The organism is Streptomyces sp. NPDC029138 (assembly GCF_055564375.1).
The window spans coordinates 1-54319 of the sequence record NZ_JBVHWM010000043.1 but is presented as its reverse complement, the minus strand read 5'-3'; the positions used below and the strand labels follow the sequence as shown (position 1 = coordinate 54319).

Sequence of the window (54319 nt, the reverse complement as noted above, 5' to 3'; positions counted from 1 at the left end):
CCCAGTGGGGTAACTCCCGTGAGGGTTCGAGTCCCTCCGGCCGCACCACTTCTCAGCTGCTCAGCCCAACAGCTCCCGCACCACCGGCACCAGTGCCCGGAACGCCTTGCCCCGGTGGCTGATCGCGTTCTTTTCCTCGGGGCTCAGTTCCGCGCACGTCCGCGTCTCGCCCTTCGGCTGGAGGATCGGGTCGTAGCCGAAGCCGTTCGTGCCGGCGGGCGTGTGCCGCAGGACGCCGCGCAGCTGTCCCTCCACCACCCGTTCCGTGCCGTCCGGCAGGGCGAGGGCCGCCGCGCAGGCGAAGTGGGCGCCGCGGTGTTCGTCGGCGATGTCGGAGAGCTGGGCCAGCAGCAGGTCCAGGTTGGCCTTGTCGTCGCCGTGGCGGCCGGCCCAGCGGGCGGAGAAGATGCCGGGGGCGCCGTTCAGGACGTCGACGCACAGGCCGGAGTCGTCGGCGACGGCGGGCAGGCCGGTGGCCTGCGCGAGGGCGTGCGCCTTGAGCAGGGCGTTCTCGGCGAAGGTGACGCCGGTCTCCTTTACGTCGGGGACGTCCGGGAAGGCGTCCGCGCCGACGAGTTCGTGGGGGAGTCCGGCTTCGGCGAGGATCGCCCTCAGCTCGGTGATCTTTCCGGCGTTGCGGGTGGCGAGGATCAAGCGGGTCATGCCCGCCAGTATTCCTCGCCGCCCGGTCACAGCTCCGCCTGGCCCGCGCCCTTCAGCGTGCGCAGGTCGAAGACCTCGGCCATGGTGCGGTAGCCCAGGTCGCTGGGGTGCAGATGGTCCCCGGAGTCGTACTCGGGGCGCAGCCGGCGCGGGTCGTAGGGGTCCCGGAGGGCCTTGTCGAAGTCGACGACCGCGTCGTAGACCCGGCCGGTCCGGATCTGCGCGTTGACCTGCTGCCGTACGGCTTCCCGGGCGGGGGTGTATCCGCGGTGGCCCTGGAAGGGCATCAGGGTGGCGCCGACGACCTTCAGGCCGCGGGCGTGGGCCTGGCGGACGAGGGTGCGCAGGCCGGTGACGATGCGGTCGGGGTCGGCGAGCCGGGGGTTGCGCAGGATGTCGTTGACGCCGAGGTCGATGACGACGACCTTGACGTTGGTGCGGGAGAGCGCGTCGCGGCCGAACCGGCCGAGGCCGCTCTGGTTCTCGGCGGGCCGCCCGAGGCCGTCGGCGAGGACCTGGTTGCCGCTGATGCCCTCGTTGACCACGCTGTAGCGGGGCAGTTGCCCCCCGCTCCGCAGGGCGCTGCGCAGCCGGCCGGAGAGGATGTCGGGCCAGCGGTGGTTGGCGCCGGTGGTGGAGGTGATGCCGTCGGTGATGGAGTCGCCGAAGACGACGACGGTGCCGGCGGCCTCGTTGCTGAGCACGTCGAGCGCCGTCACATACCGCCAGTACGGCGTCTGTTCGGTGTAGGGGGCGCCGGTGGCGTCCTCGGTGCGGTCGCCGGTGGCGACGTACGACAGCTGCCGGGCGTGCGGGTGGTAGGTGACGGGCCCGGAGGGGGTGGGGGAGTAGGTGGTGACCAGCACGTCGGCGCCGTGCGGGACGGTGACGCGTACGGCGTCGCTGACGGCCTGTCCGCCGGCGGGTATGACCACGCTGGTGGCGCCGTTGAAGGTGAGGCGCCGCATCGTTTCCGCATCGGCGGCCGCGCTGCCGTCGCCCAGGGACACGGCGAGGGAGGCGTGGCTGATGGTGAGGGCGGACTGGCCGTACAGATTGGACAGCGTGACGCGGGCACCCGTCCCGCCGGCGCTGGTGTGCACGACGTTGCGGACCGAGCGGCCCGCGAGGCCCGCCGCCTCGGTGCCGGGTTCGCCGCCGACGGGGGCGGTGGCCCAGGCGCCGACCCAGGTGCCGGTGGAGGCGGGGGCGGCGTTGGAGTCGTGGCGCGGGCGGTTGTCGCTGAGGGTGCCGCGCGGGGTGCCGTCATCGGCGGCGACGGTGACGTATATGGCGGCGGACAGGGCCGCGACCAGCGCGACGAGCGCGCTCAGGACGGCATAACCATGACGCTTGGTCACGCTTGTGTTGTTCTCCTCGGGAGATGGGAGCCCGAGGCTCCGATCTTGCTCACCCATGATGCGTCATGGGCTGGGGAGAACTGACAGGACCCTGCCACCACTCCCCTCCAGACAGACGCCGGGAACTCCTGTTCCGTTCCGGGAGTCGGTCAGGAAGGGACAATTGTGTGCGGGATCACCGAACGGGTGGAGCTGATGGAACCTACCGAGACGGGCACACCGGGGCGGGTCGCGTCGTACAAGACGATGACGGCGTTCACCCCGGCGGACGAGGAGCGCCGGCGCGGGGTGCGCCGGATGAAGCTCACGGCGACGGGCATGCTGGTGTTCGTCGCGGTGGTCTACGTCCTGGCGAAGACGGCCGGGAACGCGGGCGCGGGGGCGTGGACGGCCTATGTGGCGGCGGCGGCCGAGGCGGGCATGGTCGGCGCGCTCGCCGACTGGTTCGCGGTCACGGCCCTGTTCCGGCACCCGCTCGGGCTGCCCATTCCGCACACCGCGATCATCCCGACCAAGAAGGACCAGCTGGGCGTCTCGCTGGGCGAGTTCGTCGGCGAGAACTTCCTCTCCGAGGACGTCGTACGGCAGCGGCTGCGCGCGGTCGGCATCGGCAGCCGGCTCGGGGCCTGGCTGGCCGAGCCGGAGCACGCGGACCGGGTGACGGCCGAGCTGGCGACGGCCCTGCGGGGCGCGCTGACCGTGCTGCGGGACTCCGATGTGCAGGCGGTCGTGGGCGAGGCGATCACCCGGCGGGCCGACGCGCAGGAGATCGCGCCGGGCATCGGCAAGACGCTGGAGAAGATCGTCGCCGACGGCGGGCATCGCCGGGTGGTGGACCTGGTGGTGGTCCGCGCGCACGACTGGCTGGTGCTGCACCGGGACGACGTGATGGTGGCCGTGGAGGGCGGGGCACCCGGCTGGACCCCGCGGTTCGTGGACCGGAAGGTGGGCGAGCGGGTCTACAAGGAGCTGCTGCGGTTCGTCACCGAGATGCGGGACATGCCCTCGCACCCGGCGCGCGGCGCGCTGGACCGTTTCCTCACCGACTTCGCCTCCGACCTCCAGTCCGACACGGACACCCGGGCGCGGGTGGAGCGGCTCAAGGGCGAGGTGCTGGGCCGGGGCGAGGTGCAGGACCTGATCGCGTCCGTGTGGACGGCCGTACGGTCGATGATCGTGGCGGCGGCGGAGGACGAGCGCAGCGAGCTGCGGACGCGCGTGCGGGCCGCGCTGCTGTCGCTGGGCACCCGGATGGCGACCGAGCCGAAGGTGCAGGGCAAGGTCGACAGCTGGGTGGAGGGCGCAGCGGTGCACGTCGTGACGACGTACCGCAAGGAGATCACCTCGCTGATCACGGACACGGTGGCGGGCTGGGACGCCGAGCACACCACCCGCAAGATCGAGGCGCACATCGGCCGCGACCTTCAGTTCATCCGTATCAACGGCACGGTGGTGGGCTCCCTGGCCGGGCTGCTGATCTACACCGTCTCGGGCTGGCTGGGGGCCTGACCGGACTGTTCCGCCGCGGCCAGGGCACCCGGTATCCCGTCCTTCGACGCGGAGGGAGCGCCCATGAGCACAGCCGAGGCCGGAACCGGCCGGACCCTCACCACCGACATCCCCGCCCGACTCGACCGCCTGCCCTGGTCCCGCTGGCACTGGACGATCGTCATCGGCCTGGGCACCGTGTGGATCCTGGACGGCCTGGAGGTCACGGTCGTCGGCAACATCGCCGGCCGGCTGTCGGAGCCCGGCAGCGGCCTGTCGATCAGCTCCGGGCAGATCACCGGTGTCGCCGCCGCGCTGTATGTGGCGGGCGCCTGCTCGGGCGCCCTGTTCTGGGGCCGGCTGACCGACCGCTTCGGCCGCAAGAACCTCTTCATGATCACCCTGGCGGTGTATCTCGCGGCGACGGCGCTCACGGCCGTCTCCTGGGAAGCCTGGTGGTTCTTCCTCTTCCGCTTTCTGACCGGCTTCGGCATCGGCGGTGAGTACGCGGCCATCAACTCCGCGATCGACGAGCTGATCCCGGCGGAATACCGGGGCCGGGTCGACCTGATCATCAACGGCAGCTTCTGGCTGGGCGCGGTCGGCGGTTCCCTGCTGTCGATCGTCGCGCTCGACACCGGCCTGCTGGCGAAGAACGTCGGCTGGCGCCTGACCTTCGCGCTCGGCGCCGTCCTCGCCCTGGTCATCCTGCTCGTACGACGGCACGTCCCGGAGAGCCCGCGCTGGCTGCTGATCCACGGCCGGGACCGGGAGGCGGAGGAGATCGTCTCCGGCATCGAACGCCGGGTCGAGGCGGAGCGCGGTGAACCGCTTCCCGCGCCGCAGGGCGAGCTGGAGATCCACCAGCGCAAGAGTGTCACCTTCCTGGAGATCGCCCGCACGGTCTTCGGCCGCTACCGCAGGCGGGCGGTGCTCGGCTTCTCCCTCTTCATCGGCCAGGCGTTCCTGTACAACGCGATCACCTTCGGCTTCGGCGCGATCCTGACCAAGTTCTTCGACGTGCCCTCCGGCCACACCGGCTATTACTTCGCGGTGATCGCGGTCGGCAACTTCTGCGGCCCGCTGCTGCTGGGCAAGCTCTTCGACACGGTCGGCCGCCGCGTGATGATCTCCTCGACGTACCTGCTGTCGGGCCTGCTGCTCTTCGGAACGGCCTGGCTGTTCGACCGGGGCTCGCTGAGCGCGGGCACGCTGACCGCCTGCTGGTGCGCGGTGCTGTTCTTCGCCTCGGCGGGCGCCTCCAGCGCCTACCTCACGGTCTCGGAGATCTTCCCGATGGAGACGCGGGCGATGTCCATCGCGTTCTTCTACGCCCTCGGCACCGCGGCCGGCGGCATCAGCGGCCCGCTGCTGTTCGCCGACCTCACGGGCACGGGCCGGGTCGGCGACACGGTCCTCGCCTTCTCCATCGGCGCGGCGCTGATGTGCGCGGCCGGGCTGGTCGCGGCGTTCCTGGCGGTACGGGCCGAACGCCGCTCCCTGGAGGACATCGCCCGCCCGCTGACGGCGGTGGCCGACCGGGCCAGGGCGGCGGCCCAGGGTACCCGGCCGTCCCGGGGCACACCGGGTTCGCAGGGCCGTGGACCTACGGCACCGCCGGCGGCGAGCAGGCCGTGACCGTCAGGTGCCACGGGGTGAGCAGGCCGTGATCGTCAGGCGCCAGGGGGGTGAGCAGGCTGTGACCGTCAGGCGCCACGGCGGTGAGCAGGCTGTGACCGTCAGGAGCCACGGCGGCGAGCAGGCCGTGACCGTCAGGCGCCGGTCGTGGAGCCCGGCCGGACGATCATCAGGACGGTCACGGCGGCCCACAGCAGGTTGAACAGCCCGGTGACCATGGCGAGCCGCGCGGTCCGCTCGCCCCCCGCGCTCCCTTCGAGGAGCGCGGTCTGGGCGGGCAGCACCAGCGCGACGAGGACGAGGGCGGCGAGTGTGGTGAGGACGATCGACACGATCAGCCAGGCGCTGCCGAGCACGCCCATCTCGCTCGCGGTGGCGAACCCGAAGACGGGGACGACGACGCCTACGACGGCGTAGACGCGGCAGATGCGGTGCAGCAGGTGGAGGGTGCCGGTGGCATCGGGGTTGCCGTTGCCGTGGCTGCTGTCGTCGCCGGGCCCGGTGGCCAGGGCGCGGCGGGCGGCGGGCGGGAACATGCTGGCCGCGACGGCGACGGGACCGATGGCGAGGATCGCGGCGATGACGTGGACGGAGAGCAGGAACTTGGTCACGGGGGGACGGTAAAGGCCGCGGGGATCTCGCAGAAGTGGCGAGATTGCCACTGCTCGACGGATTCCCGCCAGCGTGCTGTTCGGGACCTGTGCCCTGCTCGGGAACTTGTGCCCTGCTCCGCTGCTGATCCCCGGTTGGCGAGAAGCCGTCGTACCGCTACCTTCCTGCCATGCACACGGTGGCCGTACTGGCGCTGGACGGCGTCATCCCGTTCGATCTCTCCGCACCCATCGACACCTTCGGCTGGGCACGGCTGCCCGACGGCCGGGAGCCGTACCGGGTACGGGTGTGCTCGGTGCGGGAGGAGGTGAGCGCGGGTGCCTTCACGGTCCGGGCGCCGTACGGCCTGGAGGCGCTCGCGGAGGCCGACACGATCATCCTGCCCGGGGTGGCGCGCCCCCCGGAGACGCTGCCGCCCGGGGTCGCCGAGGCCCTGCGCGCGGCGGCGGCGAACGGCACCCGGATCGCGTCGATCTGCGTGGGCGCGTTCCTCTTCGCGGCGACGGGCCTGCTGGACGGCCTGCGTGCGACGACCCACTGGTTCGCGGCCCCGGACCTGGCCCGGCGCCACCCGGAGGTGACGGTCGACCCGAACGTCCTCTACGTCGACAACGGCCAGTTCCTGACGTCGGCGGGCGCCGCGGCCGCCCTGGACATGTGCTTGCACATGATCCGCAAGGACTTCGGCTCGGCGGTCGCCGCGCACGCGGCCCGGATGTCGGTGATGCCGCTGGAACGGGAGGGCGGGCAGGCCCAGTTCATCGTCCACGACCTGCCTCCGGCCCCGGCCGGCACCACCCTGGAGCCCCTGCTGGCCTGGCTGGAGGACCACTGCGACCGGGATCTGACGCTGGCCGAGATCGCGGCGAAGGCGGGCATGAGCACCCGTACCCTCAACCGCCGCTTCCGGGAGCAGACCGGTACGACACCTCTCCAGTGGCTGCACCGGGCACGGGTACGGCGGGCCCAGCACCTGCTGGAGACCACTCCGTACGCGGTGGAACGCATCGCCGTCCATACGGGCTTCGGCTCACCGACGGCTTTCCGGGAACGGTTCCGCAGGGTGGTGGGGACGAGCCCGCAGGCGTACCGGAGGGCGTTCCGGGCGGGGGTCTCGTAGCCGGGGTGGGCTCATGCGCCCTTGCGGTCGGCGACGGCCCAGGAGGCGAGGGCGACCGCGCCGGCGACGCCGAGGACGGACGGCCAGGCGCCGACCTTCTTGGCCAGCGGGTGGGATCCGGCGAACGCGGCGACGTAGGCGGCGGTCAGCGCGCCCGCGGCCTTCCCGCCGGCCCGGTTGCGCCACTGCTGGGCCGCCGCGGCACCGGCGACGGCCAGGACGACCCCGCCGAGCTGCCGCTTCTTGGTCCAGCGGGCGACGCCGTAACCGCCGACGAGCCCGGTGGCGGCGACGACCGCGCTGGGAACTCCGGCCATGGTGGCCTCCTCGTGTCCGTTTCACTGCCGTTGGGTCTGGCCCGAGGCTAACGCGCAGGTGGGCGGGCGAATCGAACCTGAGTCGAGGCTTGTCAAGTTTCCGGCGGAGAGTTATATAAGAAGCCGTAGGGCATCGCATCCCGGCACCTGATGGAAGGAGTGACCTGTGATGCTCATGCGCACGGACCCGTTCCGGGATTTCGACCGGCTCACGCAGCAGCTCCTCGGCGCGAACGCCCGCCCGTCCATGATGCCGATGGACGCCTACCGTTCCGGGGACGAGTTCCTGGTCCACTTCGACCTTCCCGGCATCGACCCGGAGACGATCGAACTCGACGTCGAGCGCAATGTCCTCAGCGTCCGCGCGGAGCGGCGCAGCCCCGCTCCCGAGGACGCGGAGATGCTGGTCGACGAACGGCCCACGGGTACGTTCACCCGCCAGCTGTTCCTGGGCGAGACGCTCGACACGGACCGCATCGACGCCTCGTACGACGCCGGCGTCCTGACCCTGCGCATCCCGGTGGCCGAGCAGGCCAAGCCGCGCCGCATCCAGATCACCGGCGGGGGCGGCGACCGTAAGCAGATCAGCGGCTGAGACCGCCGCACAGGCCGTGTGACGCGCAGGGCACGGTTGCCGCTCGCGACCGCAGGGCCGCAGGGCTGCGTTTCCACGTGCCCCGCATGCCGATCGTGCGCATGACCGCATGCCACGCCCGGCATGCGGGGCACGAGAACGCACGCACATGCAGCCGATGCAGCGAAGCGACGCATGCAACCCAGGCAACCCATGGGAGCCCATGCAGCCGAAGCAACGCACGCAGCCCATCCGACCCATGCCGCACATTGGCCGAACTCCCGCCCATGTCCGCTGCATTACGGGGTACCGGGCTTCCGGTGCCCCGAAGCGTCCCGGAGGAGGAGCCAACACGATGACCGTGACCACCCCGCAGCCCAGAACCACCATCCCCACTCCGTCCCTGCGCCCGCGCGCCAAGGACGAGGCGGAGGACGCAGACTGGCTGGAGCTGACCGAGGCGGTGCGTGACGCGGGCCAGTACCCGACGAGGGCGGAGGCGGAACGCGTCACCCGCATCGTCCTGTCGGCCCTCGGCGGCCACGTCACCGGCGACGAACGCGTGGCCCTGGCCAAGGCCCTCCCCCGGGAGGCGGGCCGCGTCATCGCTTCCCAGATCCCCGCGACCCACCCGTTGACGGCCCGCGAGTTCGTGGAGTCGGTGGCCACCCGCATAGAGGGCTCGACCCCCGCGACGGCCCGCTGGGACGTCAGCTCGGTCCTCAGCGTCCTCTCCGACCGAATCGGCGAACCCCTGACCACCCGAGTCCTGACCCAACTCCCCCCGGGCTACGCCCTCCTCTTCGGCCGAGCGGACCTGGCGCCGACGCTCTAGGCACTACAAGAACCCCGGGCGCCGCCACCACACGCGGCGCCCGCCGCCTCTCCGACCGACATATGAGTGAGTTTCCATCTCGGCAGGAGAGAGGCTGAAGGAGTAATGAAAGAATCCAGCCGGCTCACTCCCCACAGAGCCGAGACATGTTCCGCGCTAGTCTTCTTGTAGACTTCGACCTGTCACCCTCTCGATCATTTGCATGACTACCTTAAGTCGTTCATCGAGAAAAGCGCCGTAGTCATCATTGGCGAGCCCGCTGGCGGCATCGCTCTTGATCGCATGGGAGGAGAGAACCGACTCCAACTTCTCATGGCCATAGGTCGCCGCCATCTCGGCAAGGTAGCGGCTAGGCGCCTTGTCCTTTATGATACGGTTGGTTTCTGCGTCAATGAGGGTTCTATTTAGCAGCAATTCAGGACTTTCACTTGTTCCTGAAAGCGCCAAAAAGCCCTTAGGGAATATGTGGTGTGAGTCTATTTGGGCCTCGCCAATCCGATAGGAAGTCATGGCCTGACCTGTGTGAAAATCTTCGGCGCGGGCCGTGACGAGCAGGCACATCAAACCGCAGTAGAGGGCCTTCCTTCGGACTGATGCGGAACGCAGCGTTGAGGCACTTAGGGGAAGTTCGGCAACAGATTCGGGCGCCTGGCCGTCGCCGCTGATTACCCACTCCTTCAAACGGGCGTAGTCGGCTCCTGCTTGGCTGTTCGCTCCTTGGTCATAGTTTGTGGTGAAAACGCTGCACCAGAAGAACTGCTGTAGGCGCGCGTAGGCGTTGGCTCGATCTAGCGGCTCCAGCTTCTGAATGTCTCCCCACACCGCACCCATCGGGATGAGCACCATCCCGTAGGGCAGCCATTTAGGCGCTATCACGCCGCAATCGGACTGTAGCATGTCGAGAACGCCGGCGATGCCCTTTACAGAAGATGACCAGTGCTGCGATATGTCGCTAGCGGTTAGCTTCTTCAGAACGTCTGACCGTTGGGCAGATCCATGGGACCTCAGGCAAACGGCTTGCAGGACACTGTATGGGTCAACTTTGAAGTCAACTAGTGCCTTGTAGTTTCCCAGGGCTTCTACCCAAAGATCCCGGAGATTGACACCTTGAGGGTAGTAACGGGCAGTGAGGAGCTCGAAGGGGCCAAGCGGTTTCCCGGTTCGGTTGAGAGTTTCGAAAATTGTACAGACGGCCTCAATTGGCGTAGTTTCAGGCAGAGTCAGGACCGGTAGGCCGTAAGACCGAAGTGGAACTATGTATTTGTCACGCATGCGCCTGTAAAGGGACTTGAGGTATTTGGTTGTATATTCCTGCTCGATGCTTAGCGTCTCGTCAACAAACTCGTCAAGCCAGTCGTCGAAACTGCTGACGTCGCAGACCGGGAAGTGAGACTTGCCGAGGAGTTCAGCGTTCTTCTTGGCTTGTGCCTTATTTGATGCGACTGGGACGGATATTATGGCCTTATCAAAGTTTACCTCGTGGAATTCCTTCACGTATTCATTTTTGACTTCTACGAACTCGTCTACCTTGAGATAGTAGCGCTCATCCCCCACTCCTGTGAGCGCCTGATAGAGGGCGATAAGGCGCTGCTGGCCGTCTAGTACAAGTTCTGACGGTTTTTTGTCGCCAAGAACGGGGGCGCCTTCAAAACTTCTACTCGCGAATGTTTCGTTATCGCCTTGCTTCCATAGGAGCAATGTACCTACTGGGAATTCTGATATAATTGATTGGATTAGCTCCTCTGTTCGTGTCGCATCCCAGACAAAGTCCCGCTGGAAGTCTGGTAGCGCAATCTCCCGGCCGTGAATCCTTGTCACCAGGTTCGAGAGCTGTCGTGGCACTGTCTCGAAGATGGGTTCCGACTCGTAGGCACTTGTCAAGGGAACCACCCAGGTCGTTGATGCTGCCGCTAACGTGAGACTGATGATCTTACGGGTGAGTTCTGCCTCTGAGAAGCTCCACCTGGTGGACGCGCCCCTCGGTAGGGGGCACTTCGAACCTCCGGGCTCGCGTCGACTCTGACTGCGCGGTGTAGCTCAGGGTCAGATGGCGTAGCCGGTGCCAAGTGCTTGCGATCCCTCCCTTTGCGGAAAGCGTTGTGGAAGAGTGAGCGCATGGCTTTGATTAAGATGTTTCAGGCGGTCTCCTCGGACGTTCAGAGGCTGCACGGTCCTGTGGTTTGCGGGTATAGGTCCTTCGCGGTGGGTGACCGGCGCGTGCTTCAGCTGGATACCTACGGATCGTCCGATCGGCAGATTCCGGACAAAATTAGTCAAAGTATCCAGCTGGATGCTGAGGGAGCCCGTGAACTTCTAAAGATCATCGAGGGTGCATTTCCAGGCCTCACTAGCTGAGCGACACTTGGGAGTGTCATCACGCGGTGTTGGTGGGGTGCGGTAGCTGACTCGCGCGCCCCACCAAACTTCATTTAGAGAACTCAAAGAAGCCGTTCGGTATTGAGCTGGCGGATCCCGTGACACTCCTGGTACGGCACACCCGACCCGCACCAACACCCCGCCCCCCTCCCCGGCGGCCAAGCCACAGCCCGCCCCCGTGCGGCCAGCGTCGTCGCGTACTGCGGTAGCAGCGTCGCGTCGCCCGGTGTAGCCCCCTCCGATGCCGCGAACGCCTCGTACGACGGGACCGTGCCGGTCACGATGCCCAGGTTGGCGGTGCCGGAGGCGGAGAGTTCGCGGAGGGAGGACTCTATGGTCCTCAGGTGCTCGGCGTGGGACGGATACTCCGCGCTCAAGGTCGGGTACGCCGCGAGGAGTTCCGTGAGTTCCGGGGCCGGCCAGTGCAGCACCGCCACCGGGAAGGGGCGGGAGAGGGCCTCGCGGTAGGCGCCCAGTTCGGCGCGGAGGCGGGAGATCTCCGCCGCCAGTTCCGCCGGGTTGTCCGAGCCCAGGGACCACACCCGTTTCGGGTCGTGGAGTTCGTCCAGGGAGATCGGGGACGTGTGCAGGGTGTCCGCGAGGGTGTCCCAGTCGTCGTGCGGCAGGCCCAGCATGCGGCGGACGCGGTGGCGGCCGTAGAGGAGGGGGTGGGTCGCGGGAGGGGGTTCCTCCGAGGTCGACGTCGAGGCGGAGGCCGAGGTCGAGGCAGAGGTCGAGGTCGGCAGTAGCAGGTGCGCGGCCTCAGTGAACGTCTTCGCCGCCGCCTCCAGCTCGTCGTGGGCCTCCATGGCCTCCGCCACGATCACCCACGGCGCCGGGTCCCGGGGGGCCGTCGTGCGGATGCCCTCGATGATCGCCCTCGCCTCCGCCTCATGGCCGTACTCCCACAGGTTCGACGCCTTCAGGGCGCGGACCAGGGCGGGGTTGTCCAGCCCGTCGGCGGACGACAGCAGGCGGTCGTAGAGCGTGGTCGCCGCGGGGCGGTCGCCGGACAGCTCCAGGTGGGCCGCCGCCCGCAGGAGGAGGGTCTCGGCGTCCTCGGGATACAGGCCGGCGGTCCGCTCCAGGCGTGCCGCTTCGGCGGTGTGGTCGACGTTCTCGGCAGGCGTGTCGGGGCGCATGGGGGACACCGTACTGCCGGGCGGTGACAAAAGTGAGGTGCCCCCGGAGGGCGTGCACTCCGGTATGGATATCTGGATATCTTCGGTGTCGACGTTTACATGGGGTGGAGTCGGCATGCAGAAGACGGGTCTGCTGGTCGCGGACGATCAGGCGGCGGCCGTGGACGGGGGAGCGGGGCGTGAGCCGCCCCGCCACTGGCCCCTCCTCCTCGTCGGCGCCGCCGTCGTCCCCGGTGCCCTCCTCTTCCTCCTCGGGCGCTGGGGCGACGCCCCGGCCGCGCAGGCCTGGCGGACCGTGTGTCTGGCCGTCACCGTGCAGGCCCTGCCCTTCCTGCTGCTCGGTACGGCCCTGTCCGGCGCGATCAACGCCTTCGTGCCGGAGGGGGTCTTCAACAGGATTCTGCCCCGGCGGCCCGCGCTCGCCGTGCCCGTGGCCGGGGTCGCGGGGGTCGTGCTGCCGGGGTGCGAGTGCGCGTCCGTACCGGTCGCCGGCAGTCTCATCAGCCGCGGGGTCACCCCGGCCGCCGCCTTCGCGTTCCTGCTCTCCGCGCCCGCCATCAACCCCGTCGTGCTCACCGCCACCGCCATCGCGTTCCCCGGGAACCCCGCCATGGTGCTCGCCCGGCTGCTCGCCTCCCTCGCCACCGCCGTCGTCATGGGCTGGCTGTGGCTCCGGTTCGGGCGGGCCGAGTGGTTGCGGCCCGTCGTACGGCACACCGGGCACCAGCACGGGCACAGCCGGTGGGACGAGTTCCGGCGCGGGTTCCAGCACGACTTCCTGCACGCCGGAGGGTTTCTGGTGCTCGGTGCCATGGCCGCGGCCACCTTCAACGTCGCCGTCCCGCGCTCGGTGCTCGACACCTTCGCCGCCGCGCCCTGGCTGTCCGTGCTCTTCCTCGCCGGGCTCGCCGTGCTGCTCGCGGTGTGCTCCGAGGCCGACGCCTTCCTGGCCGCCTCGCTGACCGGGTTCCCGCCCGTCGCGCGGCTGGCGTTCATGGTGGTGGGGCCCATGGTCGATCTCAAGCTCATCGCCCTCCAGGCGGGGACCTTCGGGCGGGCCTTCGCGGTACGGTTCTCCGCCGCGACCGTCGTCGTCGCCGTCACGTGCAGCGCGCTGATCGGAGGGGTGCTGCTGTGAAACGGTCACTTCAGGCGGGGCTGCTCGTCCTCTGCGGGCTCGGGCTGCTGCACGTCTCCCTCTTCACCGACCTCTGCCTGCGGTACGTCAAGGAGGGCATGCGGCTTCCGCTCATCGCCTCCGGGGCCGTCCTGCTCCTGCTGGGCATCGCGGGCGCCGCCCTCGACCGGGGAGACGCCGGCGCCGGTCACGGGCACGATCACTCCGGCCTGCCCCGCGTCTCCTGGCTGCTGCTCCTGCCCGCCCTCAGCCTGCTCTTCTACGCCCCACCCGCCCTCGGCGCCTACACCGCCGCCCGGCAGCCGGCGAAGACCGTCACCCATGACAGCGACTTCGATCCGCTGCCCGCCGGCTCGCCCCTGCCCATGACCCTCTCCGACTTCACCAGCCGGGTGCGGGAGGACCGCGGGCAGGCCATCAAGGGGCGCACCATCCGGATGACCGGGTTCGTCACGCCCCTCTCCGGCACGGGAGGCGGCGGCTGGGAGCTGACCCGGATCATCCTCAACTGCTGCGCCGCGGACGCCCAGTCGGTCAAGGTGCGGATCTACGGCGGCCCCGGGCTGCCCGCCGACACGTGGGTGACGGTCACGGGGACCTGGCACCCCGGCGGGCGGCTCGGCACCAGCTCCGCGCCGGTCGCGCTGGACGCCCTCACGGTCACGAAGGTCCCCCGGCCGACGAACGGCTACCAGGACGCCCTGCCCCTGCGATGACGATTCCGGTCACACGGTGACGCCGTCGATCTGGAGCGTCTGTACCGACTTCGCCGCGAAGGGCACGGACACCGACTTGCCGTTCAGGTAGGTGTCCGAACGGGCCGCATAGCGGTCGCCGCCCGTCGTGACCGTGTTCCAGCGGGGGACCAGGCCGCCCGCGCCGCCGGTCACGGCGGCGAAGCGGGAGAGGTCGAAGGTCAGGGTCTGGGCCGAGGAGGAGGTGTTCGCGGCCACGATCACCAGGCGTTTCGCCGAGCGGTCCAGGGCCGCCGCCGCATAGCTCACGCCGGTGTCCAGGATCGTCATGCCGGGGCGGATGTGGCGGGTGAACTGGGCCAGCACGTAGTACTTCGTCTGCACCGCGCCCGGCTGGAGGGTGCTCGGGTCGTAGGCGATCGTCGCCCAGCCCGCGCTCGGGTCCATCACCTGCCAGTACACCCAGGCGGTGGGGTGCAGCCAGCGGAAGTCGTAGAGGAGGTTGCTCGCGGTCGTCAGGCCGGTGGCGTCGCCGTCCCCGGTCTCCGAGTTCCACAGGGCCTTGCCGGCCGTGGTGACCACATCTGTGTAGAGCAGGTCGCGGCGGCCTCCGGAGCCCTGGTAGCCGTGGACGTTGACCCGGTCGACGTAGCCCTTCGTCGTGGCCGAGAAGGAGTTCCAGGTGGTGCGGGCCAGGTCGTAGCTCGTCTCGTCCGACGCGGAGATCCGTGCGCCGGTCAGGCCACGCTTGTCCAACTCGCCGCGCAGGTACGGCAGTACGGCCGCCTGCACGCCCGCGTCGATGTGGCAGCCCTCCTGCGTGCCGGTCGCCGTCCACCAGGACGAGGAGGGCTCGTTGAAGGCCTCCACCGTCGCGAAGGTCACGCCCCAGTGCTGCTTCGCGTACAGGGCGACCGCGGCCAGGTGGGAGGCGTGCTGGCGGTGGTTCCAGGACTGGAGGTTGTTGCCGCCGTCGGCCGCGCCGGACGGGTTGTGGTTGGAGCACATCCACCACATCGGGGAGTTGGCGAAGAGTTCCGAGACCGCGCCGCGCTGGGTCGCCTTCACGAGCATGGCCCGCTGGGCGGCGTCCGCCGTCCACTTCCAGGCCGTGGACGCCGGGTCCTCGTTCGTCCAGTCCTGCCAGTAGCCCTCGATCTGCTTGAAGGAGGGGATGTTCGGGGAGACGGCCATCGACGCGCCGTTCACGCTGTTCCAGCTGCACGCGCCCAGGTTGTAGCGGGCGATGTTCAGGCCCAGGCCGGGCAGGGACGTGCCGTTGTACGTCGTGTTCCTGGTCGTGAAGAAGATGTCGGCGAAGTCGTCGCGATTGCCGAAGACGTTCGCCCACCAGGCCAGGGAGGTGCCCCAGCCCTCCCATGTGCCGTACGTCGTGGAGGGGTTGACGGCGATCGTCGCGTCCGCCCGGGCCGTGCCCGTGGCCAGCGCGCTGCCGAGGAGGCCGCCGCCCGCGGCGGCCAGCAGAGTTCTGCGTCGGATCATGGGTCGTTCGCTGCCTCTCCGTGCGGCTCCGGCACCGCGTTCCTGGGAGCGGTGCCGACTCGTCCCCCCGGCATGCCACAGGAAGCATCGGGGGTGCCGGACGGCGTTGTCGAGGGTTGTGACGGCCCTTTCTCAAACCGGTTGAGGAAGCGGTCGGGTGAGCCGGGCTCCGGGCTGCCGCCCTTCTGTCTCTGGCCAGTTGGAGGCGCTGCGCCTATCGTGCGGGCGGCTCCGGTGGAGGTGGGCGCGGATGCGGGCTGCGGCGGGCGTGCGGGTCGTACGGCACAGCGATCGGCGCAGGCGCGCCCGGTGCGGGCGGGCGCTGTGGAGCGGGGCAGAGGTGCTCGTGACGGCCGGGCTGGTCCTCCTGCTGCTGGTCGCGCACCAGATGTGGTGGACCAACCGGGAGGCCCGGCGCGGCGCCGAGCGGAAGGTGGCGGCGCTGGAGCGGGAGTGGCGAAGCGGTACGGCGGCCGGCGACGACGGTACGACGAGCGGTGAGGACGGTACGACGGCCGGCGACGGCGACTCTCCCGGCGGTTCCGGTGCGCCCTCCGCCGGGCGATCCGGGGACTCCGGCACCTCCCGCGCGCCCCGGCGCCCGTACACCCCCGCGACCCCGCCCCGGCGCTCCCAGGCGTACGCCGTGCTCACCATCCCCCGGCTGGGCCTGCGCGTCCCCGTCGCCGAGGGCGTGAGCAAGGCGGACGTGCTGAACAAGGGGTACGTCGGCCACTACCGGGGGACCGCGCAGCCGGGCCGGGCCGGGAACTTCGCGCTCGCCGGGCACCGGAACACACACGGCGAGCCCTTCCGGTATCTGCCCCGGCTGCGGCGCGGGGACGCCATCGAGGTGGAGACGCGGACGGCGACGTACACCTACGACGTCGACCGCGTCCTGCCGCGCACGTCGCCCACCGACACGGCGGTCGTCCGGCCCGTCCCGCGCTCGCTCGTCCGGCCCCGGTACGGGTACGACGCGCCGGGCTACTACATCACCCTGACCACCTGCACCCCCGAGTTCACCTCCCGGTACCGGCTGGTGGTGTGGGGGAGACTGGTGTCCATGCGGCCCAGGTGAGCCAGGCCCGCCGAGGCACGCTCCTCCACGCCCGCTCACCCCTGTTCACGCCCGCTCCCGCAGCGCCAGCACGCTCACCGCGCCCGCCACCGCCAGCCCCGCCGACACCAGCAGGGCGATGTTCGTGCCCCGGGCCAGGCTGCCGCCCGACGTGGCGACGGCGATGGTCAGGGCCACGCCGGCGCAGGAGCCGATGTAGCGGAAGGTCTGCTGCGCGCCGGAGCCCATCGCGGCCCGCTGGGGCGGCACCGAGTCGACGGCGAGCAGCGGCAGCGCGCCGTTGAGCAGGCCGCTGCCGATGCCGCCGACGATCAGGCCGGGCAGCAGCCGGGTCCAGGAGCCGGAGCCGAGGGCGCCGAGCATCGTCACCATGGCGATCGTGTGCAGGATGAAGCCGAGGGCGAGCTGGGTGCGCGGGGCGACGCGGCCGGCCAGGTGCTTGACCTGGAGGGCGACGACGAAGCTCAGGCCGGACCAGAGCAGGAACAGCCCGGCCGTGGCCAGCGGGGAGAGGCCGAGCGACTGCTGGAGCAGCGCCGGCAGGAAGCTGAACAGTCCGATCACGGCCAGACCGGTGAACAGGCCGCCCGCCGAGGAGGCCAGGAAGCGGGCGTGGCGCAGCAGCCCCAGGTCGATCATCGGCGTGCCGGTCCGGTGCTCCACCGCGACGAACACGGCGACCAGGACGACGGCCGCCGCGAACAGCAGCCCGACCGGCGCGCGCAGCCAGCCGTCCCGGCCCAGGGTGAGGGCCGCGACCAGGGCCACCAGGGCCAGGCCGAAGGTGAGCGCGCCGAGTGCGTCCGGCCGGCCGCCGCGCGGGGCGCGTGACTCGGCCAGTGCCCGGGTGCCGAGCGCGGCCACGACGAGGGCGGCGGCGCCCAGGATGCCGTAGGCCAGCCGCCAGTCCGGCAGCGCGCCCGCGACCAGCGGGCCCACGGCGATGCCGCCGCTGACGAAGGCGCCCCAGACGCCGGTGGCGTGCAGCCGGCCGCGAGGGCTGGGGAAGGCGTGCACGATCAGGCCGAGGCCGCTGGCCAGCAGGGCCGCGCTGGCCGCGCCCTGGGCGACGCGGGCCAGGGTGAACTGCCAGGTCGACGTGGTGAAGGCACCGAGGGCGGTGGTGAGGCCGAGGGCCAGGGTGCCGGCGAGGAAGATCCGGCGGCGGCCGTAGTCGTCGGCGAGGCTGCCGGCCACCAGGAGGAGGGCGGCGAGGCCGAGGGGGGCGCCGTTGAGCAGCCAGGCCTGGGCGGACAGCGGGGTGTGCAGGGCGGCCGCGGTGTCCGGCAGCGTGACCATCGGAGCCGTGTACGTCATGAGGGCGACGGCGGTGGCCGCGCTGGTCAGGGCGAGGGTGGCGCGGGGGCGTACGGGGGCGTCCCGGGGGCTGGCGTCGCGCACGGAGGCGGGCGTGGTGGCGGAGTCGAGCCGGGGCATGGCCTGTCCTGTCCTGTCTTCCGGGCCCCGGTCCTGTCCGCGGGGTCCGGTCATGAGGTTGGTGGGCTTCGATCCTTGGGTTCGGCTATTGAACCGACCTGTTGACCGTCACCGTAGCACTGTCGGTTCGTTCACTGAACCTATACGTGGTCAATGGTTACAGTGGAGGACATGGCACTGGGCAAGGACTACGCGACGCAGGAGTGCTCGATCGCCCGCGCGCTGGAGGTCGTCGGCGAGCGGTGGACGCTGCTCGTCGTCCGCGACGCGATCTACGGCGTCCGGCGCTACAACGACTTCCTCGTCCACCTCGGCATCCCGCGCGCCGTCCTCTCGGCCCGGCTCCGCACGCTCACCGAGGAGGGGCTCCTCGAAAAGCGCCGGTACCAGGAGAGCCCGCCCCGCGACGAGTACGTCGTCACCGAGCGCGGTGCCGCCCTGTGGCCCGTGCTGCGCGCCCTCGGCCACTGGGGGCGCGAGCACGTCGACGCGCACCGGCTGCGGACCTTCCGGCACGCGGACTGCGGCGGGAACATCGACTCGTACGGAAAGTGCGCCGCGTGCGGAACTCTCGTGCCGGTCGCGGACGTTGTCATGGTGCCGGGGCCGGAACTCGACTCCGCGCCGGCGGACCCGGTCAGCAGGGCGCTGCTGCGGCCCAAGCGGCTGCTGGAGCCCCTGGAGACCGAGCCGCTGCAACCGGCACACTGACCATGCAGCCGGCACGCTGACCAGTGGTGCGGAGCAGACGAGTGGTGCGGAGGGGGGAGTGCTGATGTCCGGCCGTGTCGCCGCCGCGCGCGCCCTCGCACTCCTGTCGCTCCTCGCGCAACTGCTGCTCCTCCAGGCCGCGCTGCTCGGCACCGGCGGTCTCACCACCGCCGTCGCCCTCGCCGCGACCGCCACCGCGGCCGCCACGCTCGCCGCCTGCGCCCTGCTGGCCGCGCGCGGCGTCCCCGCCGTACCGCCCACACGCGTCCGCACGGCGATACGCGACCGGGCCCGCCGTACGGCCTTCCTGCCCCAGCGCGATCCCGACGCGCCCGGCCGACGGCGGCCCAGAGCTCCCGGACACGCCGGTCCGGCGACCGCCGCGTAGGGCACGTCCGCACACACGTCAGCACGTGACCCCGCGCGGGTCGTCCTGCCGATCTCCCTCAGGACCGGCTGCTTCCGGTCCCTCCCGGCACGACGAGACCCCCGGAGGGCTCACCCATGTCCGTTTTCGCGCGCCTGGTCGAGCACCTGGCCGACCTGCTGGCCCCGCTCTTCCACGCCTCCGCGGCAGCCGCCGCGATCGTCCTGTTCACCGCGCTCGTACGGCTCCTCGTCCACCCGCTGTCCCGGGCCGCCGCCCGTGGCCGCCGCGCCCGCGCCGCGCTCCAGCCGAGAATCACCGCACTGCGGGAGAAGCACGTCAAGGACCCGCAGCGACTCCAGCGGGCGGTCCTGGACCTGCACGCCGAGGCGAAGGTCTCACCGTTCTCCGGCTGCCTGCCCAGCCTGCTCCAGGTCCCCGCGTTCTTCCTCCTCTACCACCTCTTCTCCAGCACCACGATCGGCGGCGAGAGCAACGGCCTGCTCGGCCACCGGCTGCTCGCGGCCCCGCTCGGCGGTCACTGGGCCGACGCGCTGGCGGACGGCGGGATGTTCGGCCCGGCCGGACTGGTCTACCTCGTCCTCTTCGCCGTGGTCGCGGCCCTCGCCACCGTCAACTACCGGCGCGCCAGGCGGACGTCGGCCGAGCAGCCGGCAGCTGCCGTCGCCGGGGGTGAGGTGCCCGGGCTCGGCGCGGTCAACCGGGTCGTACCGTTCCTGTCCTTCTTCACGCTCGTCACCGTGGCGGTCGTCCCGCTCGCCGCCGCGCTGTACATCGTCACCAGCACGGCCTGGAGCGCGGCGGAACAGTCCCTGTTGTCCCGCTGACCGGTCAGGGTCGCCCCTGCGGCCCTGGTTACGGTCCAGTACGTGAACAGGGTCTTGTGGACTGGACGGCGTAATTGGAGGATCGGCCAGTCCTCCGATGGCTGCACACATCGGCCGGGCGCCGGCAATCGAGGGAGATGGTGACCATGAAGCTGCTGCGAGTCGGTACGGCAGGGGCGGAGCGCCCCGCACTGCTCGACGCCGACGGGACCCTGCGGGACCTGTCGGACCTCGTGGACGACATCGACGGCGCGCTCCTCGCCGACGACACCGCGCTCGGCCGGGTACGGGCGGCGGCCGAGGCCGGTGAGCTGCCCGCGCTGGACGCCACCGGCCAGCGGATCGGGCCCCCGCTCGGGCGCATCGGCAAGATCGTGTGCATCGGGCTCAACTACCACGACCACGCCCGCGAGACGGGCGCCGAGCCGCCCTCCGAGCCGGTGGTCTTCATGAAGGCGCCGGACACGGTCGTCGGACCGAACGACACCGTGCTGGTGCCGCGGGGTTCCACGAAGACCGACTGGGAGGTCGAACTCGCGGTCGTCATCGGCCGTACGGCCCGCTACCTGGACTCGGCAGAGGAGGCGCTCGCGCACGTCGCCGGGTACGCGGTCGCGCACGACGTCTCCGAGCGGGAGTTCCAGATCGAGCGGGGCGGGACCTGGGACAAGGGCAAGAACTGCGAGACCTTCAACCCGCTCGGGCCGTGGCTGGTGACGGCCGACGAGGTGCCGGACCCGCAGCGGCTGTCGCTGAAGCTGTGGGTGAACGGGGAGTTGAAGCAGGACGGTACGACGGCCGAGCAGATCTTCCCCGTGGGCGAGGTCGTGCGGTACCTCAGCCGGTTCATGACGCTGTACCCCGGCGACGTCATCAACACGGGGACGCCGGCGGGGGTCGCCATGGGGCGGCCCGAGCCCAAGCCGTATCTCCGGGGCGGGGACGTGGTGGAGCTGGAGATCGCGGGGCTCGGGCGGCAGCGGCAGGAGCTGAAGGACGCGTAGACGCCCGGCAGGGAGCGCCGGGGAGCCGCGGGCTCCGCTGCCGGCCGTGGGCGGGTCCGGGCCGGTCGCGCCCGCGCGGCGGGGCCGCAGGTCGAACACGGCCCCGCGCTCCCGACGTCGGTCGGCTCACGCCAGCAGGGAAGCGAGGGCGCGCCATTCCTTCCTCGGGAGGGAGTCGCCCGCGTCCGCCCGGACCACCTGGAGGGCCACATGGTCCGCGCCCGCCTCGTGGAAGGCGCTGACGCGCTCGCGGATGCGAGACTCGTCGCCCCAGGCGAAGACCGCGTCGACGAGACGGTCGCTGCCGCCGTCCGCGATGTCGGCCTCCGTGAAGCCCAGGCGGAGGAAGTTGCCGGTGTAGTTGGGCAGTCGCAGGTAGCGGGCCAGGTAGGCGCGGGCCGTCTCCCGGGCACGGGCCGGGTCGGTCTCCAGCACCACCTTGAACTCCGGTGCGAGCAGAGGCCCGTCGCCCAGGATCTCGCGGGCCTGGGCGGTGTGCTCGGGCGTGCCCAGGTAGGGGACCGCACCGGCGGCGCGGTCCCGGGACAGCCCCAGCATCTTCGGGCCCAGCGCGGCGAGCACCCGGCGGTCGGCGGGTACGCCCGCCGCGTCCAGCTCGTCGAGGTAGCCGACCATGGCCGCGTACGGCCGGCGGTAGTCCTTCACCAGCGGGCCGTGGCTCACGCCGAGGCCCAGCGCGAAACGGCCGGGATGCGCCGCCTCCACCTCGGTGAAGCCGGCCGCCGTCGTGGCGGCGTCCTGCTGCCAGACGCTCTGGATGCTGGTGCCGACGACGACGCGCCGTGTCGCGCCGATGAGCGGGGCCGCGTTGTCGACGGTGCTGCTGCCGCCGAGCCAGATGGCGCCGTACCCGAGTTCCTCCAGCTCGGCCGCGGCCTCATCCAGTTCCCCGCGCCGGGCCGGGTCCTCCGAGCGCAGCTCGACGCTCCAGACGCCGTAGCGTCCGACGGTCTCCTTCAGTGAAGCGGTCATCGGATGTGAGCCCTCCGGTCGTGGTCCGTGCCGTGATGTCCACGGCCTCTCTCCCTGCCAACCGGAGGGCGCCCCGGGCTGATTCCAGCCGTTGGCTCAGTCGGCCGAACGGCCCAGGAACTCCTCCAGCGCCTCCACCACGAGCCGGTGGTCCTGGAGCTGGGGCAGTCCGGAGACGGTCACCGCGCCGATCACGCCCACGCCCTCGACCGTGATCGGGAACGAGCCCCCGTGGGCCGCGTACACGTCCGGGTCGAGGCGGGAGGACTCCTCGAACGTCGTGCCCTTGGCGCGGAAGCGGGCGCCGACCAGGTAGGAGGCGGCGCCGTAGCGCTCCACCACCCGGCGCTTGCGGGCGATCCAGGCGTCGTTGTCCGGGGTGGAGCCCGGCAGGGCGGCGTGGAAGAGCTGCTGGCCGGCGCGGTGGATGTCGATGGCGACCGGCGCCTGGCGCTCCCGGGCCAGCTCGACCAGGAGGGAGCCGAGCGCCCAGGCGTCGTCGTGCGTGAACTGCCGGAAGACCAGGCGGCGCTCCTGGGCCTCCAGCTCCTCCAGGCTCGGCGTGAGTTCGGGCGCCGTCCTCGGGGTGATCTGCGGGTGCTGCATCAGAGGGTCACCGTCACCTTGTCGCGGGCGGACCTGCGGGCCGCTTCCAGTACGTCGAGCGCGGCGGCCGCCTCCAGGGCGGTCACCGGGTTGGGGCCGGCGCCGCGCAGGGCGGCGGCGACGGCCGCGTAGTAGGCGGGGTAGTCGCCGGGGAGGGTCGGTACGGGGGTGCCGCCGCCGGTCAGCGGGGACTCACCGGAACCGATACGGCCCCACAGGGACTCGTCCTCGGTGCCCCAGTCGGCGGTGGTGCCGGGGCGGCTGCCCTCGCGCAGGGCCGCTTCCTGGGGGTCCAGGCCGTGCTTGACGTAGCCCGCGCGGGAGCCCAGGACCCGGAAGCGGGGGCCGAGCTGGGCGGTCGTCGCCGAGACGTAGAGGTGGGAGCGGACGCCGCTCGCGTGGGTGAGGGCGATGAAGGTGTCGTCGTCGGCCTGGGCGCCGGGGCGGCGGATGTCCGACTCGGCGTAGACCTCGGTGACCGGGCCGAAGAGGACCAGGGCCTGGTCGACGACGTGGCTGCCGAGGTCGTAGAGCAGACCTCCGATCTCTGCCGGGTCGCCGGACTCGCGCCAGCCGCCCTTGAGCTGGGGACGCCAGCGTTCGAAGCGGGACTCGAAGCGCCAGGCGTCGCCGAGTTCGCCGTCGGCGAGAAGCCGCCGGAGGGTCAGGAAGTCGTTGTCCCAGCGGCGGTTCTGGAAGACGGAGAGCAGCAGGCCGCGTTCCTCGGCGAGGGCGGCCAGCTCACGGGCCTCGGCCGCGGTGCCGGCGACCGGCTTGTCCACGACCACCGGCAGGCCCGCCTTGAGGGCGGCCGTGGCCAGCGGCACATGGGTCTTGTTCGGGGAGGCGACGACGATCAGGTCCAGGTCGTCCGCGCGGTCGAACAGCTCCTCGGCGGTGGCGGCGAGCGTCACGTCCGGGAACTCGGCGCGGGCCTGCTGCTGCCGCTCCGGGTGGGAGGTGACCACGGTGTCCAGGGCGAGGCCCTCGGTGGCGGCGATCAGCGGGGCGTGGAAGACCGAGCCGGCGAGGCCGTAGCCGATCAGGCCGACGCGGAGGGGGGTAGCAGTCATGCCTCCCACTTTGGCAACGCTGTTGCGGAAGTGCAAGCGGTGAGGAGAATGGGGGTGTGAAGCGGGTGAGGACGGCGACGACGACGGGGCCGACAGGGCCGGGCAACGGCGGGTCGGCGGGCGCCAATCTGGGCGCGCTGCGCAGTCACAACACCGCGTTGGTGCTGGGGCTGCTGCGGGACGCCGGGTCGGCGGGCATCAGCCGGCTGGAACTGGCCGAGCGCACCGGGCTGACCCCGCAGGCCGTCAGCAAGATCACCGCGCGGCTGCGGACAGAGGGGCTCGCGGCGGAGGCCGGGCGCCGGGCGTCGACCGGGGGCAAGCCACGGACCGTGCTGCGGCTGGTACCGGAGGCGGGGCACGCGGTCGGGGTCCATCTGGACCGCGACGAAGTGCGGGTGGTGCTGGTGGACCTGGACGGGTCGGTGGTGGCGGAGCGGCGCGGGGAGCTGGATCTGGGGGCGGGGGCGGAAGCCGTGCTGGGGGCGGTGTGCGGGGCGGTTCGCGGGGTTGTCGGGGGCGTGGGCGGTGGGGTTGGTGGTGGTGCTGAGGGGGGTGCCGGCGCCGGTCCTGGGGCGAGCGGTGGTGCTTACGCTGGTGCTGGTGCTGGTGCTGGTGCTGGTGCTGGTGCTGGTGCTGGTGCAGGTGCAGGTATCCGTGCCACCGGTATCCGTACTGGTACCGGTATGGGCGCCGGTGTCGGCGGCCTCGCGGGAGTGGGCTCCTTGTTGGGCGTGGGAGTCGCGCTGCCGGGCCCGCTGGACCATGTGCGGGGGGTGTTGCACCGGGTCACCGGGTTTCCCGAGTGGGACGGCTTTCCGCTGCGGGACGCGCTCGCGGAGCGGCTCGGCGTGCCGGTGGTCGTGGACAAGGACACCAACGCGGCGGCGCTCGGGCTCGCGGTCGGGAGCGAGGATGGCGCGGCGGGCGCGGCGGGCCGGTCCTTCGCCTATCTGCACCTCGGGACCGGGCTGGGGGCCGGGCTGGTGATCGACGGGAGCGTGCACCGTGGGGCGCGGACCGGGGCCGGGGAGTTCGGGCACCAGGTGATCCAGCTCGACGGGCCGCTGTGCGAGTGCGGGAACCGGGGATGCGTGGAGGTGTTGTGCCTCGGGGCCGTGGCGCGGGGCGAGGTGGCCGAGGCTGCGCGGGTGCTGGGCGTGGCGGCCGGGAACCTGGTCGGGCTGCTGGACATCGACGTGGTGCTGCTGGGGGGACGGACCGTCGCCGGGGCGCCCGAGGCGTATGTGCGGGGCGTCGGAGAGGTGCTGGGGGCGCGGGCCCGGCGGGAGGGGACGGACGGGGGCGCGGTGCCGGTCCGGGTCGCTCCGCGCGGGGAGCGGATCGTGGCCGAGGGCGCCGCCCAGCTGTTGCTGGCACCGCTGTTCGGACGCGGAGACGCCTGACCCTGCCTGGCGCTCCGCGCGGCTTGCGCTGGTGTTCGGCTCGCCCTGTGCGGGTGTTCCGCGTGCCCTGCGCTGGTGTTCGGCTCGCCCTGTGCGGGTGTTCCGCGTGCCCTGCGCTGGTGTTCGGCTCGCCCTGTGCGGGTGTTCCGCGCGACCTGCGCCGGTGTTCGGCTCGCCCTGTCCCGTGCTCCGGACGCTCTGCGTTGGTGTTCGCTCGCCCTGTCCATTGCTCCGCGCGCCCTGCGCCGGGGTTCCGCTCGCCCTCCGCCGATGCCCAGTTCCCCCTGCGCCGGTGCCCCGCCCGCTCTGCGGGGCGCTCCGCCACGGACCCCAGGCTCCCGCTGACCCCTGGCCCGGACCGCCTGGTCCGGCCGCCTGGTCCGGTTCTCTGGTCCGGCCCCCTAGCCCGCACCCCGCCCTCGACCCCCGGCGACCCCCTGGCCTGAACGCCTGCCCTCGACCCCCGGGTCCGACTCCCTAGCCCGCACCCCGCCCCCGACCCCCGGCGACCCCCTGGCCCGAACGCCCGCCCTGACCCCCGCCCCGACCCCCTGTCCCGAGCGCCTGCCCCTGACCCCCGCCCCGACCCCCTGTCCCGAGCGCCTGCCCCCGACCCCCGGCGACCCCCTGTCCCGAGCGCCTGCCCCCGACCCCCGGCGACCCCCTGTCCCGAGCGCCTGCCCCCGACCCCCGGCGACCCCCTGGCCCGAACGCCTGCCCCCGACCCCCGGCGACCCCCTGGCCCGAACCCCCGCCCCCGCCCCCGACCCCACCCCGCCCCGAACCCCGGGCCCGCACCCCCACCCCGTGCTAACTTTTGGTAATCACGGGGGTCGATTTTCAGCCGGGAAAGATGGGTCAGGCTCCTTTCGCGGTTGGGTTGTGAGTGGCCTCGTGGCGAGGGCATTGGACGGGGACATGCTGTACGGGCGTGATGCGGAGCTGCGGCTGCTGTCGGACCGCGTCTCCGCGAGCTTCGACGGGGCGGGCGGTGCCCTGCTGCTCCGCGGAGAGGCCGGCATCGGGAAGACCACCCTGCTCGGCGCCGCCCGGGAAGCCGCTGTCGCGCGTGGCGGCCGTACCCTGTCGGCGCTCGGCGTCCAGTCCGAGGCGTCGGTCCCCTTCGCCGGACTGCACCAGTTGCTCAAACCGGTGCTGCCCGACCACGCCCCGTCCCTGCTGGCCCGGCAACGGGACGCCCTGTTCGCGGCCTTCGGGATGACCGACAGCGCCGCGCCGGAGATGTTCTCCGTCGGACTGGCCTCGCTCGAACTGATCAGCAGCCTGTCCGAAGAGGCCCCCGTCGTGCTGCTGATCGACGACGCCCAGTGGATCGACAGGCCGAGCAGCGAGGTCCTGGCTTTCGTCGCCAGACGGCTGGAGGGCGAGCGGGTCGCCATGCTGGTGGCCGTGCGCGAGGGCCACGACACCGTGCTGGGCGACGCGGGCCTGCCCGACACCCAACTGGAGAAGCTCCCCGACGACGCGGCGGCGGCGCTTCTCGCCGCGCGGGCGCCGGAACTCGACCCGGCCCTGCGCAGGCGGCTGCTGGCCGAGGCCGCCGGCAATCCGCTGGCGCTGGTCGAGCTGCCGACGGCGCTGCACCGGGAGGGAACCGTCGCGCAGTCACTGGTGCCCTGGCTGCCCACCACCCGGCGCCTGGAGCGGTCGTTCCTCGCGCGGGCGTCGGCACTGCCCGAGGTGACCCGGACCGCCCTGCTGATCGCGGCGGCCGACGACGAGGGTGATCTCGCCGAGATCCTCACGGCCGCCGAGATCCTGGACGGCGCGGCCTTCTCGGTCACCTCCCTGGAGCCCGCCGTCCACGCCGGGCTGATCGAGGTGCGCGGGCACGCTGTGCGCTTCCGGCACCCCCTGATCCGTTCCGCCGTCTACCACGCGGCCGACCCGTCGAGACGCCTGGCCGGACACGCGGCCCTGGCGAAGGCGCTGGCGGGCCACCACGAACGCCGGGCCTGGCACCGCGCGGCCGCCACCCCCGGCCCGGACGACGACGTGGCACTCGATCTCGAACAGGCCGCCTACAGAGCACTCAGGCGCGGTGCTCCGCGTGCCGCGGCGGAGGTGCTGCGGCAGGCGGCGCTCCGGAGCCGTCCGCAGACCCACCGAGGTCGCCTGCTGCTGCGGTCCGCGGAGATCAACTTCGAGCTGGGCGAGGCGGACACGGCACGCCGGCAACTGGCCGAGGCGAGGTCCGCGGAACTCGCGACGGAGGAGAGGCTGCGCCTCACCCTCTGGACGGAGGCCCTCGACGAGGAGAGCTGGTTCAGGCCGGAGCGGGTACGGGCCTTCGCCGACGTGGCGGACCAGCTGGCCGGCGCCGAGAGCGACGGCGCCGCACTCGCCCTCAGAGCACTGTGGCCTCTCTCCATCGGGTGCTGGTACGGCAACCCGGCCGAGGAGACACGCGGTCTCGTCGTCAAGGCGGCCCGGCGCCTCCAGAAGGACGACAGCGAACCGATGGTTCTCTCCATCGCGGCCTGCGCGGACCCGGTGGGGGAAGCGGCCTGGGTCATCGACCGGACGACCCGGCTCGCGCCGGGAGCCGTGGACGACCCCGCCGAACAGCACGCGCTGGGAGCGTCGCTGACCGCCATATGGGCCTACGACCTCGCCTGGCCCCACCTGTGCGCGGCCGTCGACGGCCTGCGCCAGCAGGGCCGCCTCGGACTGCTGGGCGAAGCCCTGGCGTCCCAGGCCTGGGCGGCGCTGCACCTGGGCAAGCACCGGCTGGCGCGCACCGCGGCGGACGAGTCGCGGCGGCTGTCCCGCGACACCGGCCGGTCCCGCTGGGCCTGCGTCGCCGACCTGGCCCTCGCCACCCTGGCCAGTGAGCGCGGCGAGTCCGAGACCGCGACGGAACTCATCCGGACGACCGAGGCGGATCTGCTGTCGCTGGGCCCACGGTCGATCCTCGGCTTCGCCCAGTTCGCCCGAGGGCGCCACGCGATGGTCAACAAGCAGTACGACGACGCGTTCGAGCAGCTGGCGCGGGTGCTGGACCCGGCCGACATCACGTACCACCCGTTCGTGGGCTACCTGGGGATGGCGGACCTGATCGAGGCAGCGGTCCGCACCGGCCGCGGCGACGCGGCGGAACGCCATTACGCACAGCTCAGCGCCATGGCCGAGCGGACGACCGCGCCGTACCTGCGGGCCATGGCCGCCTACGTCCACCCGCTGGTCGTCGCCGACGACCGGGCGGAGCCGCTGTACCGGCGCGCCCTCGACGACCGGCTGCTGGCCGACTGGCCGTTCCACCGGGCCCGGCTCCTGCTGGCCTACGGCCGGTGGCTGCGGCGCCGACGCCGCATCGTCGAGGCCCGCAGTCCGCTGCGGGCGGCCGTGGAGAGCTTCGACGCGCTGGGGGTCATGGCGATCGGTGAGGACGCGCGGGCGGAGCTGCGCGCGGCGGGCGAGGCGGTCGGCAGACCGACACCGTCCACCGTGGACAGCCTCACCCCGCAGGAACTCCAGATCGCCAGAATGGCGGCCACCGGCATGACCAATCGCGAGATCGGCACCCGGCTGTTCCTCTCGCACCGAACCGTCGGTCAGCACCTCTACCGGATCTTCCCCAAACTCGGCATCACCTCTCGCGGTCAGCTGCACATGGCCGATCTCGGCGGGGACTAGGAGCCGCCCCGAACGGCGCCGCTCCGCTGTTCGAGCGGACTTCGCCCCCGCCGGCGGAGTGGTGCCGCTCGCACCCCCGCTCCACCCGGCATGATCATGTGTTCATGCGACTGTGCACGTCCCTGTCCCTCTGCCTCGCCGCAGCCGCCGCCGTCGTCGTCCCGGTCGTCGTCCCCGCGTCGGCCCGAGCCGCGTCCGCCGGTACGACCCCCTCGTGCGTCGCCGCCGACGCGCGGACCTTCCCGCTGGCCACCCGGATCCGCGGCGGGCCCACGACCTACGAGGCCGGTGGCGGATACGGCACCTGGTACATCGACCTCACCAACACCACCGGCCGGACCTGCGCCGGCATCCATCCGGTCGTGGTCCTCGTCGACAGCAAGCGGGCCCTGCGGCCGGGGCAGCCCCAGCTGGACTTCTACGACGGCCCCCGGGCCCGGCCGGTGACCTTCGAGACCACCGACGAGCAGGAGCTGGTCGGGGTGCTGGACGGCGCCGGGTTCGGCGGGTTCACCGTGCCGGCCGGCCGGACCGTCAGCGTCCGGGTCCGGCTCGCGCTCACCTCCGACACCGCACCCGACCAGGTCACCGCCAACGCGGCCGTCGTGCAGCGGCGGGGCCGGGACGGCGACTGGGTCGGGCAGTCCAACGCCTACCGGTTCGGGATCGGCGAGGAGGTGGAGGAGAGGCTGGAGGACGCCGAGGAGGCCGCGCAGGAGGACTCCCCGGAGTCGGAGGGGGTGCGGGAGACCGCCGGCGCGCAGGCGGCCGAGGGCCTGCCGACCGCGCCGTCCGGCAGCGCGCGACAGGACGCCGAGGCCCTGCCGGCCGCCCCGTCCGGCAGCACACCGCCCACCGCCCCCACCACCTCTACCGCCTCCGCCGCCTCCGCCGGGTCCGGCACCGGCGCCCCGGACGCCTCCCTGCCCCTCGCCCAGGAGGAGGCGGCCGGAGAGCGGGCGCGCGAGCTGGCCCGCACCGGTCCGGGACTCGCCCACGGCCTGCTCGCGGCCGTCGCCGCGCTGTTCGCCGTAGGCACGACAGCGCATCTCCTGGCCCGCGACCGCCGTTGACCCGAGCGGCTCCCCTCACCCAAACCCCCTGACCCGCACCCCCGCCCACCCGTCTGCGAGGCGGCGCCGGCGAGCCGGGCGTCGCGCCCGCCTCCGCCGAGCACGCCGACCGGCTCCGCCGAGCATGCCGACCGGCTCCGCCGAGCATGCCGACCGGCTCCGCCGAGCATGCCGACCGGCTCCGCCGTGCATGTCGACCGGCTCCGCCGTGCACGCCGACCGGCTCTGCCGAGCATGCCGACCGGCTCCGCCGTGCATGTCGACCGGCTCCGCCGTGCACGCCGACCGCCTCCGCCGTGCACGCCGACCGCCTCCGCCGTGCACGCCGACCGGCTCCGCCGAGCATGCCGACCGGCTCCGCCGAGCACGCGACCGCCTCGCCCACGTTCGCGCCACCGCCGGCTGCGCACCCCCACCATGGGCGAGTCCACGATCTCCGCCTTCCGGCACCTGTTCGGCGACGAGGAGAGCGCCCGGCGCGCCGACACGGTCTTCGAGAGTCCGCGCCGGAGCGGGCCAGGTCGCCGGGGCGCGCACCGGCGACCACGGGGACGCCGAGTTCGCCGCCGCGGGCGCCACCCATGGGCTGGACTCCCTCGCCGGCCTGCCCGCGCCGCTCGCCGGAGCCCGGTGAAGGAACCTCACGTCGCGCGTCGTGGCCCGGATGTCAGCCACCGGCGGCTGACCTGTGGGTACCAGGTGATCGACGGGGTCAGGATCGGCCGGTCCTGACTAGGCTGGGGGCGTCGGTACGCCGTGGTTCCGGCGCCCCCGTTTCTCGACCGTACGTACGCCAGGAGACGCACAGCATGGCAGACCGCAAGCCCATCGAGTCATGGCTCACCGACATGGACGGCGTCCTGATCCACGAGGGTGTCCCGATCCCCGGAGCCGACGCCTTCCTGAAGAAGCTGCGCGAGTCCGGCCGGCCCTTCCTGGTGCTCACCAACAACTCCATCTACACCGCCCGTGACCTGCATGCCCGGCTGCGCCGGATGGGTCTGGACGTGCCGGTGGAGAACATCTGGACGTCGGCCCTGGCCACCGCCCAGTTCCTGAACGACCAGCGGCCCGCCGGCAGCGCCTACGTCATAGGCGAGGCCGGTCTCACCACCGCGCTGCACGACATCGGCTACATCCTCACCGACCACGACCCCGACTTCGTGATCCTCGGAGAGACCCGCACCTACTCCTTCGAGGCCCTGACCAAGGCCGTCCGGCTGATCAACAACGGCGCCCGGTTCATCGCCACCAACCCCGACAACGTCGGCCCCTCCACCGAGGGCGACCTGCCCGCCACCGGCTCGGTCGCCGCCCTGATCACCGCGGCGACCGGCAAGAAGCCGTACTTCGTGGGCAAGCCCAACCCGCTGATGATGCGGGCCGGGCTGAACGCGATCGGCGCCCACTCCGAGACGTCGGCGATGATCGGCGACCGGATGGACACCGACGTGCTCGCCGGCCTGGAGGCGGGGATGCGCACGTTCCTGGTGCTCAGCGGCGTGACCCAGCCGACCGACGTGGACCGCTACCCGTTCCGCCCCTCCGAGGTGGTCGACTCCATCGCGGATCTGGTCGATCTCGTCTGACCCGGCCGAAACCCGGCCTCACCCGTTCGGAGCAATCGGGTGCCTCCCGAGGATGCGGAGGCGCCCTGTGCGGGGGAGCCTCCTGATAACTGGAGGTTCACGATGGGCTCACTACGCCTCACGCTCTGTACAGCAATCCCCGCGGTCGCCCTCGCCGCCGTTACCGCGGTCGCCCCGTCGGCCCGGGCGGCGGACGGCGGCGCGGTCACCGTGACCCCCGCCACCCCGGCGCCGGGCGACGACGTCACCCTGCGGGTCAGCGGCTGCTCCGGCGAGCAGGGCAGCGCCGCCTCGTCCGCCTTCGTCGCCGACGCCCGGCTGACCGGCGCCCAGGGCAGCCTGAGCGGCGAGACCCGCGTCCGGTCCGCCCTGGAGCCGGGCGCCTACACCGTGAAGGTCAGCTGCGCCGGCGCCGTGCTCACCGGCACGATCACGGTCGCGCGGTCGGTCGCGCAGTCGGGCGCCGCCGGCCGGCCGGAAGAGCCCATCCGGCTGCCCGCCGGGTCCGCCTCGCCGATCGCCCCGGTCCCCGCGGGCGGCGGCGGCACCGCTCACTTCGCCACGGTGGCCACCAGCGGCTCCGGCCCCGACGCCGTCCAGGCGGCCACCGGTCTGGCGCTCGCCGGGATCGCCGCGGTCGCCGTCGGGCTGCGCGCCCGCCGGAGCCGCGGCCCCCGCTGAGCGCCGCGATGTCCGACGACCACGGGCGTGCCACCGGCACCGGGCGGCTGGTCACCGGCCTGGCCTGGGCGCTGCTGCTGTTCGGGCTGTGGCTGTGGGGGCGCGGGGTGACCGACGTCCCGCGGGACACGGACGGCCTCACCACGGGTGACGTCCTCGGCCGCGCCGCCGACCCGGCCTGGCTGCCGCGCGCGGCGAAACCCCTGGCCGAGGCGGTGCCCCAGCGCGTGGACATCCCCCGGCTGGGCGTCCAGGCCCCGGTGGTGGCCCGCGGTCTGGACGCGCGCGGCGCGGTCGACCCGCCGCCCTACGACCAGCCGGGCGTGGTCGGCTGGTACGGCGGCGGCCCCAAGCCCGGTGCCGCGGGGGCGGCCGTGCTGGTCGGGCACGTGGACACCGAGACCCGGCCCGCCGTCTTCTACCGGCTCAGCACCGCGAGGCCCGGCGAGAGGGTCCGGGTGTTCCGCGCGGACGGAAAGGTCGCCGAGTTCACCGTGGACGACGTCCGCGTGCTGCCCCGGGACGGCTTCGACGCCCGGCAGGCCTACGGCCCCCGCCGGCCGGGCCGCGCGGAACTCCGTCTGATCACCTGCGGCGGCTCCTTCGACCGCGCCAGCGGCAGTTACACGGCGAACGTCGTGGTCTCCGCGTATCTCACCGGGACGGCCGGCTGAGCATCGGGAGGCGGATCACCCCTGGGGCGCGGCCAGCGGGGAGAGCCGGGTGCGGATGTTGCCGAAGTGATCCCTTATGGCCCGCTCGGCCCGCGGGGAGTCGCCGGACCGCACCGCGTCCAGGATCTCCCGGTGCTGGCGGCAGGTGACCCGGGGGTCCTGCGGCACGTCCACCAGGTCGCGCTGCACCCGGTGGAAGGCGTCCCAGAAGGCCTCCAGGACCTCGCCGAGCAGCACGTTGTCCAGCCCCCGGTAGAGGGTGGCGTGAAAGGCGCGGTCGGTCTCGCCGAGTCCTGTCCCCTCGGCGGCCTCGCGTTCCATGCGCTCCACGAGCGCGTCCAGCTCCACCAGGTCCGCCTCCGGCAGCCGCCCGGCCAGCCGGGACACCAGCCCGGTCTCGACGGCCTCGCGCAGCTCCAGCAGCTGGAGCAGGGAGTCCTCGCCGCGGTAGTGGCCGGCGACGGTACGGAAGGCCAGCCCTTCGATCATCGGCGCGAACGACATCGAGCCGACGTACGTCCCGAAGCCGTGCCGGATCTCCACGATGCCCATCGCCTGGAGCGCCTTCAGGGCCTCCCGCACCGAGTTCCGGCTCGCCCCGAGGAGCCGCATCAGCTCGGGCTCGGTGGGCAGCGGGGCACCCGAGGGCAGCCGCTGGTCCACGATCAGCTTCTTGATCCGCTCCTGAAGGTCCCGGGCTGCCATGGCCAGAGGGTATCCGGCCATTCGGGCGGAGGGGATACGGCGGGAGCATGCGGTGAAAGGCGTGGGGCGGCGGGCATGCGAAAAGCCCCCCGCTTCCGCGAGGGGCTTCCGGTCGGTGCGCCGCCAGGGACTCGAACCCCGGACCCGCTGATTAAGAGTCAGCTGCTCTAACCAACTGAGCTAGCGGCGCCTGCTGACGGAGAAAACTCTACCCGACCTCCAGGGGTGCCTCCGACCACCGGGAGATGGCGCGGCAGCCGCCCGGCGGGCCGCGTACATCATTCGGACCGTCAAAATGCGCGTTCCGTACCCAGTTGGGAAACTGATCAACGTGCACACTCGCGGACAAACCACGCCCGAATGTGAGGCAGATCGCATGACCGCTCCGCTGTTCGAGGACATCGACCCCGCGAGCGACTGTGACTGTCCCGGCTGCGTCCACGGGCGCCGGCCGGTCCCCCGACCCCTGCTCACCCGCGGCCACGCGGCGGCCCGCGGAGTCGTCGTCGTGGCCGCCGCGTCCGCCGCGCTCGGCACGGTGGCGCCGGCCGCCGCCCTCACCCCCGGCCACGCCCCGCACCGCCAGGCCCTGCCCGGCGACGGCCAGCCCGCCACCCCACAGGGCGCCAAGGCCCCGCTGCACGGTCCGGCGGGCAAGCCCGTGACGCCCGCCACCGTCCCGATCCCCGCCACCACCCGGACCCAGATCATCAACCGGGCCAAGATCTGGGTGGCCGCCAAGGTGCCGTACAGCATGTACGCCTTCTGGTCCGACGGCTACCGGCAGGACTGCTCGGGCTATGTCTCCATGGCCTGGGGACTGCCGAACAACGAGTGGACCGGCAGCCTCGGCCAGTTCGGCGTCAAGATCAAGAAGGAGGAGCTGCAACCCGGCGACATCCTCCTCCACCACAACCCCGACAACCCCGAGAAGGGCTCCCACGTCGTGATCTTCGGCGGCTGGACGGACCACACGCACACCTACTACACGGTCTACGAGCAGACGCCCCCGCGCACCCGCCGCCAGGCCACCCCCTACCCCTACTGGAGCAACGCCGACAAGTACGTCCCCTACCGCTACAAGGGCGTGACCAAGGCCGGGGCCGCAGCCGAGCCGGCGGCCGGCGGGAAGGCCGTGGTGGCCTACCCGGGCGCGGCCTACTTCGGTCCCGGCGCCGACAACAAGTACGTCACCCTGCTCGGCCAGATGCTGATCGCCCGGGGCGGAGCCTCCTTCTACGAGAAGGGCCCGGATCCCGTCTGGGGCGAGGCGGACCGGCGGGCCACCCAGGCCTTCCAGCGGGCCCAGGGCTGGACCGGCGCGGACGCCGACGGCGTTCCCGGCCGGCGCACCTGGGAGCTGCTGAGCACGGGCCAGGGCAAGGACATCGCGTCCGGGGCCGCCGGACCCGCCTCGCACGGGGTGCCCGGCTACCCCGGCCGGAACTACTTCCGGCCGGGTCGGACCAACGACTACATCACCCGGCTCGGCGCCCAGCTGGTGAAGAAGGGATTCGGCCGGTTCTACGCCCTCGGCCCGGGTCCGCACTGGGGCGAGTCGGACCGGCGCGCCGTCGAGGCCTTCCAGCGCGCCCAGGGCTGGCGGGGCGGCGCGGCGGACGGCTATCCGGGGCCGGAGACCTGGCGCCGCCTGTTCGCCTGACCGGTCCGGCACCCGACCCCGACCCAACCCCCCTGTTCATGACGCGTCTGGCGCGGAGGCTGGAGCACGCATGAGTACGACCACATCCCACACGCAGCCCGAGTCCGAGGGGCAGTCGGACGACGCGGCCGTCGGCCCCGGCACCCGGCCGGCCCGCCTGATCCAGAACGAGGCGACCACCGAGATCCCCGTCCATCTGCTCTTCCGGGACGACCCCGACCCGGTGAAGGTGCCGCTCCGGCCGGCCGTGGTGGCCCGTCGGCAGGGCACCGGCGAGCAGCCCCGCCTCAGACGCCCGGCACCGGTGCGCAGACGTCCGCTGCCGGAGGTCGACCCGGAGCTGGTGGAACGCCCGGCACGGGTGCTGCCCGGGGCGGCCGGGGTGCTCGCCGGGGTCTGCGGGGTCACCGGCTGCCTGGCCACCACCTGGTGGGCGGGGCTGCTCCCGCCGCTCGCCGCGCGGGCGCTGGGCCTGCCGTCGGACCCGGGCACCGGTCTCGGTCCCGCGCAGTGGGCCGCGTACGCCGGGGCCGGGGTGCTCGGGGCGTTCGGCTTCGGCGGGCTGGCCCGGGGGCGGACCGGGCGGGCCTGGGTGCTCGGGCTGTTCGGGCGGTACCGGGGGACGGTCCGGCGCACCGGGCTGCTGTGGGTGAACCCGCTGGTGCCGCGCCGCCGGGTCGATGTGCGGCTGCGGCACTGGCGCAGCGCGACGATGCCGGCGGCGGACCCCGACGGGCTGGCGCTGCGCGTGGTGGTGCTGGTGGTGTGGCGGGTGCGGGACACCGCGCGTGCCCTGCTCGGCATCGACGACCACGAGACGTATCTGCGGGAGTGCGTGGAGGCCGCGCTGGCCCGGGTGCCGGTGGAGCCGGCGGGCGGGACGCGGGGCGGGGTGACGGCGGCCGGGGCCGCGCTGACCCGGCTGGTGGCGGCGGAGACCGCGCCGGTCGGCGTGGAGGTGTTCTCGGTGCGGCCGGTCCGGGTGGAGTACGCCCCCGAGGTGGCCGGGGCGATGCACCGGCGCCGGATCGCCGCGCTGGACGCCCGGCAGCGGGCCAGCATGCTCACCTCGGTGGTGGACTCGGTGGAGGACACGGTGACCCGCCTGACCATGCGTGGTCTGGTCGAACTGGACGACTACGAACGCAAGGTGCTGGTCCGTGACCTGACGGTGGCGTTCTGTTCGGGGCGCGGGGAGCCGGTGTAGAGCGGGCCCGGAGAGCCGGTGCGGAGCGCGGCGCGCAGCCGGTCTGCGATTGGTATGGACATGTTCAACTCACGGCAATAATCTGAGACTTGGTCTAGACCTACCCTGCACAGCTCACCGAACTCCCCACGTTCTCCAGGAGCGGCAGCATGCGCACCAAGACCAAGTTGTCCGCGGTCGTGCTGGGCGCGGTGACCGCCGGAGCGTTCGCGCTCTCCACCGGCGGCGCCAGCGGGCACGGCTACACCGACCTCCCCATCAGCAGGCAGAAGCTCTGCCAGAACGGCACCGTGGCGAACTGCGGCTCGATCCAGTGGGAGCCGCAGAGCGTCGAGGGCCCCAAGGGCTTCCCGGCCGGCGGGCCCGCCGACGGCCAGCTCTGCAACGCGGGCCTGAGCCAGTTCGCCCAGCTGAGCGCGCCGAAGACGCCGTCCGGCGCGGCCTGGCCCACCACGAAGGTGACGGGCGGCCAGTCGTACACGTTCCGCTGGCAGTTCACCGCCATGCACGCCACGACGGACTTCAAGTACTACGTCACCAAGCCGGGCTGGAACCAGAACCACAACCTCTCCCGCTCGGACCTCAACCTCACCCCGTTCCTGACGGTGCCCTACAACGGCCAGCGTCCGCCGGCCACCCTCAGCCACAGCGGCACCCTGCCGACCGGCCTGAGCGGGCACCACGTCATCCTCGCGGTGTGGACGATCGCCGACACTGGCAACGCGTTCTACGCCTGCTCCGACGTCACCTTCTGATCCCCGTTCGGGTAAGGTCCGCGTGCGCCGGCGCCGGTGCTTCCGGCACCGGCGCACGTGAGTCCGGGAACCGCACACGGGGGTGACAGGCGCCATGGACGCCTTGTTCCACATCAGCATGGCGGGGTTCCTCGCCGTCCTCGCCTGGGGTGCCGTGGCGATGGTCCGCCGCACGCGGCAGCGGCTCGCGGCCTGGCAGAGCGGGTTCACCGCACAGGCCCGGGTGGTGCGCGCCTGGGCGACCGCTCAGGTCGTCAACAACGCCGCCCGGCGGGTGCAGTGGCACGAGTACGACTTCACCACCCAGGACGGCCGTGCCGTCCGCTTCAAGGAGAGCGGCGGCCCGGCCGACCGCGGCGTGGGCGAGCAGATCCTCGTCCACTACGCCCCGGGGCAGCCCGACAAGGCCACCGCCGCCGAGCCACGGCCCGGCAGGGACCTGACGGTCGCCGTCGTCTGGCTGGCGGTGCTCGCGGGCTGCGCGGTCTTCGTCGTGCACGAGTGGATCACATTGTCCCGATTCTGATACTGAGCTTCCCTTGAGGCGGTCCGCCCCACGCGCCGGGTACGTTCCTCGCACGCCGGCCGAGCGGGGGCGGCGTACCTGACCTCGGGGGATCTCATGGAGCTCTTCTTCTACGCCGTGCCCAGCCTCATGATCGCGGGGTTCGCCTTCGCCGCGTATCTCCTCGTCCGCCGTGCCCGGCGGCTCCGCAGGACGTGGACGCACGGGCTGACCGCCGAGGCGCGCTGCCTGCGGATGTTCACGACGACCAGCGGGGGCGGCGGGGACACCTCCGTGCGCACGACCGTGCACCACGTCTACGAGTTCACGACCCGCGAGGGCCGCACGGTCCGCTTCGAGGAGGAGAACGGCCCCGCGACCGTCCTGGAGGGCGACTACGTGACCGTGCGCTACCTCCCGGAGCTTCCCCAGCGGGCCACCGCGCTGCCGCCCACGCCCGGCAGGCTCGCCGTCGGCACCGGCTTCGGGCTGGTCCTCCTCGGCGTGGCCGGCTCCTTCTGCGTCGGCTTCATGGTCCTCGCCCACGTGATCTTCGCCGAGTCGGACGGCCTGCTGCCGTAGCCCTCCACACCTGACATGCCGTCAGCTACAGTGCGGCGCCATGGAGTCGACGACGGTCGCCGCGCTGGTCGCGGCCCGCTGGGGTGATCACCGGCCGGGTCTGTGGTGCGAGGAGCGGACGCTGACCCACCACGAGGCGGCCGCCGGTGCCGCCGCCCGCGCCGCGCTGCTGACCGACCTGCTCCCGCCCGGCGCCGTACCGCACCTCGGGGTGCTGCTCGACAACACCGAGGAGTTCCCGCTCTGGCTCGGCGCCGCGGCCCTCGCCCGGGCGGCCGTCGCCGGGATCAACCCCACCCGGCGCGGCCCCGAGCTGGCCCGGGACATCCGGCACACCGAGTGCGCGCTCCTGATCACCGAGCGGGCCCACCTGCCGCTCCTCGCCGGGCTCGACCTGCCAGGGGTGCGGCTGCTCGTCACGGACACCCCGGAGTACGCCGACCTCCTCGCGCCCTACGCCGGTGCCGAGCCCGACCCGGCCCGGGCGACCCCCGCCGACCGGCTCCTGCTGTACTTCACCTCCGGCTCCACCGGCGCCCCCAAGGCCGCGCTCTGCTCCCAGGGGCGGCTGGCGGCGGCCGGGCAGACCCTGGTCCGCCAGTTCGGGGTGCGCGCGGACGACGTGCACTACCTCTGCATGCCGATGTTCCACGGCAACGCGGTGATCGCGGACTGGGCGCCCGCGCTGGCCGCCGGCGCCGGAGTGGCGCTGCGCCGGCGCTTCTCGGCCTCCGGGTTCCTGCCCGACGTGCGCCGCTACCGCGCGACCTACTTCACCTACGTCGGCCGGGCCATCCAGTACCTCCTGGCCATCGAGCCACGCCCCGACGACCGCGACCACGCGCTGCGGCTCGGCTTCGGGACGGAGGCGGGCGCGGTGGACGCGGCGGCCTTCGAGCGGCGTTTCGGGGTGCGGCTGGTGGAGGGGTACGGCTCCTCGGAGGGCGGGGCGGCGATCCGGTGGGCGCCCGGGACCCCGGCGGGCGCGGTGGGTCCGGCCGGGCCCGGCCTGGTGGTGCTGGACCCGGCCACCGGGCGGGAGTGCCCGCCGGCCGTCTTCGACGGCGCCGGGCGGCTGCTCAACGGGCAGGAGGCGATCGGTGAGCTGGTCAACCGGGGCCCGAACCCCTTCGAGGGCTACTGGCGCAACCCGGCCGCCGAGGCCGAGCGGCGCCGGGGAGGGGCGTACTGGACGGGCGACCTCTTCTACCGGGACGCCGCCGGCTATCTGTACTTCGCGGGCCGCGCCGACGACCGTATCCGCGTCGACGGGGAGAACCTGGCCGCCGCGATGATCGAGAACATCGTGGCCCGGTACCCGGGCGCGGACGCCGTCGCCGTGTACGGCGTCCCGGACCCGGTCACCGGGGACCAGGTGATGGTGACCATCGCCGGCACCTTCGACCCGGCGGGGTTCGCCCAGTTCCTGCGGGCCCAGCCGGACCTCGGCACGAAGATGGCACCCCGGTTCGTGCGGGTGGTGCGGCGGATGCCGGTGACCGCGACGAACAAGATCGAGCGGGCCCGGCTGCGACGGGAGGGCTGCACCTGCGCCGACCCGGTGTGGTGGCGCCCGCCGGGCGAGGAGTCGTACCGGCGCCTGACCAGGGAAGACGTCGAAGGGCCCCTCGCTTCCGCGAAGGGCCCCTCATCTGTGCGCCGCCAGGGACTCGAACCCCGGACCCGCTGATTAAGAGTCAGCTGCTCTAACCAACTGAGCTAGCGGCGCATGACTCCCGCCTGCCTCGGGCTTTGTGTCCCGCGGCTGGCGACAAAGAAAATACTACCTGGTTCCTAGGGGTGCTCGTGACCGCCGGCATGTCGATCAGATCGTCAGCGAGAGGACCACCGGAGCCGCGTTCCGGTTCAGCGTCTCCGCCGCCCGCTTCAGCCGGTGCGCGTCCTCCACCGGGAGCGAGACGGCCAGGCAGCCGACCGAGGAGCCCGCGGTGAGCGGTACGGCCGCGCAGACCGTGCCGACCGCGTACTCCTGGAGATCGAGCACCGGCACCGTCGGCGGCTGCGACTCCAGCCGGGACAGCAGCAGCTTGTCGCTCGTGATGGTGCGCGAGGTGAGGCGGGCCATCCTGTGCCGCGAGAGATGATCGCGGCGGGCGTTGTGGTCCAGCTGGGTCAGCAGGCTCTTGCCGACGGCGGTGGCGTGTGCGGAGTAGCGGAAGTCCACCCACTCGTTGACCGCCGGGGTGGCCGGCCCGGCGGCGTACTGGGTGACCCGGACCTCACCGTCCAGATACCGGCTGAGGTAGACCGCCGCGCCGACCGAGTCGCGCAGCCGGTCCAGGGTGAGCTGGAGCTTGTCGCGCAGGGCCCGCTCCCGGTCGTGCGCCGAGGTGAGCCGGCGCAGGGTGTCGCCGGTGACGTACGCCCCATCGGTGACCTGCTCGACGTAGCCCTCGCGGCGCAGCATGCGCAGCAGGGCGGTGAGCCGCTCGGCGCCGAGGCCGGTGCGCCGGGCCAGCTCGGTGTCGGTGGCACCGGCGGGGTGCCGGGCCACGGTCTCCAGCACGCGCAGCGCGTCCTGGGCGGAGTGGTACGGGGCGGTCGGCTCGATCCTCATGTCGGTCCCCCTCGGCCACGACCCGGGTCGGCGGATCGTCTCCACGATAGCCGTCAAACAGGCGCGGGGGAGAGGGGGTTGCGACATTGCGTCCCGCGCGTCCGCGCCGCCAACCGGGGCGAAAACCCGCTGGCATATGCCAGAGTCATTCCCCAGTGAGCGGACCTCGGGTCTTCCCTCCCGCGCACCCCGCCTTCACAGGACCGCGCTGATGAACTCCCGGGTGCGCTCCCGCTCCGGGTCGCCGAAGATCTTCTCCGGCGGGCCCGCCTCGATGACCCGGCCCGCGTCGAACATCAGGACCTGGTCGGAGATGTCCCGGGCGAAACCCATCTCGTGGGTCACGCACAGCATCGTGATGTCCGTGCTGCGCGCGATGTCCCTGAGCAGGTCGAGCACGCCCGCGACCAGCTCCGGGTCGAGCGCGGAGGTCACCTCGTCCAGCAGCAGCACCTGGGGCCGCATCGCCAGCGCCCGGGCGATCGCCACCCGCTGCTGCTGCCCGCCGGAGAGCCGGGTCGGCTTCGCGTCGCACTTGTCGGCCAGGCCCACCAGGTCCAGCAGCTCCCGGGCCCGCGCCTCGGCCTCGTCCTTCGACAGGCCGAGCACCCGGACCGGCGCCTCGGTGAGGTTCCGCAGCACCGACATGTTCGGGAACAGGTTGAACTGCTGGAACACCATCCCGATCTTCTTGCGGACCTCCCGGACCTGCTTCTCCGGCGCCGGGAACAGCCGCTGCCCGTCCACGGTGATCGTGCCCTCGTCCGGCTCGGCGAGGGTCATCAGCAGTCTGAGGATCGTGGTCTTGCCGGAGCCCGAGGGGCCGATCAGGGTGACGTGCCGGCCCGCGTCCACGGACAGGTCGAGGCCGTCGAGGACGGTGTTGTCCCCGAACCGCTTGGTCACGCCCTCCAGGCGGATCAGCTCGGTCGGCAGGGTGCCGGTCGTGGCCGGCTGCTTGCGGGTCTCAACGGACAAGGCGTCGCTCCAGGGTGCGCAGACAAAGGGAGGCCAGATAGGAGACGACGATGAAGGCGATCCCGATCACCGTCAGGGGCTCGGTGAACTGGAAGTGCTGCTGGGAGACGAGCCGCGCCCGGCCCAGCATCTCCAGCACGCCGATGGTCATCAGCATCGGCGTGTCCTTCAGCATCGCGATGACGTAGTTGCCGAGCGGCGGCACCACCCGGCGGACCGCCTGCGGCAGGATCACCGCCGCCCAGGTGCGCCGCACCGGCAGGCTGAGCGCCGTCGCGGCCTCCCACTGGCCCGCCGGCACCGCCTCGATGCCCGCCCGGTAGACCTGCATCGTGTACGTCGAGTAGTGCAGCCCGAGCCCGAGGACGCCGGTGGTCAGCGGGGACAGGGTCACGCCCGTCTCGGGCAGCACATAGAACAGGAAGAACAGCTGCACCAGCAGCGGGGTGTCCCGCACGAACTCCGTGAAGACCCCCACCGGCCAGCGCACCCACCGGGTCGGCGTGCGCGTCAGCAGGGTCCACACCAGGCCCAGCGCGAACGAGATCAGCGACCCCAGGGCCAGCGCCTCCAGGGTGACGACCAGGCCCTTCCAGAAGTAGGGCAGAAAGTCGGCGACCGCTCCCCAGTCCCAGGTCATCGGGCCACCTCCGCCTTCAGCCGGCGCTCAAGACCCCGCATCCCACGGGTGAGCAGGAACGCGATCACGAAATAGATCAGCAGCAGGTACGCGTAGATCTGGCCGCTCTGCTGGAGGGCGAGGCGGACCAGGTTGCCGCTGAAGGCCAGGTCGCCCATGCCCGTGATGGACACCAGCGCGGTGCCCTTCAGCAGCTCGACCAGCAGGTTGGAGAAGGACGGGATCATCTCCGGCACCGCCTGCGGCAGCAGGACCAGCCTCAGCCGCTGCCATGGCGAGAAGCCGAGCGCGATCCCGCCCTCCCGCTGGGCCGGGTCCACCGCCGCGAGGGCACCGCGCACGATCTCCGAGCCGTAGGCGCCGTAGGTCAGGCCCAGCGCGAGCGTGCCGGCCCACATCGGCACCAGCTGCCAGCCGAAGGCGACCGGCAGCACGAAGAACACCCAGAAGATCATCACCAGCGCCGAGATGCCGCGGAACACCTCGGTGTAGCAGGCCGCGAGGAAGCGCACGAGCCGCGAGCGGTGGGAGCGCGCGGCACCGGCGACGAAGGAGACCGCGACGGCGAGCAGCGCGCTGTACACCAGCAACTGGAGCGTGGTGCCTATGCCTTGGAGGACGAGTTCCCACAGTCCCGGAGTCATCAGCCGCACAACTCCTTCGCGGTCAGGGTCGTCATCTCGGCCTTGGTGAAGCCGAAGGGCCGCACGATCCGGTACAGCTCACCGCTGTGGCGCAGCTTGTGCAGTTCGGCGTTGAAGGCGTCGCGCAGCCGGGTCTCCGTCGGCCGGAACGCGAACGCGCCGCCGTCCGCCTTCGGCTTGCCGTCGACGAGCGCGACGAACGGCTCGGTCGACTCGGCCCTGGCGGAGTCCCGGGCGACGAGCCGCGCGGTGACGGCCGTGGCCGCGAACAGGTCGACCCGCCCCGACTCCACCGCGTTCAGCCCGGCGACCTGGTCGGGGACGATGACGAGGTCGTTCTCCTTGTAGCCCGCCTCCACGGCGTGCTGGATCTGCGCGTACCCGGTGCCGGTGGCCACCTTGGCGTGCCGGCGCAGCGCGTCCGCGTAGGTGCGCAGGCCCAGCGGGTTGCCCTTGCGGACGATGAAGGCGTCGGGCATCTGGTAGTCGGGGTCCGCGAAGATCACCTGCTCGCAGCGGTCCGGGGTGACGTACATGCCCGCGGCCACCACGTCGAACTGCTGGGACTTCAGCCCGGGGATCAGCGAGCCGAACTCGGTCGGCACCGGCTGCACCCGGTCCACGCCGAGCCGTTTGAAGACGGCCTTCGCCAGCTCCGGCGCCTCTCCGGTGAGCTTGCCGTTTCTGTCGATGTAGCCGAAGGGGATCTCCCCGGCGATCCCGAGCCGTACGACACCGAGCGCGCGAAGCCGTTCCAGCAGATCGCCGCCGTTCTTCCCGGACGCCGACGCCACCCGGGTGCAGCCCGCCGCGCCCAGCGCGCCGAACGCGGCGAGACCCGCCAGCACCGAGCGCCGGGTGTGTCTGTGTTCCGACCGGATGGTGTGCACGTCGTTGCCAAGTGGTGGAGCCATGGCGGCGCGGCTACCCAAGCGGAACCGGGCTATGCACCCTGGTTCTCATGGCCGAACGATTCGTCACCGTCTCGCTGAACCGGCGGGATGTGCACTGCACGGCACGACTGTTGGACGACCGCGCGCCCCTGACCTGCACGGCAGTGTGGGAGGCGCTGCCGCTGACGGGCGACGTCCACCACGCCAAGTACGCGCGCAACGAGATCTACGCCCTCTTCCCGCCCTTCGCCTCCACGGAACCCCCACTGGAGAACCCGACAGTCACCCCGATCCCCGGCGACCTCTGTTACTTCTCCTTCAGCGGCACCGAACTGGGCACCCGGGCCTACGGCTACGACCACGAGGTACGCCCCGGCGCCACGGTGGTCGACCTGGCCCTGTTCTACGAACGCAACAACCTGCTCCTCAACGGCGACGTCGGCTGGGTCCCCGGCATCGTCTGGGGCCAGATCGTCGAAGGCCTCGACCGCATGGCCGAGGCCTGCACCGACCTGTGGCGCGGCGGGGCGGCGGGAGAGACGCTCAGTTTCCGGCGGGCGTGACCGTCCCGGAGAGGGGCAGGCCGGCCTCGTACATCGCGTGCGCGGCCCGCAGCACCAGATCGTCCCGGTGCCGGGCGGCGACGAGCTGCATGCCCACCGGCAGCCCGTCCCCGTCCAGCCCCACCGGCACGCTCGCCGCGGGCTGCTGGGTCAGATTGAAGGGGTACGTGAAGGGCGTCCACCCCGTCCAGCGCCGGTGGGCGGAGCCCCGCGGCACCTCCACCCCCGCCTCGAACGCCGTCAGCGGCAGCGTCGGCGTCACCAGCAGGTCGTACCGCTCGTGGAAGCGGCCCATTCGCCGGCCGAGGTTCATCCGGACGTCCACCGCGGCCAGATACTCCAGCGCGCTCATCCGGGCGCCCTGCGCGCAGATCTCCCGCAGCCCCGGGTCCAGCAGCTGCCGGCGGCGCGGGGAGAAACCCTGGGCCAGCCGGGCCGCGCCGCTGAACCACAGGGTGTGGAAGGCGTCCACCGGATCGCTGAAGTCCGGGTCGGCCTCCTCGACGTACGCCCCGAGGTCCGCGAGGGCGGCCACCGCCCGCCGTACCGCCGCGGCGACCGCCGGCCGGACCGCAACCTGCCCGCCCAGCGTCGGCGAGTACGCCACCCGCAGCCCCCGCACCCCGCCCCGCAGCGCCTGGGTGAACGAGCCCGGCGCGGGCGGCAGTGCCGACCAGTCGCGCGGGTCGGGCGTGCCGATCACATCGAGCAGCAGGGCCGCGTCGGCCGCGTCCCGGGTCATCGGCCCCGTGTGCGACAGCGTGCCGAACGCGCTCGCCGGATACAGCGGCACCCTGCCGTACGTCGGCTTCAGCCCGAAGATCCCGCAGAACGCGGCCGGGATACGGATGCTGCCGCCGCCGTCCGTGCCCAGCGACAGCGGGCCCGCGCCGAGCGCGACGGCCGCCGCGCTGCCCCCGCTCGAACCGCCGGCGGTGCGCGTGGGGTCGTACGGATTGCGGGTGATCCCGGTCAGCGGGGAGTCGGTGACGCCCTTCCAGCCGTACTCGGGCGTGGTCGTCTTGCCGAGGAACACCGCGCCGTGCTCGCGCAGCCGGGCCACCGGGGGCGCGTCCTCGTCCCAGCTGCCCTGCTCGCCGATGGTTCTGGAGCCGCGCAGCGTGGGGTGGCCGCGCAGCAGCAGGATGTCCTTGACCGTCACCGGCACCCCGTCGACCAGCCCGGCCGGCTCACCGCGCAGCCAGCGCGCCTGCGACTCCCGGGCCCGGGCGAGCGCGTCCTCCTCGGTGAGCCGCACGAACGCGTTCACCTCCGGCCGGGTCCGCCGCGCCCGCTCCAGCGCCTGTTCGGTCACCTCCACCGGGCTGAACTCGCCCTTGCGGTAACCGTCGAGGAGCCGGACGGCGGTCAGGTCGGTGAGCTGCATGCACCCTCCAGGGGTCGGTGACAGGCCTCAGTGACCGGGCACGTAGCCACGCGTCTTGTCGACCACGTTCAGCAGGGATCTGCCCGCCGCCCACCGCTCGTACAACTCCACGAACTGCGCGCCCAGTTCGTCCCGCCAGCCGACCGTGTCGCCGCTCATGTGCGGGGACACGATCAGTCCCGGCAGCTCCCACAACGGGCTGTCCTCGGGCAGCGGTTCGGCGGTGAACACGTCCAGGGCCGCGCCCGCGATCCAGCGCCGGGCCAGCGCCCGGGCGAGGGCCTCCTCGTCGACCAGGCCGCCCCGGCCGACGTTCACGAAGAACGCCGACGGCTGCATCACACCGAAGCGGTGCGCGTCGAACATGCGGTACGTCTGCTCGGTCAGCGGAGCCGCCGCGATCACCCAGTCCGCGCGGGAGATCAGCCGGTCCAGGTCGTCCGGGCCGTGCACGCCGGTCCGCGGCGCCCGCCCGACCAGCGCCGTCGTCACGCCCAGTGCTTTCAGCGTCCGGACGATCGCCCGGCCGATCGGGCCCGAGCCGACCACGCACGCGCGTGTGCCCGCCACCCGCCGGGTCTCCCGGTGCCGCCAGGCCCGCTCCCGCTGGTGCTCCAGGGTGCGCGGCAGATCCTTGGCGGCCGCCAGCACCAGGGCCGCCACGTACTCGGCGATCGGCTGGTCGAAGATGCCGCGCGCGTTCGTCACCACCGTGTCCGACGCGGCCAGCTCCGGGCACATCAGATGGTCCACGCCCGCGCTCGCCGTGTGCACCCAGCGCGGCCGGGGCCCCGCGCCGGGCCACGCCTGCCGCACCGCGTGCGAGGTGAAGTCCCACACCAGCAGCACGTCCGCCCCGGGCAGCCGCTCGGCCAGGTGCGCCGCGTCCGTGCGCACGATCCGGGCGCGGCCGGTCAGGCGGCCGAGCCGGGGCGGCGGATCGGCGTCCAGGACCAGCAGGGTGGGGACGGTCGGTGTCATGCGGGGCGGCTCCCGGCGTCTGACATGCGCGGATTATGCGCGGATTGACCACGCTCGCACCCGAACCTACCTTCGTCAACACGGGCGTACCCACGATCCGTTGCCCACTCGTCTCCCAGCGTGAGGCCGGTGCCAGCCATGGACGTCTCCTTTCTCGGCGGCCCCCGCCCCCAGCTCGGTGTCGGCGTGGTGGCCCCCTTCGACTTCGCCCTGGACCGCGAGCTGTGGCGCTGGGTGCCCGACGAGGTCTCGCTGCGTCTGACCCGGACCCCGTTCGTGCCGGTCGAGGTGAGCCTGGACCTGGCCCGACTGGTCAGCGAGCACCAGACCCTCGGCGAGGCGGTCCGCGCGCTCACCGCCGTCGCCCCCGAGGTCGTCGCCTACGCCTGCGCCTGCGGCAGCTTCGTCGGCGGGATCGCCGGGGAGCGCGCGATGTGCGCGGCGATGACCCTGGCCGGCGCCCTGCCCGCGCTGACCACCTCGGGCGCCCTGCTGGAGGCGCTGGCCGAGCTGGGCGCCCGGCGGGTCGCGCTGGTCACGCCGTACACCGTGTCCCTGACCCGGCACATCTGGAAGGTCCCGTACCGGGACGTCGTCGCCATGGCCCGCCGGGCGGCCCGCCCCGGCTCCGCCGACGCCCTCTTCCTCTCCTGCACCAACCTGCCGACCTACGACGTCATCCCCCAGCTGGAGGCGGAGCTGCGGATGCCGGTGATCTCGGCCAACCAGGTCACGATGTGGGCGGCGCTGCGCCGATTGGGTACCCGGGCCGTGGGGCCTTACCAGGCGCTGCTCGACGCGGCTGCCCGCGCATGGCCCGTACTGCCCGAAGAGACGCAGGAAGGCTGGACATGACCGCACTCGGATTCCTCTACCCGGGCCACTCCGCCGAGGACGACTATCCACGCATCGAGCAGCTCCTGGGCAGCGACATCCGGGTCGACCTGGCCCACACCGACATCGGCGAGGACGCGCACCGGGTGGACACGCTGCGCGAGATGGGCTCCGCCGAGCGGCTCGCCCAGGGCATGGAGGGGCTGCGGCTGGCCGGTGCCGAGACGGTGGTGTGGGCGTGCACCAGCGGCAGCTTCGTGCACGGCTGGGAGGGTGCCCAGGAGCAGGTGCGCACCCTGGCCCGGCTGGCCGGGATGCCGGCCTCGTCGACGTCCTTCGCCTTCGTGCACGCGGCCCGGGAGATCGGCGTACGACGGGTCGCCGTCGGCGCGACCTACCCGGAGGACGTCACCGCGCTGTTCGCGGAGTTCCTGCGGGCCGGCGGCCTGGAGGTGACCGGCGCGCGGTCCTCGGGGATCGTCACGGCGGCCGAGGTCGGCACCTGGGGGGAGGAGGACGTGCTGACGCTGGCACGCGCGGCGGACGCCGCCGACGCGGAGGCCGTGCTGCTGCCGGACACGGCGCTGCACACGGCCGCGCACCTCTCCCTCCTGGAGAAGGCCCTGTCCAAGCCGGTGCTCACCGCGAACCAGGTCACGGTGTGGGAGGGCCTGAGGCTCGCGGACCGCCGGGTGAACGCACCGACACTGGGCGCGCTGTTCACCCGGGAGCCGTTGGTGCAGGTGTAGCGCGGGAGGGCAGCCGCGGAACAAACGGAGACCGCCTCCTGTTATGCGTCGCGGACAGCTCACGCTCGAATCAGGAGGCCCACACCGTGTCGGCAGACGAGGCAGACGAGATCCGGGGCACCACGCTCGGCACCGCCCCCGCCCCCCTCTCCGTACTGGACCTGGTGACCGTCGGCGCGGGCAGTACCGCCACCGACGCCCTGCGCACCAGCGTGGCGCTCGCCGAGTTCACGGAGTCCCGCGGCTTCCACCGGTACTGGGTCGCCGAGCACCACTCCATGCCCGGCGTGGCCTCCTCCTCCCCGGCCGTGATCCTCGCCCACCTCGCCGCCCACACCGACCGCATCCGGCTCGGCTCGGGCGGCGTCATGCTGCCCAACCACGCCCCGCTGGTGATCGCCGAGCAGTTCGGCACGCTGGAGGCGCTGGCCCCGGGCCGCGTCGACCTGGGCCTCGGGCGGGCGCCGGGCACGGACGGGGCCACGGCCGCGGCCCTGCGCCGTAGCGACACCCTCAACGAGGGCGCCGACGACTTCCCGCAGCAGCTCGCGGAGCTGACCCGGTTCCTGGACGACGACTTCCCGGACGGGCACCCGTACGGGCGCATCCACGCGATCCCGGGGCCCATCCAGGGCAGCAGCCCCGGCGGGGTCCAGTCGCCGCACCGGCCGCCGATCTGGCTGCTCGGCTCCTCCGGCTTCAGCGCCCGTCTGGCCGGCCTGCTCGGCCTGCCGTTCGCCTTCGCGCACCACTTCTCCGCGCAGAACACCATCCCGGCGCTCGATCTGTACCGGGAGACCTTCCGGCCCTCCGCCGCCCTCTCCGAGCCGTACGCCCTCATCGGCGTCTCCGCCCTCGCCACGGACGACGAGCGGGAGGCCCGCCGGCAGAGCCGGGCGATGGCGCTGAACATGATCCGGCTGCGCACCGGCCGCCCCGGCCTGTTCCCCGACCCGGAGGAGGCCGAGCGGCACGAGTTCAGCCCCATGGAGGAGGAGTTCGTCGCCTCCTGGACGTCGAACATCGTGCACGGCACGGCCGACGAGGTCCGCGCCGGCCTGGACGACCTGCACAAGCGCACCGGCGCCGACGAGCTGATGCTCACCTCGCACGCCCACCGCGGCGAACTGCGCCTGCGCTCCTACGAGCTGATCGCGGACGCCTACGGATTGCCGACCGCGTAGGACTGCGCCCCCAGCAGCTCGGAGATACGATCCGGCGGCACCGGGCGGGAGTACAGCCAGCCCTGTCCGGTGTCGCAGCCGATCCGGCGCAGCCGGGTGGCCTGGGCGGAGGTCTCCACGCACTCCGCGGTGACCGTCAGACCGAGCCGGTGGGCGAGCTGGATCATCGCCTCCACGATGACCTCGTCGGCCGGGTTGGGGGCGATCGCCTTCTTGTCGCCCTCGTACTGGAAGCCCCGGACGAACGAGCCGTCCAGCTTCAGCGTGGAGACCGGCAGGCGGCTGAGGTAGGCGAGGTTCGAGTAGCCGGTGCCGAAGTCGTCGATGGCGATGCGTACGCCCATGTCGCTGAGGGCCTGGAGAGCCTGGAGCGGCCGGCCGGCCGAGCCCATCACCGCCGACTCGGTCAGCTCCAACTGGAGCAGCTGCGGAGCGAGTCCGGTCTCGGCGAGGATCTCGGCGACATCGGCCACCAGGTCCGAGTCCCACACCTGCCGTACGGCGACGTTCACGCTGACGAAGATGGGCGGTTCGCCGGGGTGGTCCAGCTGCCAGCGGCGGGCCTGCCGGCAGGCGGTGTGGAGCGCCCAGCGGCCGAGCTGCACGATCGAGCCGTCCTCCTCGGCCAGTCCGATGAACCGATTCGGCGTCAAGGTGCCGAACTGCGGGTGACGCCAGCGGATCAGGGCCTCGACGCCGTTGAGCCGGCCGTCCTCCATGGCCACCAACGGCTGGTAGTCGAGGACGAACTCCCCGCGTTCGATGGCGGGACGCAGCGTGGAGGACAGCGCCTGACGGGTCATCCGATGGGCGTTGCGCTCGGGGTCGAACAGGGTCCAGCGGCCCTTGCCGTCGGCCTTCGCCCAGTACAGGGTCGTATCGGCCGCCTGCATCAGGCCCGTGGCCGTCGTACCGGCCGCGTGCCGCTCGACGACGCCGATGGACGCGGTCAACGACAGCCGCTGCCCGGCCAGATCGAAGGGTTCCTCCAGCGCCTTCAGCGCGGACTCGGCGAGGTCGGCGAGTTGTTCGGTGCCGGTGGAGTCCTCCACCAGCAGGGCGAACTCGTCGCCGCCGAGCCGGGCCACGAGGGGGGTGACGGCGCGGGCGTACCCGGTCTCGTCGGCGACCCGGGTCAGGCGTTCGGCTACGGCCGCGAGGAGCCGGTCGCCGACGCGGTGGCCGAGGGTGTCGTTGACCGCCTTGAAGCCGTCGAGGTCCAGATAGCACAGGCCGATCCGGCCGGTACCGCTCTCCTCGTACGACTCCGCCTCCAGCGCGGCCGTCAGGCGCTCGAAGAACAGCGTGCGGTTGGGCAGCCGGGTCACCGGGTCGTGCATCTGCAAGTGCCGCAGCCGCGCCTGGAGTTCGCGGCGCGAGCTGATGTCGGCGACCGACAGCAGGACGCCGGGTTCGCCGGTCAGCGGGGCGACGGTGACCTGCACCCACAGCGAGTGACCCCCGGGGTGCTTCAGCCGGCGGGTGCAGCGCAGGCGGGCCTGCCGGCCGCGCAGCACCTCGCGGTAGGCGTGCCAGCTGCGGGCGTCCGAGGCCAGGTCCACCAGGTCGGCGGCGACCCGCCCGACGAGGGTGTCCGGGTCGGTGCCCAGCAGTTCACCGAGGGCGGTGTTGGCGCTGACGACGAGTCCCTCGGGGGCCACGACCGCCATGGCGAGCGGGGCGGTCGCGAAGACACGGTGGTAGGTGGTGTAGTGACTGTCTGTGACGGCTGACCGGTCGAGGTCTGCCGCGGGCGTCGGCCCTTCGGACGTTCCGCTCACCGCTCGCTCCCGCAGTGCACTCGATCTGTGTCCGTGCCTGTCCGTGCCGGAAAGTGTGCCGATCATAGAGGCTGGCCCCGGGCCCTTCCAGCCACTGTCCAGTGTCCCGGACCGAGCACAGGTTCTGACAGATCGTTTCTGCCCGCACCTGGACAGGTTCTTCAGGCCCCCGACCAGTTGTGACGTTCCGTGAGTGTTTCGGGGGTGTCGAGCGCCGGGGCGCGCCGGCGCGCAACGGGGGCGCGTTCACCCTTCTGGTGCAGGTAAACAGGGCAAAGCGCATCGATTACCAGCAATCTGGGTGCGGGTCCCGCGAACCGCATCCGGAGGTCATGTCCGTGCCCAAGCTGCGCAGCACCGCCGCCGTGTTCACCACGATGTCGGCGCTCGCCACGACCTCGATCCTCACCGGCCCGTCGGCCGCCGAGCCCTTCTCGCCGGCGCCCTGTGCCCTGCACCGCACCGCGGCCCACCACTCGGAGGGCGTCGACTCCTGGAACCCCGGCTACACCCGCCCGACCGGCGTGGTCGACGCCGTCATGATCTTCCTCTCCTTCCCGGACGCCACCCCGCGCACCACCCCCGCCGAGCTGACCGCCGACCATTTCCCGGCCACCAGCCGCTTCTACGAACAGGCGTCCTACGGCAGGTTCACCCTGCGCCCGCACCCGCTGAAACGCTGGCTGCGCATGCCGCGCCCGTCGACCTCGTACGCCATGCGGCGGGACTGGAACGCCGAGGACCGGGCCGCCTACCTGCGCGACGCCTTCGCCGTGGCCGACGACGAGGTCGACTTCTCGCGCTACCAGGTCGTGTACCTCGTCGCCGACCCGGACGCGCCCGGCGTCGACTCGGACGCCACGAAGGTCGTCAACCTGGAGACACCCCTGCGTGTCGACGGCGCCGACGTCCGGCGGGTCGTCACCGTGTTCGAGCACCACCCGCCGGACCGGCTCGTCCTCGCCCACGAGACCGGCCATGTCTTCGACCTGCCCGACCTCTACCACCGCCCGGTCGACGGCAAGGGCGACTGGGACACCTACGTCGGCGACTGGGACCTGATGGGCAGCCAGTTCGGTCTCGCCCCCGACCTGTTCGGATGGCACAAGTGGCGGCTCGGCTGGCTGGATCCGCGCCAGGTGGTGTGCGTGCGCGGTGCCGCACCGACCCGCCTCACCCTGGAGCCCCTGGAGGCCGGGCCCGGCGTGCCGGTGCCGGGAGTGGGCGGCACCCCCGCCTTCGGCCTCGGCCACGGAGTCAAACTGGCCGTGGTGCGCACCGGCCCGGACAGCGCCCTCGCCTTCGAGCTGCGCGGCTCGGCCGGCAACGACAGGGCGTCCTGCCGGCAGGGCATCCTGGTCTACCGGGTGCGCGGCGGCGTCGAGTCCGGCGACGGCCCGGCCCAGGTCGTGGACGCCCACCCGCGCACCGAGGCCTGCTGGGAGAACTCGGTCTACGCCGCCCTCGCCGACGCGCCGGTCTCCCTCGGGGAGAGCTTCACGGTCCCCGGGCAGGGCGTGAAGGTGGAGGCGGAGGGGCGGACGGCGTCGGGCGCCTGGACGGTGAAGATCACGCCGGGGGTGAGTGACTGATGGTGCGGCCCGCTGTGAGGTGCTGTGGGGCGCCGGCCGTGGGACGCCGTGTGCGGCGGAAGGTGCGGTGCCGCGCGGCGGCCGGTTTGGTATACGAAAACGGCGGGCCGGATTCTTTCGAACCGGACCCGCCGTTTCCTTCGCGTGCGCCGCCAGGGACTCGAACCCCGGACCCGCTGATTAAGAGTCAGCTGCTCTAACCAACTGAGCTAGCGGCGCCTGCTGACGTCGTAGACCTTAGCATCCTGGTCGGCGGGAGGAAAAATCGAAATCCGCACGGCCGCTCGCGCTGCCCGCACGGCCGCCCAGACCAGCACCTCGGGGCCCGGGAGCCAGGGGTGCCGGGTGTCCGGGGCGACCAGCCAGCGGGCGGCGCCGCCGGGATCGTCGCAGGTCAGGGGTGGTACGGTCACCGCGTCGCCGGTGCCGTGGCACAGCAGCGGCGGTACCGCCCGGGCCCGCTGCGACCCCCACTCCTCCCAGTCCAGCAGCGAGGGCAGCCGCTGGGCCGTGCCCGGGGCGGCGAACAGCAGCATCCGGCCCCGGAACACCGCGACCGGCCCCGAGCCCGCGCCCTCGTCCCACAGCCGGTCCAGCATGCGGCGCCCGAAGACCGTCGGAGCGCTCACCACGTCGAAGACGGTGCCGCAGGGCAGCACGACGGGGGCGTCCGGGCGCTCCTCCCACAGGGTGAGGGTGCTTCGGGGGTACGTTCCTGCCGAGGCGAGCCAGGCGACGCCGTCGGAGCTGACACGGGTGACGTTCGGGGCGCTGGTCATGACACCCACATGTACAGCCGGTGAGCGGACCGTTCTCCTGGGTTGCCGAAAACCGGGACAGTAGCGGTCGGCGAGGAGTATCTTGCCCGCCTGGCATATGCCGTCGGGGTGCTACAGCGGGTCGGCGGTCGTCCGCCCCTCGCCCTCTCCCCGCATCAGATCCCGGCCGAACTCGACCATCTTCTTCGCGTAGTCCTCGGTCCACTCCGCCCGCTCGGCGATGTCCGCCGGGGTCAGCCGGTCGAACCGGCGCGGGTCGGCGAGCTGGGCGGCCGCGATGGCCTGGTACTCCACGGCCCGGTCGGCGGCCGCGCGGAACGCCTGGGTCAGCTCCGTCGCCCGGGCCAGCAGCGCCCGCGGATCGTCGATCGACTCCAGGTCGAAGAAGTGCTCCGGATCGGCGGCCGCCTCCGCGGGCTCGAAGAGCAGGGGCGCGGGGCGTAGCCGCGGTTCGTTACGACGCGGCGTGGGCTCCGCCATGTCTTCTCTCCTCCTCGTACGGTTCGGTGGGCGCCGCCTTCAGGTGGGCCACCGTCCATTGTCCCGCGCCGACGCAAGAGCCCCTAGGTGTGCTGTCTCGGGACGTTGGTGACACACGCGCTGGGTGCTTGAACGGGTGAGGGCCTTCCGGGTTCGGTGTGGATTGCGAAGTCTGCA

The 54319-nt window shown here is 72.3% G+C and carries 51 protein-coding genes and 4 tRNA genes (1 of these 55 cut by a window edge); 30 read left to right on the top strand and 25 right to left on the bottom strand.

The window, feature by feature from the left end; translation table 11 throughout:
• Positions 1-48, top strand: a tRNA-Leu gene (locus ACZ4WH_RS28290) (it extends 39 nt beyond the left edge of the window).
• Positions 49-60: 12 nt separating this feature from the next.
• On the opposite strand, the gene rdgB is transcribed toward ACZ4WH_RS28290, so the two are convergent.
• Together rdgB and ACZ4WH_RS28280 are read right to left on the bottom strand one after the other, a co-directional pair.
• Positions 61-663, bottom strand: coding sequence for an RdgB/HAM1 family non-canonical purine NTP pyrophosphatase (gene rdgB, locus ACZ4WH_RS28285; RefSeq protein ID WP_468185648.1), 603 nt, complete (start codon positions 661-663; stop codon positions 61-63).
• A gap of 26 nt (positions 664-689) precedes the next feature.
• Positions 690-2024, bottom strand: coding sequence for an SGNH/GDSL hydrolase family protein (locus ACZ4WH_RS28280; protein ID WP_468185645.1), 1335 nt, complete (start codon positions 2022-2024; stop codon positions 690-692).
• A gap of 195 nt (positions 2025-2219) precedes the next feature.
• Between ACZ4WH_RS28280 and ACZ4WH_RS28275 the strand changes: the two genes are divergently transcribed.
• A complete protein-coding gene (locus tag ACZ4WH_RS28275; protein WP_468185642.1) occupies positions 2220-3533 on the top strand; it encodes a DUF445 domain-containing protein in 1314 nt (437 codons plus the stop codon).
• Positions 3534-3596: 63 nt separating this feature from the next.
• Positions 3597-5150 carry an MFS transporter gene (locus ACZ4WH_RS28270; protein ID WP_468185640.1) on the top strand — a complete coding sequence of 518 codons (1554 nt, stop codon included), beginning with the start codon at positions 3597-3599 and terminating at the stop codon, positions 5148-5150.
• A gap of 134 nt (positions 5151-5284) precedes the next feature.
• Here the strand turns inward: ACZ4WH_RS28270 and ACZ4WH_RS28265 are convergent, their stop codons facing one another.
• Complete coding sequence (locus tag ACZ4WH_RS28265; RefSeq protein WP_468185637.1) at positions 5285-5761, bottom strand: hypothetical protein; 477 nt, start codon at positions 5759-5761, stop codon at positions 5285-5287.
• A gap of 170 nt (positions 5762-5931) precedes the next feature.
• Here ACZ4WH_RS28265 and ACZ4WH_RS28260 point away from each other — a divergent pair, with 170 nt between their 5' ends.
• Positions 5932-6882: a GlxA family transcriptional regulator gene (locus ACZ4WH_RS28260; RefSeq protein WP_468185635.1), complete on the top strand. Its 951-nt coding sequence runs from the start codon at positions 5932-5934 to the stop codon at positions 6880-6882.
• An 11-nt stretch (positions 6883-6893) separates the two neighbouring features.
• Here ACZ4WH_RS28260 and ACZ4WH_RS28255 read toward each other — a convergent pair whose 3' ends face one another.
• Entirely contained in the window at positions 6894-7199 is a 306-nt protein-coding gene (locus ACZ4WH_RS28255) for a hypothetical protein (RefSeq protein WP_468185632.1), read from the bottom strand.
• A gap of 169 nt (positions 7200-7368) precedes the next feature.
• Here ACZ4WH_RS28255 and ACZ4WH_RS28250 point away from each other — a divergent pair, with 169 nt between their 5' ends.
• Together ACZ4WH_RS28250 and ACZ4WH_RS28245 are read left to right on the top strand one after the other, a co-directional pair.
• Entirely contained in the window at positions 7369-7794 is a 426-nt protein-coding gene (locus ACZ4WH_RS28250) for an Hsp20/alpha crystallin family protein (RefSeq protein WP_468185630.1), read from the top strand.
• 334 nt (positions 7795-8128) lie between these two features.
• Positions 8129-8608, top strand: a complete 480-nt coding sequence (locus ACZ4WH_RS28245; protein WP_468185628.1) for a DUF2267 domain-containing protein — start codon at positions 8129-8131, stop codon at positions 8606-8608.
• Between the two features lie 156 nt (positions 8609-8764).
• On the opposite strand, the gene ACZ4WH_RS28240 is transcribed toward ACZ4WH_RS28245, so the two are convergent.
• On the bottom strand, positions 8765-10498 hold the full coding sequence (locus tag ACZ4WH_RS28240) for a GmrSD restriction endonuclease domain-containing protein (RefSeq protein ID WP_468185625.1): 1734 nt from the start codon (positions 10496-10498) through the stop codon (positions 8765-8767).
• 548 nt (positions 10499-11046) lie between these two features.
• Positions 11047-12126 (bottom strand): SEC-C metal-binding domain-containing protein, encoded by a 1080-nt coding sequence (locus tag ACZ4WH_RS28235; RefSeq protein WP_468185622.1) that lies wholly within the window; start codon positions 12124-12126, stop codon positions 11047-11049.
• Positions 12127-12241: 115 nt separating this feature from the next.
• On the opposite strand from ACZ4WH_RS28235, the gene ACZ4WH_RS28230 reads away from it, so the two are divergent.
• Positions 12242-13264, top strand: a complete 1023-nt coding sequence (locus ACZ4WH_RS28230) for a permease (protein WP_468185620.1) — start codon at positions 12242-12244, stop codon at positions 13262-13264.
• Complete coding sequence (locus tag ACZ4WH_RS28225; protein WP_468185617.1) at positions 13261-13980, top strand: TIGR03943 family putative permease subunit; 720 nt, start codon at positions 13261-13263, stop codon at positions 13978-13980. The genes ACZ4WH_RS28230 and ACZ4WH_RS28225 overlap by 4 nt, the downstream gene beginning before the upstream one ends.
• Before the next feature lie 9 nt (positions 13981-13989).
• Here ACZ4WH_RS28225 and ACZ4WH_RS28220 read toward each other — a convergent pair whose 3' ends face one another.
• Complete coding sequence (locus ACZ4WH_RS28220) at positions 13990-15462, bottom strand: glycoside hydrolase (RefSeq protein ID WP_468185615.1); 1473 nt, start codon at positions 15460-15462, stop codon at positions 13990-13992.
• Positions 15463-15712: 250 nt separating this feature from the next.
• Here ACZ4WH_RS28220 and ACZ4WH_RS28215 point away from each other — a divergent pair, with 250 nt between their 5' ends.
• Positions 15713-16543 (top strand): class E sortase, encoded by an 831-nt coding sequence (locus tag ACZ4WH_RS28215; RefSeq protein ID WP_468185612.1) that lies wholly within the window; start codon positions 15713-15715, stop codon positions 16541-16543.
• A 45-nt stretch (positions 16544-16588) separates the two neighbouring features.
• Here ACZ4WH_RS28215 and ACZ4WH_RS28210 read toward each other — a convergent pair whose 3' ends face one another.
• Entirely contained in the window at positions 16589-17980 is a 1392-nt protein-coding gene (locus ACZ4WH_RS28210) for an MFS transporter (protein WP_468185610.1), read from the bottom strand.
• 171 nt (positions 17981-18151) lie between these two features.
• Between ACZ4WH_RS28210 and ACZ4WH_RS28205 the strand changes: the two genes are divergently transcribed.
• From ACZ4WH_RS28205 to ACZ4WH_RS28190, 4 genes are all read left to right on the top strand, one after another.
• Positions 18152-18691, top strand: coding sequence for a winged helix-turn-helix transcriptional regulator (locus ACZ4WH_RS28205; RefSeq protein WP_468185607.1), 540 nt, complete (start codon positions 18152-18154; stop codon positions 18689-18691).
• 64 nt (positions 18692-18755) lie between these two features.
• Complete coding sequence (locus tag ACZ4WH_RS28200; RefSeq protein ID WP_468185605.1) at positions 18756-19079, top strand: DUF6412 domain-containing protein; 324 nt, start codon at positions 18756-18758, stop codon at positions 19077-19079.
• Between the two features lie 116 nt (positions 19080-19195).
• Positions 19196-19906, top strand: coding sequence for a YidC/Oxa1 family membrane protein insertase (locus tag ACZ4WH_RS28195; RefSeq protein WP_468185602.1), 711 nt, complete (start codon positions 19196-19198; stop codon positions 19904-19906).
• A 146-nt stretch (positions 19907-20052) separates the two neighbouring features.
• Positions 20053-20910 (top strand): fumarylacetoacetate hydrolase family protein, encoded by an 858-nt coding sequence (locus ACZ4WH_RS28190; RefSeq protein WP_468185600.1) that lies wholly within the window; start codon positions 20053-20055, stop codon positions 20908-20910.
• A gap of 126 nt (positions 20911-21036) precedes the next feature.
• Here the strand turns inward: ACZ4WH_RS28190 and ACZ4WH_RS28185 are convergent, their stop codons facing one another.
• The 3 genes from ACZ4WH_RS28185 to ACZ4WH_RS28175 form a co-directional block, all read right to left on the bottom strand.
• A complete protein-coding gene (locus ACZ4WH_RS28185) occupies positions 21037-21903 on the bottom strand; it encodes an LLM class F420-dependent oxidoreductase (protein ID WP_468185597.1) in 867 nt (288 codons plus the stop codon).
• A 96-nt stretch (positions 21904-21999) separates the two neighbouring features.
• Complete coding sequence (locus ACZ4WH_RS28180; protein ID WP_468185595.1) at positions 22000-22509, bottom strand: heme-degrading domain-containing protein; 510 nt, start codon at positions 22507-22509, stop codon at positions 22000-22002.
• Positions 22509-23582: a Gfo/Idh/MocA family oxidoreductase gene (locus ACZ4WH_RS28175; protein ID WP_468185592.1), complete on the bottom strand. Its 1074-nt coding sequence runs from the start codon at positions 23580-23582 to the stop codon at positions 22509-22511. The genes ACZ4WH_RS28180 and ACZ4WH_RS28175 overlap by 1 nt, the downstream gene beginning before the upstream one ends.
• Before the next feature lie 56 nt (positions 23583-23638).
• Here ACZ4WH_RS28175 and ACZ4WH_RS28170 point away from each other — a divergent pair, with 56 nt between their 5' ends.
• From ACZ4WH_RS28170 to ACZ4WH_RS28145, 6 genes are all read left to right on the top strand, one after another.
• On the top strand, positions 23639-24988 hold the full coding sequence (locus tag ACZ4WH_RS28170) for an ROK family transcriptional regulator (RefSeq protein WP_468185590.1): 1350 nt from the start codon (positions 23639-23641) through the stop codon (positions 24986-24988).
• A gap of 918 nt (positions 24989-25906) precedes the next feature.
• Positions 25907-28645: an ATP-binding protein gene (locus ACZ4WH_RS28165; RefSeq protein ID WP_468185587.1), complete on the top strand. Its 2739-nt coding sequence runs from the start codon at positions 25907-25909 to the stop codon at positions 28643-28645.
• A 104-nt stretch (positions 28646-28749) separates the two neighbouring features.
• Positions 28750-29718, top strand: a complete 969-nt coding sequence (locus ACZ4WH_RS28160; protein WP_468185585.1) for a hypothetical protein — start codon at positions 28750-28752, stop codon at positions 29716-29718.
• An 809-nt stretch (positions 29719-30527) separates the two neighbouring features.
• Entirely contained in the window at positions 30528-31307 is a 780-nt protein-coding gene (locus ACZ4WH_RS28155; protein ID WP_468185582.1) for an HAD-IIA family hydrolase, read from the top strand.
• A gap of 102 nt (positions 31308-31409) precedes the next feature.
• Positions 31410-31988, top strand: a complete 579-nt coding sequence (locus ACZ4WH_RS28150) for a hypothetical protein (protein ID WP_468185579.1) — start codon at positions 31410-31412, stop codon at positions 31986-31988.
• A gap of 8 nt (positions 31989-31996) precedes the next feature.
• Positions 31997-32662 (top strand): class F sortase, encoded by a 666-nt coding sequence (locus tag ACZ4WH_RS28145; protein WP_468185577.1) that lies wholly within the window; start codon positions 31997-31999, stop codon positions 32660-32662.
• 15 nt (positions 32663-32677) lie between these two features.
• On the opposite strand, the gene ACZ4WH_RS28140 is transcribed toward ACZ4WH_RS28145, so the two are convergent.
• Both ACZ4WH_RS28140 and ACZ4WH_RS28135 read right to left on the bottom strand, forming a co-directional pair.
• The gene (locus ACZ4WH_RS28140) at positions 32678-33367 is read right to left on the bottom strand and encodes a FadR/GntR family transcriptional regulator (RefSeq protein WP_468185575.1); all 690 of its coding nucleotides are present in this window, start codon (positions 33365-33367) and stop codon (positions 32678-32680) included.
• 116 nt (positions 33368-33483) lie between these two features.
• Positions 33484-33557, bottom strand: a tRNA-Lys gene (locus ACZ4WH_RS28135).
• Positions 33558-33743: 186 nt separating this feature from the next.
• Here ACZ4WH_RS28135 and ACZ4WH_RS28130 point away from each other — a divergent pair.
• The 6 genes from ACZ4WH_RS28130 to ACZ4WH_RS28105 all read left to right on the top strand — a co-directional run bounded on the left by ACZ4WH_RS28130 (position 33744) and on the right by ACZ4WH_RS28105 (position 39769).
• Positions 33744-35030 carry a peptidoglycan-binding protein gene (locus ACZ4WH_RS28130; RefSeq protein WP_468185572.1) on the top strand — a complete coding sequence of 429 codons (1287 nt, stop codon included), beginning with the start codon at positions 33744-33746 and terminating at the stop codon, positions 35028-35030.
• A gap of 70 nt (positions 35031-35100) precedes the next feature.
• Positions 35101-36237 carry an SPFH domain-containing protein gene (locus ACZ4WH_RS28125; protein WP_468185569.1) on the top strand — a complete coding sequence of 379 codons (1137 nt, stop codon included), beginning with the start codon at positions 35101-35103 and terminating at the stop codon, positions 36235-36237.
• 149 nt (positions 36238-36386) lie between these two features.
• Positions 36387-36992: a lytic polysaccharide monooxygenase auxiliary activity family 9 protein gene (locus ACZ4WH_RS28120; protein WP_468185567.1), complete on the top strand. Its 606-nt coding sequence runs from the start codon at positions 36387-36389 to the stop codon at positions 36990-36992.
• 94 nt (positions 36993-37086) lie between these two features.
• On the top strand, positions 37087-37518 hold the full coding sequence (locus tag ACZ4WH_RS28115; RefSeq protein ID WP_468185564.1) for a hypothetical protein: 432 nt from the start codon (positions 37087-37089) through the stop codon (positions 37516-37518).
• Positions 37519-37614: 96 nt separating this feature from the next.
• Positions 37615-38079, top strand: coding sequence for a DUF3592 domain-containing protein (locus ACZ4WH_RS28110; protein WP_468185562.1), 465 nt, complete (start codon positions 37615-37617; stop codon positions 38077-38079).
• A 40-nt stretch (positions 38080-38119) separates the two neighbouring features.
• Positions 38120-39769 carry a long-chain-fatty-acid--CoA ligase gene (locus tag ACZ4WH_RS28105; protein ID WP_468185560.1) on the top strand — a complete coding sequence of 550 codons (1650 nt, stop codon included), beginning with the start codon at positions 38120-38122 and terminating at the stop codon, positions 39767-39769.
• Here ACZ4WH_RS28105 and ACZ4WH_RS28100 read toward each other — a convergent pair.
• From ACZ4WH_RS28100 to ehuB, 6 genes are all read right to left on the bottom strand, one after another.
• Positions 39735-39808 (bottom strand) — tRNA-Lys (locus ACZ4WH_RS28100). The genes ACZ4WH_RS28105 and ACZ4WH_RS28100 overlap by 35 nt on opposite strands.
• Before the next feature lie 96 nt (positions 39809-39904).
• Complete coding sequence (locus ACZ4WH_RS28095; RefSeq protein ID WP_468185557.1) at positions 39905-40657, bottom strand: IclR family transcriptional regulator; 753 nt, start codon at positions 40655-40657, stop codon at positions 39905-39907.
• A 195-nt stretch (positions 40658-40852) separates the two neighbouring features.
• Positions 40853-41635, bottom strand: coding sequence for an ectoine/hydroxyectoine ABC transporter ATP-binding protein EhuA (gene ehuA / locus ACZ4WH_RS28090; RefSeq protein ID WP_468185555.1), 783 nt, complete (start codon positions 41633-41635; stop codon positions 40853-40855).
• Complete coding sequence (gene ehuD, locus ACZ4WH_RS28085; protein ID WP_468185553.1) at positions 41625-42275, bottom strand: ectoine/hydroxyectoine ABC transporter permease subunit EhuD; 651 nt, start codon at positions 42273-42275, stop codon at positions 41625-41627. Before ehuD ends, ehuA begins: the two co-directional genes overlap by 11 nt.
• Entirely contained in the window at positions 42272-42919 is a 648-nt protein-coding gene (gene ehuC, locus ACZ4WH_RS28080; RefSeq protein ID WP_468185550.1) for an ectoine/hydroxyectoine ABC transporter permease subunit EhuC, read from the bottom strand. Before ehuC ends, ehuD begins: the two co-directional genes overlap by 4 nt.
• Complete coding sequence (gene ehuB, locus ACZ4WH_RS28075; RefSeq protein WP_468185548.1) at positions 42919-43833, bottom strand: ectoine/hydroxyectoine ABC transporter substrate-binding protein EhuB; 915 nt, start codon at positions 43831-43833, stop codon at positions 42919-42921. The genes ehuC and ehuB overlap by 1 nt, the downstream gene beginning before the upstream one ends.
• A 47-nt stretch (positions 43834-43880) precedes the next feature.
• On the opposite strand from ehuB, the gene ACZ4WH_RS28070 reads away from it, so the two are divergent.
• Complete coding sequence (locus ACZ4WH_RS28070) at positions 43881-44375, top strand: DUF3830 family protein (RefSeq protein WP_468185545.1); 495 nt, start codon at positions 43881-43883, stop codon at positions 44373-44375.
• Here the strand turns inward: ACZ4WH_RS28070 and ACZ4WH_RS28065 are convergent.
• Positions 44356-45762: an amidase gene (locus ACZ4WH_RS28065; protein WP_468185542.1), complete on the bottom strand. Its 1407-nt coding sequence runs from the start codon at positions 45760-45762 to the stop codon at positions 44356-44358. The two genes, ACZ4WH_RS28070 and ACZ4WH_RS28065, sit on opposite strands and share 20 nt — an antisense overlap.
• A 27-nt stretch (positions 45763-45789) precedes the next feature.
• The gene (locus ACZ4WH_RS28060; protein WP_468185540.1) at positions 45790-46743 is read right to left on the bottom strand and encodes a D-2-hydroxyacid dehydrogenase; all 954 of its coding nucleotides are present in this window, start codon (positions 46741-46743) and stop codon (positions 45790-45792) included.
• A gap of 138 nt (positions 46744-46881) precedes the next feature.
• Between ACZ4WH_RS28060 and ACZ4WH_RS28055 the strand changes: the two genes are divergently transcribed.
• From ACZ4WH_RS28055 to ACZ4WH_RS28045, 3 genes are all read left to right on the top strand, one after another.
• Positions 46882-47598, top strand: coding sequence for a maleate cis-trans isomerase family protein (locus ACZ4WH_RS28055; protein ID WP_468185538.1), 717 nt, complete (start codon positions 46882-46884; stop codon positions 47596-47598).
• The gene (locus tag ACZ4WH_RS28050) at positions 47595-48326 is read left to right on the top strand and encodes a maleate cis-trans isomerase family protein (RefSeq protein ID WP_468185535.1); all 732 of its coding nucleotides are present in this window, start codon (positions 47595-47597) and stop codon (positions 48324-48326) included. Before ACZ4WH_RS28055 ends, ACZ4WH_RS28050 begins: the two co-directional genes overlap by 4 nt.
• Positions 48327-48412: 86 nt before the next feature.
• Positions 48413-49510, top strand: a complete 1098-nt coding sequence (locus ACZ4WH_RS28045; RefSeq protein WP_468185533.1) for an LLM class flavin-dependent oxidoreductase — start codon at positions 48413-48415, stop codon at positions 49508-49510.
• Here ACZ4WH_RS28045 and ACZ4WH_RS28040 read toward each other — a convergent pair.
• Positions 49489-51291, bottom strand: a complete 1803-nt coding sequence (locus tag ACZ4WH_RS28040; protein ID WP_468185531.1) for a putative bifunctional diguanylate cyclase/phosphodiesterase — start codon at positions 51289-51291, stop codon at positions 49489-49491. The two genes, ACZ4WH_RS28045 and ACZ4WH_RS28040, sit on opposite strands and share 22 nt — an antisense overlap.
• Positions 51292-51623: 332 nt before the next feature.
• Between ACZ4WH_RS28040 and ACZ4WH_RS28035 the strand changes: the two genes are divergently transcribed.
• Positions 51624-52883: a M6 family metalloprotease domain-containing protein gene (locus ACZ4WH_RS28035; RefSeq protein ID WP_468185529.1), complete on the top strand. Its 1260-nt coding sequence runs from the start codon at positions 51624-51626 to the stop codon at positions 52881-52883.
• A 145-nt stretch (positions 52884-53028) separates the two neighbouring features.
• On the opposite strand, the gene ACZ4WH_RS28030 is transcribed toward ACZ4WH_RS28035, so the two are convergent.
• From ACZ4WH_RS28030 to ACZ4WH_RS28020, 3 genes are all read right to left on the bottom strand, one after another.
• Positions 53029-53102: transfer RNA gene (locus ACZ4WH_RS28030), tRNA-Lys, on the bottom strand.
• Positions 53093-53662: a bifunctional DNA primase/polymerase gene (locus ACZ4WH_RS28025; RefSeq protein ID WP_468185527.1), complete on the bottom strand. Its 570-nt coding sequence runs from the start codon at positions 53660-53662 to the stop codon at positions 53093-53095. The genes ACZ4WH_RS28030 and ACZ4WH_RS28025 overlap by 10 nt, the downstream gene beginning before the upstream one ends.
• Positions 53663-53773: 111 nt before the next feature.
• Positions 53774-54142 carry a hypothetical protein gene (locus ACZ4WH_RS28020; RefSeq protein WP_468185524.1) on the bottom strand — a complete coding sequence of 123 codons (369 nt, stop codon included), beginning with the start codon at positions 54140-54142 and terminating at the stop codon, positions 53774-53776.
• Positions 54143-54319 lie beyond the last annotated feature (177 nt).

Excerpts from the sequence above, each read along its gene's own strand:
- ACZ4WH_RS28200 (WP_468185605.1), top strand. The coding sequence starts at position 18,756 with ATGTCCGGCCGTGTCGCCGCCGCGCGCGCCCTCGCACTCCTGTCGCTC.
- ACZ4WH_RS28220 (WP_468185615.1), bottom strand. The coding sequence starts at position 15,462 with ATGATCCGACGCAGAACTCTGCTGGCCGCCGCGGGCGGCGGCCTCCTC.
- ACZ4WH_RS28130 (WP_468185572.1), top strand. The coding sequence starts at position 33,744 with ATGACCGCTCCGCTGTTCGAGGACATCGACCCCGCGAGCGACTGTGAC.
- ehuC (WP_468185550.1), bottom strand. The coding sequence starts at position 42,919 with ATGACTCCGGGACTGTGGGAACTCGTCCTCCAAGGCATAGGCACCACG.
- ACZ4WH_RS28025 (WP_468185527.1), bottom strand. The coding sequence starts at position 53,662 with ATGACCAGCGCCCCGAACGTCACCCGTGTCAGCTCCGACGGCGTCGCC.
- ACZ4WH_RS28245 (WP_468185628.1), top strand. The coding sequence starts at position 8,129 with ATGACCGTGACCACCCCGCAGCCCAGAACCACCATCCCCACTCCGTCC.
- ACZ4WH_RS28095 (WP_468185557.1), bottom strand. The coding sequence starts at position 40,657 with ATGAGGATCGAGCCGACCGCCCCGTACCACTCCGCCCAGGACGCGCTG.
- ACZ4WH_RS28165 (WP_468185587.1), top strand. The coding sequence starts at position 25,907 with ATGCTGTACGGGCGTGATGCGGAGCTGCGGCTGCTGTCGGACCGCGTC.
- ehuB (WP_468185548.1), bottom strand. The coding sequence starts at position 43,833 with ATGGCTCCACCACTTGGCAACGACGTGCACACCATCCGGTCGGAACAC.
- ACZ4WH_RS28195 (WP_468185602.1), top strand. The coding sequence starts at position 19,196 with ATGTCCGTTTTCGCGCGCCTGGTCGAGCACCTGGCCGACCTGCTGGCC.
- ACZ4WH_RS28065 (WP_468185542.1), bottom strand. The coding sequence starts at position 45,762 with ATGCAGCTCACCGACCTGACCGCCGTCCGGCTCCTCGACGGTTACCGC.
- ACZ4WH_RS28180 (WP_468185595.1), bottom strand. The coding sequence starts at position 22,509 with ATGCAGCACCCGCAGATCACCCCGAGGACGGCGCCCGAACTCACGCCG.
- ACZ4WH_RS28020 (WP_468185524.1), bottom strand. The coding sequence starts at position 54,142 with ATGGCGGAGCCCACGCCGCGTCGTAACGAACCGCGGCTACGCCCCGCG.
- ACZ4WH_RS28175 (WP_468185592.1), bottom strand. The coding sequence starts at position 23,582 with ATGACTGCTACCCCCCTCCGCGTCGGCCTGATCGGCTACGGCCTCGCC.
- ACZ4WH_RS28055 (WP_468185538.1), top strand. The coding sequence starts at position 46,882 with ATGGACGTCTCCTTTCTCGGCGGCCCCCGCCCCCAGCTCGGTGTCGGC.
- ACZ4WH_RS28160 (WP_468185585.1), top strand. The coding sequence starts at position 28,750 with ATGCGACTGTGCACGTCCCTGTCCCTCTGCCTCGCCGCAGCCGCCGCC.
- ACZ4WH_RS28105 (WP_468185560.1), top strand. The coding sequence starts at position 38,120 with ATGGAGTCGACGACGGTCGCCGCGCTGGTCGCGGCCCGCTGGGGTGAT.
- ACZ4WH_RS28140 (WP_468185575.1), bottom strand. The coding sequence starts at position 33,367 with ATGGCAGCCCGGGACCTTCAGGAGCGGATCAAGAAGCTGATCGTGGAC.
- ACZ4WH_RS28255 (WP_468185632.1), bottom strand. The coding sequence starts at position 7,199 with ATGGCCGGAGTTCCCAGCGCGGTCGTCGCCGCCACCGGGCTCGTCGGC.
- ACZ4WH_RS28155 (WP_468185582.1), top strand. The coding sequence starts at position 30,528 with ATGGCAGACCGCAAGCCCATCGAGTCATGGCTCACCGACATGGACGGC.
- ACZ4WH_RS28270 (WP_468185640.1), top strand. The coding sequence starts at position 3,597 with ATGAGCACAGCCGAGGCCGGAACCGGCCGGACCCTCACCACCGACATC.
- ACZ4WH_RS28215 (WP_468185612.1), top strand. The coding sequence starts at position 15,713 with ATGCGGGCTGCGGCGGGCGTGCGGGTCGTACGGCACAGCGATCGGCGC.
- ACZ4WH_RS28110 (WP_468185562.1), top strand. The coding sequence starts at position 37,615 with ATGGAGCTCTTCTTCTACGCCGTGCCCAGCCTCATGATCGCGGGGTTC.
- ACZ4WH_RS28050 (WP_468185535.1), top strand. The coding sequence starts at position 47,595 with ATGACCGCACTCGGATTCCTCTACCCGGGCCACTCCGCCGAGGACGAC.
- ACZ4WH_RS28205 (WP_468185607.1), top strand. The coding sequence starts at position 18,152 with ATGGCACTGGGCAAGGACTACGCGACGCAGGAGTGCTCGATCGCCCGC.
- ehuD (WP_468185553.1), bottom strand. The coding sequence starts at position 42,275 with ATGACCTGGGACTGGGGAGCGGTCGCCGACTTTCTGCCCTACTTCTGG.
- ACZ4WH_RS28145 (WP_468185577.1), top strand. The coding sequence starts at position 31,997 with ATGTCCGACGACCACGGGCGTGCCACCGGCACCGGGCGGCTGGTCACC.
- ACZ4WH_RS28235 (WP_468185622.1), bottom strand. The coding sequence starts at position 12,126 with ATGCGCCCCGACACGCCTGCCGAGAACGTCGACCACACCGCCGAAGCG.
- ACZ4WH_RS28060 (WP_468185540.1), bottom strand. The coding sequence starts at position 46,743 with ATGACACCGACCGTCCCCACCCTGCTGGTCCTGGACGCCGATCCGCCG.
- ACZ4WH_RS28120 (WP_468185567.1), top strand. The coding sequence starts at position 36,387 with ATGCGCACCAAGACCAAGTTGTCCGCGGTCGTGCTGGGCGCGGTGACC.
- ACZ4WH_RS28275 (WP_468185642.1), top strand. The coding sequence starts at position 2,220 with ATGGAACCTACCGAGACGGGCACACCGGGGCGGGTCGCGTCGTACAAG.
- ACZ4WH_RS28115 (WP_468185564.1), top strand. The coding sequence starts at position 37,087 with ATGGACGCCTTGTTCCACATCAGCATGGCGGGGTTCCTCGCCGTCCTC.
- ACZ4WH_RS28125 (WP_468185569.1), top strand. The coding sequence starts at position 35,101 with ATGAGTACGACCACATCCCACACGCAGCCCGAGTCCGAGGGGCAGTCG.
- ACZ4WH_RS28230 (WP_468185620.1), top strand. The coding sequence starts at position 12,242 with ATGCAGAAGACGGGTCTGCTGGTCGCGGACGATCAGGCGGCGGCCGTG.
- ACZ4WH_RS28070 (WP_468185545.1), top strand. The coding sequence starts at position 43,881 with ATGGCCGAACGATTCGTCACCGTCTCGCTGAACCGGCGGGATGTGCAC.
- ACZ4WH_RS28260 (WP_468185635.1), top strand. The coding sequence starts at position 5,932 with ATGCACACGGTGGCCGTACTGGCGCTGGACGGCGTCATCCCGTTCGAT.
- ACZ4WH_RS28150 (WP_468185579.1), top strand. The coding sequence starts at position 31,410 with ATGGGCTCACTACGCCTCACGCTCTGTACAGCAATCCCCGCGGTCGCC.
- ACZ4WH_RS28250 (WP_468185630.1), top strand. The coding sequence starts at position 7,369 with ATGCTCATGCGCACGGACCCGTTCCGGGATTTCGACCGGCTCACGCAG.
- ACZ4WH_RS28190 (WP_468185600.1), top strand. The coding sequence starts at position 20,053 with ATGAAGCTGCTGCGAGTCGGTACGGCAGGGGCGGAGCGCCCCGCACTG.
- ACZ4WH_RS28210 (WP_468185610.1), bottom strand. The coding sequence starts at position 17,980 with ATGCCCCGGCTCGACTCCGCCACCACGCCCGCCTCCGTGCGCGACGCC.
- rdgB (WP_468185648.1), bottom strand. The coding sequence starts at position 663 with ATGACCCGCTTGATCCTCGCCACCCGCAACGCCGGAAAGATCACCGAG.
- ACZ4WH_RS28035 (WP_468185529.1), top strand. The coding sequence starts at position 51,624 with ATGTCCGTGCCCAAGCTGCGCAGCACCGCCGCCGTGTTCACCACGATG.
- ACZ4WH_RS28185 (WP_468185597.1), bottom strand. The coding sequence starts at position 21,903 with ATGACCGCTTCACTGAAGGAGACCGTCGGACGCTACGGCGTCTGGAGC.